58 protein-coding genes, 2 tRNA genes and 1 pseudogene (2 of these 61 only partly in view) are annotated in these 55,318 nt (G+C 70.7%); 37 read left to right on the top strand and 24 right to left on the bottom strand.

The window, feature by feature from the left end; translation table 11 throughout:
* The 8 genes from ABD298_RS13010 to rpmH all read right to left on the bottom strand — a co-directional run.
* Nucleotides 1-112: the 5' portion of a ParB/RepB/Spo0J family partition protein gene (locus ABD298_RS13010; protein ID WP_344300134.1), read on the bottom strand. The gene continues 1,121 nt to the left of window position 1, outside the view; 112 of the gene's 1,233 nt are visible here — the first part of the coding sequence; the start codon lies at nt 110-112; its stop codon lies beyond the left edge, outside the window.
* Nucleotides 113-196: 84 nt separating this feature from the next.
* Nucleotides 197-1,141, bottom strand: a complete 945-nt coding sequence (locus ABD298_RS13005) for a ParA family protein (protein ID WP_425564408.1) — start codon at nt 1,139-1,141, stop codon at nt 197-199.
* Between the two features lie 174 nt (nt 1,142-1,315).
* Nucleotides 1,316-1,996, bottom strand: coding sequence for a 16S rRNA (guanine(527)-N(7))-methyltransferase RsmG (gene rsmG / locus ABD298_RS13000; protein ID WP_344300132.1), 681 nt, complete (start codon nt 1,994-1,996; stop codon nt 1,316-1,318).
* Between the two features lie 4 nt (nt 1,997-2,000).
* Nucleotides 2,001-2,540, bottom strand: coding sequence for a Jag family protein (locus ABD298_RS12995; protein WP_344300131.1), 540 nt, complete (start codon nt 2,538-2,540; stop codon nt 2,001-2,003).
* On the bottom strand, nt 2,537-3,502 hold the full coding sequence (gene yidC / locus ABD298_RS12990) for a membrane protein insertase YidC (protein WP_208711006.1): 966 nt from the start codon (nt 3,500-3,502) through the stop codon (nt 2,537-2,539). Before yidC ends, ABD298_RS12995 begins: the two co-directional genes overlap by 4 nt.
* Nucleotides 3,503-3,527: 25 nt before the next feature.
* On the bottom strand, nt 3,528-3,905 hold the full coding sequence (gene yidD, locus ABD298_RS12985) for a membrane protein insertion efficiency factor YidD (protein WP_344300130.1): 378 nt from the start codon (nt 3,903-3,905) through the stop codon (nt 3,528-3,530).
* A complete protein-coding gene (gene rnpA, locus ABD298_RS12980; protein ID WP_344300128.1) occupies nt 3,889-4,287 on the bottom strand; it encodes a ribonuclease P protein component in 399 nt (132 codons plus the stop codon). Before rnpA ends, yidD begins: the two co-directional genes overlap by 17 nt.
* Nucleotides 4,288-4,338: 51 nt before the next feature.
* Nucleotides 4,339-4,476, bottom strand: a complete 138-nt coding sequence (gene rpmH / locus ABD298_RS12975) for a 50S ribosomal protein L34 (RefSeq protein ID WP_208711009.1) — start codon at nt 4,474-4,476, stop codon at nt 4,339-4,341.
* Between the two features lie 543 nt (nt 4,477-5,019).
* On the opposite strand from rpmH, the gene dnaA reads away from it, so the two are divergent.
* The 11 genes from dnaA (at nt 5,020) to ABD298_RS12920 (ending at nt 17,026) form a co-directional block, all read left to right on the top strand.
* The gene (gene dnaA / locus ABD298_RS12970; protein WP_344300127.1) at nt 5,020-6,432 is read left to right on the top strand and encodes a chromosomal replication initiator protein DnaA; all 1,413 of its coding nucleotides are present in this window, start codon (nt 5,020-5,022) and stop codon (nt 6,430-6,432) included.
* Nucleotides 6,433-6,944: 512 nt separating this feature from the next.
* Entirely contained in the window at nt 6,945-8,069 is a 1,125-nt protein-coding gene (gene dnaN / locus ABD298_RS12965; RefSeq protein ID WP_344300126.1) for a DNA polymerase III subunit beta, read from the top strand.
* 64 nt (nt 8,070-8,133) lie between these two features.
* Complete coding sequence (gnd, locus tag ABD298_RS12960) at nt 8,134-9,018, top strand: phosphogluconate dehydrogenase (NAD(+)-dependent, decarboxylating) (protein WP_344300125.1); 885 nt, start codon at nt 8,134-8,136, stop codon at nt 9,016-9,018.
* Between the two features lie 19 nt (nt 9,019-9,037).
* Nucleotides 9,038-10,381 (top strand): DNA replication/repair protein RecF, encoded by a 1,344-nt coding sequence (locus ABD298_RS12955; RefSeq protein WP_344300124.1) that lies wholly within the window; start codon nt 9,038-9,040, stop codon nt 10,379-10,381.
* On the top strand, nt 10,374-10,958 hold the full coding sequence (locus ABD298_RS12950) for a DciA family protein (protein ID WP_344300123.1): 585 nt from the start codon (nt 10,374-10,376) through the stop codon (nt 10,956-10,958). The genes ABD298_RS12955 and ABD298_RS12950 overlap by 8 nt, the downstream gene beginning before the upstream one ends.
* 320 nt (nt 10,959-11,278) lie before the next feature.
* Nucleotides 11,279-13,339, top strand: coding sequence for a DNA topoisomerase (ATP-hydrolyzing) subunit B (gene gyrB / locus ABD298_RS12945; RefSeq protein ID WP_344300208.1), 2,061 nt, complete (start codon nt 11,279-11,281; stop codon nt 13,337-13,339).
* 32 nt (nt 13,340-13,371) lie between these two features.
* On the top strand, nt 13,372-16,047 hold the full coding sequence (gene gyrA / locus ABD298_RS12940) for a DNA gyrase subunit A (protein WP_344300122.1): 2,676 nt from the start codon (nt 13,372-13,374) through the stop codon (nt 16,045-16,047).
* Nucleotides 16,044-16,628 (top strand): DUF3566 domain-containing protein, encoded by a 585-nt coding sequence (locus ABD298_RS12935; protein WP_344300121.1) that lies wholly within the window; start codon nt 16,044-16,046, stop codon nt 16,626-16,628. Before gyrA ends, ABD298_RS12935 begins: the two co-directional genes overlap by 4 nt.
* Nucleotides 16,629-16,711: 83 nt before the next feature.
* Nucleotides 16,712-16,785: transfer RNA gene (locus ABD298_RS12930), tRNA-Ile, on the top strand.
* Between the two features lie 40 nt (nt 16,786-16,825).
* Entirely contained in the window at nt 16,826-16,936 is a 111-nt protein-coding gene (locus tag ABD298_RS12925) for a DLW-39 family protein (protein ID WP_344300207.1), read from the top strand.
* A 17-nt stretch (nt 16,937-16,953) separates the two neighbouring features.
* Nucleotides 16,954-17,026, top strand: a tRNA-Ala gene (locus tag ABD298_RS12920).
* An 87-nt stretch (nt 17,027-17,113) separates the two neighbouring features.
* Here ABD298_RS12920 and ABD298_RS12915 read toward each other — a convergent pair.
* Entirely contained in the window at nt 17,114-19,114 is a 2,001-nt protein-coding gene (locus tag ABD298_RS12915) for a glycoside hydrolase family 84 protein (protein WP_344300206.1), read from the bottom strand.
* Nucleotides 19,115-19,236: 122 nt separating this feature from the next.
* On the opposite strand from ABD298_RS12915, the gene ABD298_RS12910 reads away from it, so the two are divergent.
* Complete coding sequence (locus tag ABD298_RS12910; protein WP_344300120.1) at nt 19,237-20,142, top strand: DMT family transporter; 906 nt, start codon at nt 19,237-19,239, stop codon at nt 20,140-20,142.
* A gap of 168 nt (nt 20,143-20,310) precedes the next feature.
* On the opposite strand, the gene ABD298_RS12905 is transcribed toward ABD298_RS12910, so the two are convergent.
* The 3 genes from ABD298_RS12905 to ABD298_RS12895 all read right to left on the bottom strand — a co-directional run bounded on the left by ABD298_RS12905 (nt 20,311) and on the right by ABD298_RS12895 (nt 22,868).
* Nucleotides 20,311-20,655: a putative immunity protein gene (locus ABD298_RS12905; protein ID WP_344300119.1), complete on the bottom strand. Its 345-nt coding sequence runs from the start codon at nt 20,653-20,655 to the stop codon at nt 20,311-20,313.
* Between the two features lie 27 nt (nt 20,656-20,682).
* Nucleotides 20,683-21,549: a glycosyltransferase family 2 protein gene (locus ABD298_RS12900; RefSeq protein WP_344300118.1), complete on the bottom strand. Its 867-nt coding sequence runs from the start codon at nt 21,547-21,549 to the stop codon at nt 20,683-20,685.
* Nucleotides 21,550-21,656: 107 nt separating this feature from the next.
* Nucleotides 21,657-22,868, bottom strand: coding sequence for a hypothetical protein (locus tag ABD298_RS12895; protein WP_344300117.1), 1,212 nt, complete (start codon nt 22,866-22,868; stop codon nt 21,657-21,659).
* A gap of 165 nt (nt 22,869-23,033) precedes the next feature.
* Here ABD298_RS12895 and ABD298_RS12890 point away from each other — a divergent pair, with 165 nt between their 5' ends.
* Nucleotides 23,034-23,579: a peptidylprolyl isomerase gene (locus ABD298_RS12890; RefSeq protein ID WP_344300116.1), complete on the top strand. Its 546-nt coding sequence runs from the start codon at nt 23,034-23,036 to the stop codon at nt 23,577-23,579.
* A 43-nt stretch (nt 23,580-23,622) separates the two neighbouring features.
* On the top strand, nt 23,623-24,498 hold the full coding sequence (locus ABD298_RS12885) for a rhomboid family intramembrane serine protease (RefSeq protein WP_344300115.1): 876 nt from the start codon (nt 23,623-23,625) through the stop codon (nt 24,496-24,498).
* A gap of 248 nt (nt 24,499-24,746) precedes the next feature.
* Here ABD298_RS12885 and ABD298_RS12880 read toward each other — a convergent pair whose 3' ends face one another.
* Together ABD298_RS12880 and ABD298_RS12875 are read right to left on the bottom strand one after the other, a co-directional pair.
* Nucleotides 24,747-25,238 carry an SRPBCC family protein gene (locus ABD298_RS12880; RefSeq protein WP_344300114.1) on the bottom strand — a complete coding sequence of 164 codons (492 nt, stop codon included), beginning with the start codon at nt 25,236-25,238 and terminating at the stop codon, nt 24,747-24,749.
* Nucleotides 25,235-25,612 carry an ArsR/SmtB family transcription factor gene (locus ABD298_RS12875; RefSeq protein WP_344300113.1) on the bottom strand — a complete coding sequence of 126 codons (378 nt, stop codon included), beginning with the start codon at nt 25,610-25,612 and terminating at the stop codon, nt 25,235-25,237. The genes ABD298_RS12880 and ABD298_RS12875 overlap by 4 nt, the downstream gene beginning before the upstream one ends.
* Nucleotides 25,613-26,015: 403 nt before the next feature.
* Here ABD298_RS12875 and ABD298_RS12870 point away from each other — a divergent pair, with 403 nt between their 5' ends.
* The 3 genes from ABD298_RS12870 (at nt 26,016) to ABD298_RS12860 (ending at nt 29,251) form a co-directional block, all read left to right on the top strand.
* On the top strand, nt 26,016-26,843 hold the full coding sequence (locus ABD298_RS12870; protein WP_344300112.1) for a polysaccharide deacetylase family protein: 828 nt from the start codon (nt 26,016-26,018) through the stop codon (nt 26,841-26,843).
* Between the two features lie 55 nt (nt 26,844-26,898).
* Nucleotides 26,899-28,296 (top strand): bifunctional pirin family protein/GNAT family N-acetyltransferase, encoded by a 1,398-nt coding sequence (locus tag ABD298_RS12865; RefSeq protein ID WP_344300111.1) that lies wholly within the window; start codon nt 26,899-26,901, stop codon nt 28,294-28,296.
* 178 nt (nt 28,297-28,474) lie between these two features.
* Entirely contained in the window at nt 28,475-29,251 is a 777-nt protein-coding gene (locus ABD298_RS12860; RefSeq protein ID WP_344300110.1) for an SDR family oxidoreductase, read from the top strand.
* 73 nt (nt 29,252-29,324) lie between these two features.
* Here ABD298_RS12860 and ABD298_RS12855 read toward each other — a convergent pair whose 3' ends face one another.
* The 3 genes from ABD298_RS12855 to ABD298_RS12845 all read right to left on the bottom strand — a co-directional run bounded on the left by ABD298_RS12855 (nt 29,325) and on the right by ABD298_RS12845 (nt 33,561).
* Nucleotides 29,325-30,821, bottom strand: a complete 1,497-nt coding sequence (locus ABD298_RS12855; RefSeq protein ID WP_344300109.1) for a DHA2 family efflux MFS transporter permease subunit — start codon at nt 30,819-30,821, stop codon at nt 29,325-29,327.
* Nucleotides 30,822-30,961: 140 nt separating this feature from the next.
* Nucleotides 30,962-32,551, bottom strand: coding sequence for an ABC transporter permease (locus ABD298_RS12850; protein WP_344300108.1), 1,590 nt, complete (start codon nt 32,549-32,551; stop codon nt 30,962-30,964).
* Entirely contained in the window at nt 32,551-33,561 is a 1,011-nt protein-coding gene (locus ABD298_RS12845; RefSeq protein WP_344300107.1) for an ABC transporter ATP-binding protein, read from the bottom strand. The genes ABD298_RS12850 and ABD298_RS12845 overlap by 1 nt, the downstream gene beginning before the upstream one ends.
* Before the next feature lie 1,390 nt (nt 33,562-34,951).
* On the opposite strand from ABD298_RS12845, the gene ABD298_RS12840 reads away from it, so the two are divergent.
* Nucleotides 34,952-35,446, top strand: coding sequence for a uracil-DNA glycosylase family protein (locus ABD298_RS12840; RefSeq protein WP_344300205.1), 495 nt, complete (start codon nt 34,952-34,954; stop codon nt 35,444-35,446).
* Between the two features lie 71 nt (nt 35,447-35,517).
* Here the strand turns inward: ABD298_RS12840 and ABD298_RS12835 are convergent, their stop codons facing one another.
* A complete protein-coding gene (locus tag ABD298_RS12835) occupies nt 35,518-35,664 on the bottom strand; it encodes a hypothetical protein (protein WP_208711029.1) in 147 nt (48 codons plus the stop codon).
* Between the two features lie 65 nt (nt 35,665-35,729).
* Here ABD298_RS12835 and ABD298_RS12830 point away from each other — a divergent pair, with 65 nt between their 5' ends.
* Nucleotides 35,730-36,143, top strand: coding sequence for an RNA-binding S4 domain-containing protein (locus tag ABD298_RS12830; protein ID WP_344300106.1), 414 nt, complete (start codon nt 35,730-35,732; stop codon nt 36,141-36,143).
* Nucleotides 36,144-36,160: 17 nt separating this feature from the next.
* On the opposite strand, the gene ABD298_RS12825 is transcribed toward ABD298_RS12830, so the two are convergent.
* Nucleotides 36,161-36,445, bottom strand: coding sequence for a hypothetical protein (locus tag ABD298_RS12825; RefSeq protein ID WP_344300105.1), 285 nt, complete (start codon nt 36,443-36,445; stop codon nt 36,161-36,163).
* Between the two features lie 153 nt (nt 36,446-36,598).
* Here ABD298_RS12825 and ABD298_RS12820 point away from each other — a divergent pair, with 153 nt between their 5' ends.
* The 4 genes and pseudogenes from ABD298_RS12820 to ABD298_RS12805 all read left to right on the top strand — a co-directional run bounded on the left by ABD298_RS12820 (nt 36,599) and on the right by ABD298_RS12805 (nt 40,943).
* Nucleotides 36,599-37,384, top strand: coding sequence for a histidine phosphatase family protein (locus ABD298_RS12820; RefSeq protein ID WP_344300204.1), 786 nt, complete (start codon nt 36,599-36,601; stop codon nt 37,382-37,384).
* Nucleotides 37,368-38,321: pseudogene (locus ABD298_RS12815) on the top strand (ADP-dependent NAD(P)H-hydrate dehydratase). The gene ABD298_RS12820 and the pseudogene ABD298_RS12815 overlap by 17 nt, the downstream one beginning before the upstream one ends.
* Before the next feature lie 26 nt (nt 38,322-38,347).
* Entirely contained in the window at nt 38,348-39,349 is a 1,002-nt protein-coding gene (locus tag ABD298_RS12810) for an aldo/keto reductase (protein ID WP_344300104.1), read from the top strand.
* Nucleotides 39,350-39,482: 133 nt separating this feature from the next.
* On the top strand, nt 39,483-40,943 hold the full coding sequence (locus ABD298_RS12805; protein ID WP_344300103.1) for a DUF5129 domain-containing protein: 1,461 nt from the start codon (nt 39,483-39,485) through the stop codon (nt 40,941-40,943).
* Nucleotides 40,944-40,948: 5 nt separating this feature from the next.
* Here the strand turns inward: ABD298_RS12805 and ABD298_RS12800 are convergent, their stop codons facing one another.
* On the bottom strand, nt 40,949-42,160 hold the full coding sequence (locus ABD298_RS12800; protein WP_344300102.1) for an aminotransferase class I/II-fold pyridoxal phosphate-dependent enzyme: 1,212 nt from the start codon (nt 42,158-42,160) through the stop codon (nt 40,949-40,951).
* Nucleotides 42,161-42,201: 41 nt separating this feature from the next.
* Nucleotides 42,202-42,438, bottom strand: a complete 237-nt coding sequence (locus ABD298_RS12795) for a metal-sensitive transcriptional regulator (protein ID WP_344300203.1) — start codon at nt 42,436-42,438, stop codon at nt 42,202-42,204.
* Nucleotides 42,439-42,586: 148 nt separating this feature from the next.
* Here ABD298_RS12795 and ABD298_RS12790 point away from each other — a divergent pair, with 148 nt between their 5' ends.
* From ABD298_RS12790 to ABD298_RS12765, 6 genes are all read left to right on the top strand, one after another.
* Nucleotides 42,587-42,895: a rhodanese-like domain-containing protein gene (locus ABD298_RS12790; RefSeq protein ID WP_344300101.1), complete on the top strand. Its 309-nt coding sequence runs from the start codon at nt 42,587-42,589 to the stop codon at nt 42,893-42,895.
* A complete protein-coding gene (locus ABD298_RS12785; protein ID WP_344300100.1) occupies nt 42,892-43,680 on the top strand; it encodes a sulfite exporter TauE/SafE family protein in 789 nt (262 codons plus the stop codon). The genes ABD298_RS12790 and ABD298_RS12785 overlap by 4 nt, the downstream gene beginning before the upstream one ends.
* A 51-nt stretch (nt 43,681-43,731) precedes the next feature.
* Nucleotides 43,732-44,058 (top strand): rhodanese-like domain-containing protein, encoded by a 327-nt coding sequence (locus ABD298_RS12780; RefSeq protein WP_344300099.1) that lies wholly within the window; start codon nt 43,732-43,734, stop codon nt 44,056-44,058.
* A 44-nt stretch (nt 44,059-44,102) separates the two neighbouring features.
* Complete coding sequence (locus ABD298_RS12775) at nt 44,103-44,927, top strand: oxidoreductase (RefSeq protein ID WP_344300098.1); 825 nt, start codon at nt 44,103-44,105, stop codon at nt 44,925-44,927.
* Between the two features lie 156 nt (nt 44,928-45,083).
* The gene (locus tag ABD298_RS12770; protein ID WP_344300097.1) at nt 45,084-45,206 is read left to right on the top strand and encodes a hypothetical protein; all 123 of its coding nucleotides are present in this window, start codon (nt 45,084-45,086) and stop codon (nt 45,204-45,206) included.
* A 1-nt stretch (nt 45,207) separates the two neighbouring features.
* Nucleotides 45,208-45,747, top strand: a complete 540-nt coding sequence (locus ABD298_RS12765; protein ID WP_344300096.1) for an SRPBCC family protein — start codon at nt 45,208-45,210, stop codon at nt 45,745-45,747.
* Between the two features lie 31 nt (nt 45,748-45,778).
* Here ABD298_RS12765 and ABD298_RS12760 read toward each other — a convergent pair whose 3' ends face one another.
* Complete coding sequence (locus ABD298_RS12760; RefSeq protein WP_344300095.1) at nt 45,779-47,230, bottom strand: serine/threonine-protein kinase; 1,452 nt, start codon at nt 47,228-47,230, stop codon at nt 45,779-45,781.
* A gap of 326 nt (nt 47,231-47,556) precedes the next feature.
* Between ABD298_RS12760 and ABD298_RS12755 the strand changes: the two genes are divergently transcribed.
* Both ABD298_RS12755 and ABD298_RS12750 read left to right on the top strand, forming a co-directional pair.
* Nucleotides 47,557-47,955 carry an SRPBCC family protein gene (locus ABD298_RS12755; protein WP_344300094.1) on the top strand — a complete coding sequence of 133 codons (399 nt, stop codon included), beginning with the start codon at nt 47,557-47,559 and terminating at the stop codon, nt 47,953-47,955.
* The gene (locus ABD298_RS12750) at nt 47,952-49,283 is read left to right on the top strand and encodes an MFS transporter (RefSeq protein WP_344300093.1); all 1,332 of its coding nucleotides are present in this window, start codon (nt 47,952-47,954) and stop codon (nt 49,281-49,283) included. Before ABD298_RS12755 ends, ABD298_RS12750 begins: the two co-directional genes overlap by 4 nt.
* Nucleotides 49,284-49,621: 338 nt before the next feature.
* On the opposite strand, the gene ABD298_RS12745 is transcribed toward ABD298_RS12750, so the two are convergent.
* The gene (locus tag ABD298_RS12745) at nt 49,622-50,692 is read right to left on the bottom strand and encodes an FUSC family protein (RefSeq protein ID WP_344300092.1); all 1,071 of its coding nucleotides are present in this window, start codon (nt 50,690-50,692) and stop codon (nt 49,622-49,624) included.
* Nucleotides 50,693-50,825: 133 nt separating this feature from the next.
* On the opposite strand from ABD298_RS12745, the gene ABD298_RS12740 reads away from it, so the two are divergent.
* The 4 genes from ABD298_RS12740 to ABD298_RS12725 all read left to right on the top strand — a co-directional run bounded on the left by ABD298_RS12740 (nt 50,826) and on the right by ABD298_RS12725 (nt 53,340).
* Nucleotides 50,826-51,884 carry a LysR family transcriptional regulator gene (locus ABD298_RS12740; protein ID WP_344300091.1) on the top strand — a complete coding sequence of 353 codons (1,059 nt, stop codon included), beginning with the start codon at nt 50,826-50,828 and terminating at the stop codon, nt 51,882-51,884.
* 17 nt (nt 51,885-51,901) lie between these two features.
* Complete coding sequence (locus ABD298_RS12735) at nt 51,902-52,072, top strand: hypothetical protein (protein WP_344300089.1); 171 nt, start codon at nt 51,902-51,904, stop codon at nt 52,070-52,072.
* A gap of 110 nt (nt 52,073-52,182) precedes the next feature.
* Nucleotides 52,183-52,605 (top strand): ChaB family protein, encoded by a 423-nt coding sequence (locus ABD298_RS12730; RefSeq protein WP_344300088.1) that lies wholly within the window; start codon nt 52,183-52,185, stop codon nt 52,603-52,605.
* Nucleotides 52,606-52,710: 105 nt separating this feature from the next.
* Entirely contained in the window at nt 52,711-53,340 is a 630-nt protein-coding gene (locus tag ABD298_RS12725; protein WP_344300087.1) for a hypothetical protein, read from the top strand.
* Nucleotides 53,341-53,417: 77 nt separating this feature from the next.
* Here the strand turns inward: ABD298_RS12725 and ABD298_RS12720 are convergent, their stop codons facing one another.
* Nucleotides 53,418-54,023: a LysE/ArgO family amino acid transporter gene (locus tag ABD298_RS12720; protein ID WP_344300086.1), complete on the bottom strand. Its 606-nt coding sequence runs from the start codon at nt 54,021-54,023 to the stop codon at nt 53,418-53,420.
* A 69-nt stretch (nt 54,024-54,092) separates the two neighbouring features.
* Here ABD298_RS12720 and ABD298_RS12715 point away from each other — a divergent pair, with 69 nt between their 5' ends.
* Nucleotides 54,093-55,028 carry an ArgP/LysG family DNA-binding transcriptional regulator gene (locus ABD298_RS12715; RefSeq protein WP_344300085.1) on the top strand — a complete coding sequence of 312 codons (936 nt, stop codon included), beginning with the start codon at nt 54,093-54,095 and terminating at the stop codon, nt 55,026-55,028.
* A gap of 250 nt (nt 55,029-55,278) precedes the next feature.
* Nucleotides 55,279-55,318: the 5' end (the start) of an L-glyceraldehyde 3-phosphate reductase gene (gene mgrA, locus ABD298_RS12710; protein ID WP_344300084.1), read on the top strand. It continues 992 nt past the right edge of the window; only the first 40 of its 1,032 coding nucleotides appear in the window; its start codon is at nt 55,279-55,281; its stop codon lies off the right edge, out of view.

The raw sequence follows: 55,318 nt of genomic DNA, 5'->3' as shown, positions 1-55,318 counted from the left end.
AGAACAGGTCGACGGGGCGAGATGAAGGCGACGTCGTATTCCCCGCGGCGGGAGCCGTGCTGGGGATCAGGGCACCCAGCCCCCTGCCCAGTCCTCGGCGCTTCTCGCTCATAGCGGTAATCCTCCCTCATGCCCACCGTTTACGGGGCAAAGTGGCTGTCTGAGTGCTTGCTGCGTGTCGGGGAACCCGAAGGCCCTATCGCTCGGCAATCTCGGCCGCGGCCTCGAGATAAGACAGCGCGCCTGTGGAGGAAGGGTCGTACGTCATGACGGTCTGCTGGTAGCTTGGCGCCTCAGAAATGCGTACCGAGCGCGGCACCACGGCCTCGAGGACCTGCTGGGGGAAGTGCTCACGGACCTCCGCGGCGACTTGCGCCGCAAGGTTCGTGCGACCGTCGTACATCGTCAGAAGGATCGTCGATACCCTGAGGTCCGCATTGAGGTGCTTCTGGATCATCTCGATGTTCTTCAGAAGCTGGCTCAGCCCCTCCAGCGCGTAGTACTCGCACTGGATGGGGATGAGGACTTCACTCGCTGCGCAGAACGCGTTCACGGTCAGCAGGCCAAGGCTCGGTGGGCAATCGATGAAGATGTAGTCGAGCCGCGGCTTCCCCTCGGCCTCGCGCTGCTTGGCGTAGTTCTCGATCGCCCGGCGGAGCCGCTGCTCCCGGGCCACGAGCGACACGAGCTCGATCTCCGCGCCCGCGAGATGGATCGTTGCCGGCGCGCATTCGAGGTGCTCGACGTCGGGGCACTGGGCCACGACATCGCCGAGCGGAGCGTCGTTGATGAGGACGTCGTAGATGCTCTCGACCTCTGCATGGTGCTCGATGCCGAGCGCAGTGGAGGCGTTGCCCTGAGGGTCGATGTCGATGACCAGCACATTGAGTCCAGCCGAGGCCAGGGCGGCGGCGATGTTGACCGTCGTCGTGGTCTTGCCCACCCCGCCCTTCTGGTTGGAGACAGTGAAGACCCGGGTCTTCGCGGGACGCCGGAAGGCCCGTCCCTGCAGGCGTTCGCGCCGACGGGCCTCATTCGCGAGCTGGCTCGCGATGGGACTGCCCTCGTCGAGTAGGTCGAGGAAGGTGGGACCCGAGGAGGACGAAGAGGTTTCACGTGAAACGTCGGCCGCAACCGGCACGGGTTGAGTTGGAACCGTAGTGGACGCCGTAGCGAGGGGACGGGCTGAGCCGAGGGTCAGGAACGGAGGGATTCTCTGCGCTGCCGTCTCTCCACTGCTCACTGGGTACTCACTCTCACCTTGCGTCGTTTGCCTCCTTCTAGACTAGCGGCTGGAGCCGCCAGCAGAGGCAGGTCAGGGCTGTCCGACGGTGATGCGCACAATGGTCGTCGGTTCGTCCAGGAGATCCTCCCCGACTGTGCGGACCACCGGTGAATGGCCCTTGTACTTCTTGATGGCCTTGGCCGCCTTCTCCACCTCTTCTGACGCACTCCGGCCCTTGATCGCCACGAGCACTCCGGAGCCGGCAAGCAGCGGAAGCGTCATCGGAATCAGGGTGGAGAGCGCAGACACCGCGCGTGCGGTGACGAACTCGGCGTCGACCTCACCGACAGCCTGCTCTGCGCGCGCACGGAGCACGGAGACGTTCTCCAGGCCGAGATCGTCAATGACCTCCTCGAGCCACGTGACGCGGCGCTCGAGCGGTTCGATGAGCGTCAGCTGCAGGTCGGGGCGGGCGATCGCGAGGCATAGGCCCGGCAGGCCGGCGCCGCTGCCGACATCAGCGACCGCGGCACCGACCGGGAACTCGGACTCGATGACGGCGCAGTTCAGCACGTGCCGGCTCCAGAGGCGCGGAACCTCCCGCGGCCCGATCAGGCCGCGCTCGAGGCCGGAGGTCGCGAGGTGCTCCACGTAGCGGCGCGCGAGCGGGAGCCGGTCACCGAAGACCTTCGTCGCAGCCTCGAGCTCGGTGCCGGCAAGCTCGGGGGCGGTCCCCACGGCGGCGTCGGCCGCCTCAGCATGATCCGCCATCAGCTCAGTCGGCCGAGACGACGATGTGCCGGCCGGCGCCCTCACCCTCGGACTCACTGGTGAATCCGAGCTCGGCGATGGCGTCGTGCACGATCTTGCGCTCGTAGGAGCTCATGGGGTCGAGGTGCACGGTGGACTCACCGGCCTTGACCCGTGCGACGGCCTTCTCCGCGATCTCCTGGAGGCGCACGCCCCGCTCGCCGCGGTACCCGTTGATGTCGAGCACGAGGCGCGAACGGTTGCCCGTCGCCGAGAGGACGGAGAGCCTGGTGAGCTCCTGGAGCGCTTCGAGGACTTCGCCGTCCTGGCCCACGAGGATGTCGAGGCCCTCGGCGTCGTCGTCGCCCACCACGGAGAGGTAGGAGCGCCCGTTGCGGACCTCGATGTCAATGTCCCCGTCGATGTCCGCGATGTCGAGGAGCTCCTCGAGGTAGTCGGCGGCGACGTCGCCCTCTTCCTCGAGGCGGCTGAGCGGGGTCATTGCGGCGGTGTCGTCGGCGTCGTCGCCTTCGGGCAGGTTCACGGCAGTGCTCTCTGACGTCATGGCTTCTTCTTCCTGTTCTTCCGCACCGGCTGCTGGCGCTGGGCCTTGGGCTCCGGCGGCGGGGGCATGTCCTCGGGCTTCATGGTCTTGCCCGTGGTGACGTCGATGGGGGCCAGCCCCTTGGCGGCGCGGCGCTCGTTGAGGGCCTTCGCTGCGGGAGAGCCGGGAGCGGGCATACGGCGGATGACGTAGAACTGCTGTCCCATGGTCCAGAGGTTGGAGATCGTCCAATAGATGAGGACGCCGATCGGGAAGTTGATGCCGCCGATGCCGAAGACGAGAGGGAGGATGTAGAGCAGGATCTTCTGCTGGCGCATGAACGGGCTGGCCATGGCCGCCTCGGACATGTTCTTGGCCATGATCTGCTTCTGCGTGATGAACTGCGAGGCGGTCATCGCGACGATCATGAGGATCGAGAGGACGGCCACCGAAACCGCGTTGCCGCCGCCGCCGTGCAGGAGGGACGCCGAGAGCGGCGCGCCGAAGATCGAGCCCTGCTCGAACTGGACGACCTGGTCGTGCGTCATGGCGCCGATGCCGGTGGCGCTCTTGTTGGCGTTCGAGATGCCGGAGAGCACCTGGAACAGCGCGAAGAAGAACGGCATCTGGATGAGCATGGGGAGGCAGGCCGAGAAGGGGTTCGTGCCGTGCTTCTTGTAGAGCGCCATCTGCTCCTGCGCCATGGCCTGGCGGGACAGCTGGTCGGTCTTCCCCTTGTATTTCGCCTGCAGCTTCTGCAGGTCAGGCTGCAGCAGCTGCATGCCGCGCTGGGCCTTGATCTGCTTGACGAAGACGGGGATGAGGGCGGCGCGGATGACGATCACGAGGCCGATGATCGAGAACGTCCAGGTCCAGCCGGACGCGGCGGGCAGGCCGATGAACGTCAGCCCCTCGTGGAAGGCCACCATGACAAAGGAGACCAGCCACCGGAAGGGCTCCATGATTGCGCCCAAGATGTCCATCAGTTATTTCCTCGTGTCGTCATCGTCAGTCTTTCCAGTAGCGATCGGGGTGGTTCAGCACCACGATCCGGGGGACGCGATCGTCCGGCCAGTGCGTGTGGCCTTCCGGCACGTTGTCGATCCCGCCCGCGTTCCACGGGTGGCAGCGGAGCAGCCGCCGCACCGCCAAGTACGATCCTCGCACAGCGCCGTGAACCGTGACCGCTTCGAGCGCGTAGGCGGAGCAGGTCGGGAAGAACCGGCACACCTGTCCGTAGAGGGGGGAGATCACGGCCCGGTAGGCCATGAGCAGCAGGATCAGGACCCGCCGCGGGAAGGTCCAGACCGCACGCACGACGGCGCGGGCCCACCGTGGCAGGCCGGCCCGCCGCGGCGATCCCTGGCTCTCAGCGGCCGCTGTCATGCCGGTTCGTCTCCTCTCCGCGTCCCTCGACGATGGCACCGGGCCCCAGCCTTCGCAGGGCAGCGCCGAGCGCGGACTCGTAGTCCTTCGTGAGCTCGGCCCAGGTGGACTGGGCTGAAGCCGGAAGGGCGCGTACGACGACGTCGATGCCGGTGGGGTGGCGCCTGAGGGTCGCGGCAGCCGCCTCCCTCAGCCTCCTCTTAACGAGGTTCCGGGTGACAGCGTTCCCTACGGCCTTGGAGACGATGAATCCGAAGCGGCTCGCGTCGGTGCCTGTACCGGCCGCATACAGCACGACGTTCCGGCGCCCTTGTCGGACGCCGGAACGTACGGTGTGCGTGAAGTCGGTGCCGGTGCGCAGGCGGTGGGTCGCGGCGAGCATCGTCTCACGACCTCAGCGCGTGCCTGCTGTCCGGGCGGGCCGAGTCAGGACTCAGGCCGAGAGGTCAGCGCGGCCCTTGGAACGGCGGGCCGCCAGGATGGCGCGGCCGGCGCGAGTGCGCATACGAAGGCGGAAGCCGTGCTTCTTGGCACGACGGCGGTTATTCGGCTGAAAAGTCCGCTTGCTCACGGTCTCACTCCAGTGGATCCAGGGCGCCTGCAGAACGGGAATGAACTGGCGGACGCTGCGTATGGGGGGCCTGCCGCCCCGCCGCGCCTCATGCCGTCCGCCGGCCACCAGCCTTCCCGTTCAGGGTTGGCGTCGTGGCGGCGTCCGAGGGCATGCGACAGGACAGTAGGCAGACACAAAGGACTTAACGACGTTAGGGCACGACGGCGCGCGGCGTCAATTCGGGTGCGCGCGAGCCGCGCCGCGAGACCGCCGGCGTTCTTTCCCCAGCCTGTGTCCAACGGCACTCACAGCCCTGTGGACAGCGTCCTCCCGCGGGGCAGGCGGCGAACTTCACCAGTGTAATTCATAGGCCCCCTGAACCCAGCTATCGTCCGGGTTGCCCGATCATCTAGGCTGTCCCAGTGCCCTCTTCCACGCCTGTGGGTATCCCTGTGGATGGAGCTGGCCGGGGGAACTGGACCGCGACCCCATGCCGAGGGGACGCCATCGTCGGTCACATCACGTCACACGCCGCCCTGCCGGCAGGAGTTAGAGGAGTCCATGGGACCTGAGGAAGCCAACGAGGCCAACACGCTTGGCAGTTCGTGGCGCCGTGTCGTGCGTCTCCTCGAGGAGGACGACCGGGTCTCGCCGCGCCAGCGCGGCTTCGTGTCTCTGGCCCAGGCCCAGGGCCTCATCGGTTCGACGCTGCTCGTAGCCGTCCCGAACGAGCTCACACGAGAAGTGCTCCAGGGCCAGATCAAATCCGCGCTCGACGACGCGCTCCGCTCGGTCTTCTCCGAGGACATCCGCTGCGCGATCGACGTCGACACCGACATGATCCCGGTCCGCGAGGAGACGTTCGAGGCAGTCAAGCGGCCCGAGATCCGCGAGGACCTCCGGCCGGCGCCGACTCCGCCGACTACCTCCCAGGAGGTCAGCCGCCTCAACCCCAAGTATGTGTTCGACACGTTCGTGATCGGCGCCTCGAACCGGTTTGCCCACGCTGCTGCAGTGGCCGTGGCAGAGGCTCCCGCGAAGGCGTACAACCCGCTGTTCATCTACGGCGACTCGGGTCTGGGGAAGACCCACCTCCTGCACGCGATCGGGCACTATGCCCGGCGGCTCTACAACGGCATCCGCGTCCGGTACGTGAACTCCGAGGAGTTCACGAACGACTTCATCAACTCCATCCGCGACGACGAGGGCACGAGCTTCAAGACCACGTACCGCAACGTGGACCTGCTCCTCATCGACGACATCCAGTTCCTGGCCGGACGCAACGCCACGCAGGAGGAGTTCTTCCACACGTTCAACGCCCTGCACAACAGCAACAAGCAGGTCGTCATCACCTCGGACCAGCCGCCGAAGATGCTGCACGGCTTCGAGGACCGCATGAAGTCCCGCTTCGAGTGGGGGCTCCTAACGGACATCCAGCCGCCCGAGCTCGAGACGCGCATCGCGATCCTCCGCAAGAAGGCGAACAACGACGGCCTCTCGGCGCCCGACGACGCACTCGAGTACATCGCCTCGCGCATCTCGGCGAACATCCGTGAACTCGAGGGCGCGCTCATCCGCGTGACGGCGTTCGCGAGCCTCAACAAGCAGCCCGTCGATGTGGCCCTCGCGGAGATGGTGCTCAAGGACCTCATCACGGACGACTCGGCCCTCGAGATCACCGCGGAGCAGATCCTCACCGAGACCGCGGCGTACTTCAAGCTCTCGGTCGAGGAGCTGAACAGCAAGTCCCGCACCCGCACGCTCGTCACCGCGCGCCAGATCGCGATGTACCTGTGCCGGGAGCTGACCGACATGTCCCTGCCCAAGATCGGCCAGGTGCTCGGCGGACGGGACCACACCACGGTGATCCACGCCGACCGGAAGATCCGGGAGCTGATGGCGGAGCGGCGGGCGATCTACAACCAGGTCACGGAGCTGACCAACAAGATCAAGCAGGCCCAGCGCGGGCTCTAGTCCTCCACACGGCGGAGGGGAATCACAAAGATTCGTGTCATTCGCGCACCTTATTAACAGGGTGCTGTGGACAACCCTGTGGATACTTAAGTGCACATCGGCAGGGCATGGGCTTAAAACCCCTCCTGGACCTGTGGAAGGCACGAATGACAAGAATCATGGCGTCCACAGCCTCCCCCAGCTGCATGCGCAGCCGATCAACATCCCGTGAACACCCCGGATCCGCACCAGTCCGCGGCCAGAAGCGGTTTTCCACAGTTTCCACAGCAGTTATTAACACCACGAATCCCAAGAATCTGAAGATCCCTGAATAACAGCAACCCCGTGCCGCGTCCCGCCGACCCCCACGCAGCAATCCCCCTTCCCGCTCCCGCTTGAACGCGGCTCCAGTCATGGGGCTAAGCTGTGGTCAGCGCGCCGAGTCCGCACCTTTCGTGTCATTCGCGGCCCGCTGCCCTGAACCTGCGCCTCAGCGGCCATGACGAGACAGCGACGAAAGGCGGAAGACCTCCGTGAAGTTCCGAGTCGAACGGGATGTCCTCACCGAGGCCGTGAGCTGGGCTGCCCGCTCGCTTTCGCCACGCCCGCCCGTTCCCGTCCTTGCAGGCCTTCTCCTCAAGGCGCACGACGGCGTCGTGAGCCTGAGCAGCTTCGACTACGAGACCTCCGCCCGCCTGGAGATCCCAGCCGAGATCCGGGAGGAAGGGACGATCCTGGTCTCCGGGCGGCTCCTCGCCGACATCTGCCGAAGCCTCCCCGCCGCCCCGGTCGACGTCGAGACCGACGGGACGAAGGTCACGCTGACGTGCCGGCGCAGCTCGTTCCACCTCGCCACGATGCCCGAGGGCGAGTATCCGTCCCTGCCTGCCGTGCCCGACATGCTCGGCACGGTCTCGGGCGACACGTTCGCCAAGGGTGTCTCGCAGGTCATCATCGCGGCCAGCAAGGACGACACGCTCCCGATCCTGACCGGCGTGCGGATGGAGATCGAGGGCGAGCTCATCACCCTGCTGGCCACCGACCGGTACCGCCTGGCCATGCGCGAAGTGCCGTGGCAGCCTGCCAACCCCGGCACCTCGACCTCTGCGCTGGTCAAGGCCAAGACCCTCAACGAGGTCGCCAAGACCCTCGGCGGGTCAGGCGAGCTGAACCTGGCCCTCGCCGACGACGAGTCCCGTCTCGTCGGCTTCGAGAGCGGCGGCCGCACCACGACGTCGCTCCTGGTCGACGGCGACTACCCCAAGATCCGTTCGCTCTTCCCCGACTCCACCCCGATCCACGCAGTGGTATCCACCCAGGAGCTCGTGGAGGCCGTGCGTCGCGTCTCGCTCGTTGCCGAGCGCAACACACCTGTCCGGCTCGCCTTCACCGACGGCCTCGTCACCCTCGACGCAGGGACCGGCGAGGACGCCCAGGCGTCCGAGGAACTCGAAGCGCAGCTGACCGGCGAAGAGATCACGGTCGCGTTCAACCCGCACTACCTCATCGAGGGCCTCAGCGTCATCGAGACGCCCTTCGTGCGCTTCTCGTTCACGAGCGCGCCGAAGCCGGCCATGATCACCGCTCAGCGCGAGCTCGAGGGTGAGGACGAGGACGACTACCGCTACCTCGTGATGCCCGTCCGCCTGCCCAACTGAGGCCCGGCCCACCGCCGCCGCCCCCAGCCACCAGCCCGCTCTGCTCAACGAAGGGACACCGACCATGCACATCGGACTCATCGGCCTGGGGAAGATGGGCTTCAATATGCGCGAGCGGCTACGCCGCGGTGGGATCGACGTCACCGGCTACGACCGCAACCCGGACGTCACCGACGTCGCCTCCGTCGACGAGCTCCTCGCCAGCGTCCCGGCGCCGCGGACGATCTGGGTCATGGTGCCGGCCGGCCAGGTCACGGACGCGGTCATCACCGAGCTCTCGGAAAAGCTGGCGCCCGGCGACCTCGTGATCGACGGCGGCAACTCGCGGTTCACCGAGGACCAGCGCCACGGCGAGCTCCTCGCGTCCAAGGGCATCCGGTTCGCCGACTGCGGCGTCTCCGGCGGGGTCTGGGGGCTCGAGAACGGCTATGGGCTCATGGCCGGCGGCGCCCCGGAGGACATCGAGCGCGCGATGCCGCTCTTCGATGCGCTTCGTCCCGAGGGCGAGCGTGCCGACAGCTTCGTCCATGTCGGCGGCATCGGCGCGGGCCACTACGCCAAGATGGTCCACAACGGGATCGAGTACGGCCTCATGCAGTCCTACGCCGAGGGGTACCAGCTCCTCGCCTCGAAGGACATCATCACCGACCTCCCCGGCACGTTCCGCGCGTGGCAGAAGGGCACCGTGGTCCGCTCCTGGCTCCTGGACCTCGTGGTCAAGGCCCTCGAGGAGGACCCCGGGCTGGTCAACATCGACGACTACGTCGAGGACTCCGGCGAGGGCCGCTGGACCGTCGAGGAGGCCATCGCCAACGCCATTCCCGCCCCGGCGATCACGGCCGCGCTGTTCGCCCGGTTCGAGTCCCGCACGGACTCCTCCCCGGCGATGAAGATGGTCTCGGCGCTGCGGCACCAGTTCGGCGGGCACGCCACGCGCCCGGCCAAGTAGAGCGGAGCCCCGCGCCCCGGTGTACGTCGAACGCCTCTCCCTGACCGACTTCCGCTCCTACACCCAGGCGGACCTCGAGCTCTCCCCCGGTGTGACCGTCCTGGTGGGCCAGAACGGGGTCGGGAAGACCAACATCGTCGAAGCCCTCGGGATGCTCTCCACCCTGGGCTCCCACCGCGTGAGCTCTGACGCCCCCCTCGTGCGCTTCGGCGCCGACCGTGCCCTCGTGCGCGCGGGATTCGTGCGCGGCGCGCAGCGATCCACGCTCGAGCTCGAGATCAACCCGGGACGCGCGAACCGTGGCCGCATCAACCGCGGCAGCCCCCTGCGCGCCCGCGACCTGCTGGGCATCGCCCGCACCGTCCTCTTCGCCCCCGAGGACCTCGCCCTCGTGAAGGGCGACCCGTCAGCGCGCCGGAAGTTCCTCGACGAGCTCCTGACGGTGCTGCTCCCCCACCTCGCCGGCACCCGCGCCGACTACGACCGCGTCCTCAAGCAGCGCAACGCGCTGCTCAAGAGCGCCCGGGCCTCGCGGTTCTCCCGCCGGTCCTCCGGCCCCGATTCCCGGGACTCCTCGGGCGGCGCCACCGTGGAGTCCACCCTCGACGTGTGGGACACGCACCTCGCGCAGGCCGGCGCCCGGCTGCTCGCGGCGCGCCTGACGCTCGTCGACCGCCTCGGTCCGCACCTCGACGCCGCCTACGCGCAGCTCACCGACGGGTCGAAGGTTGCCCGGGCCGTGTACAGGTCAAGCATCGAGGGCGCGGTGCCTGACGACGACTCCGAGGCGGCCGGCGCGCCCGAGGAGGCGGACGGCGTCGTGCGCGGGGACGCGGCGGCGGGCCGGGAACCTGCGGACGGCACAGCGGACGACGACGCTGGCTCGCCTCTGGGCGGCGGCCGCGGACTCGCGGGGCTCGGCGTGGCGGAGATCGGCGAACGGTTCCTGGCCGCACTCGCCGAAGCACGACCGCGGGAGCTCGAGCGCGGGCTGACGCTCGTGGGCCCGCACCGCGACGACCTCGAGCTGCTGCTCGGCGACGCTCCGGCGAAGGGCTTCGCCTCGCACGGGGAGACGTGGTCGTTCGCGCTCGCGCTGCGGCTCGCGTCCTACTACGTCATGCTCGACGACTCTTCCGTGGCCGGCGACGAGCCCATCCTCATCCTCGACGACGTCTTCGCCGAGCTGGACGCCACCCGCCGTGCCCGCCTCGCCGCGATCGTCGCGAAGGCGGAGCAGGTGCTCGTCACCGCCGCGGTCGACGCCGACATCCCGCCCGAGCTGGGCGGGCGCCGGGTGCGCGTGGTGCCCGGGGGCGTCGACGACGCCGACGCCCCTCTGCCGGAGTCCGACCGTGGATGAGGCTCCGCGTGGCGGGAAGGATCCCGTCGGCCAGCCCGCGAAGGAGAATCCCGAGCGTGCCGCGGAGGGTGTCGACGCCGCGCGCGCCGCGCTCAACCGGGTCCGCAGCGCCGCGGAGGCCCGGGGGGAGGTCCGGGTCCGCGCGACCGGCCCTCTCGTGCCGGGGCCCGGCGCACCGGCCCCGAAGAAGTCCCGGCAGCGCGCGCCCGAGGGCTACAGCGGGCGGGACCCGCTCGGGCTCGGCAGCGTGGTGAACCGGATGGTCGCGGAGCGCGGCTGGTCCTCGCCGGTCGCGGTCGGGTCCGTCATGTCCCGCTGGCGCGAGCTGGTCGGGCCGGAGGTCGCCGCGCACTGCACCCCGGAAACCTTCGAGGGCACCGTCCTGCAGGTCCGCTGCGATTCGACGGCGTGGGCCACGCAGCTGCGCCTGTTGAGCACGGCGCTCCTGGACCGCTTCCGGCGGGAGCTGGGCGACGGCGTCGTGACCCGGCTGCAGATCCTCGGGCCCGCCGCGCCGAGTTGGCGCAAGGGTCCGCGCCATGTGCGCGGCCGGGGCCCGCGGGACACCTACGGGTGAGCCGTGCCCGTGACCCGCTGCGTGTGACCCCCAGGAGGTGACCCCCAGGAGGTGACCCCCAGGAGGTGACCCCCAAGGAGGTGACCCCCAGACGGGAGGAGGGGCGATCCCGTGGACGGCGCGCAGGCCGCTCAGAAGCCCGGGACCCACACTCCCCCTTGATCGAGGCTCGTCGGGAGTCGCTTTGCGGCCTTTCTGGCCCGCTGAGCGGCATCCGCGGCCGTGTTGTCCGTTCCCGCGCGCGCGAACCGGTAGAATTGACACGTTATGCCTGCCGAACTGAAGAGGGGTCGAGACCGCCTGTGGCTGACGAGAGTGCAGTGAACCCGTCCAGCGATCAGCAGGGCGTTCCCAGCGGAGACCGGAGGGACGCCAAGGAGTACGGTGCCAGCAGCATCACGGTGCTCGAGGGCCTCGAAGCTGTCCGCAAACGCCCTGGCATGTACATCGGCTCCACCGGCCCGCGCGGCCTCCACCATCTGGTGTACGAGGTGGTCGACAACTCGGTCGACGAGGCGCTGGCCGGATACTGCGACCACATCCAGGTGACCCTGCAGGATGACGGCGGCGTGCGCGTCGAGGACAACGGCCGCGGCATCCCGGTGGACATCCACCCCACCGAGGGCAAGCCCACGGTCGAGGTCGTCATGACGATCCTCCACGCCGGCGGCAAGTTCGGCGGCGGCGGGTACGCGGTCTCGGGCGGTCTGCACGGCGTCGGCATCTCGGTCGTGAATGCGCTCTCGAGCCGGGTGGACACCGAGGTGTGCCGCCAGGGCCGCGTGTGGCGCATGTCCTTCCGCGACGGCGGCCACCCCGTGGGAGGCCTCGAAGAGGGCGAGGCGACGGACGCCACCGGGACGATCCAGACCTTCTACCCAGACCCGACGATCTTCGAGAGCACCGAGTTCGACTTCGAGACCCTCCGCGCCCGCTTCCAGCAGATGGCCTTCCTCAACAGGGGCCTGCGCATCACCCTCACCGACGAGCGCCGCGGCGAGGAGGAGGAGAGCGAGGTCGCCGGCGAGGACGCCGACGCCACGGTGCCCGCCGAGGAGTCCGCCTCCACTCCGACGCGCCGCGTCGTCGACTACAAGTACGACGAGGGCCTGCTGGACTACGTCAAGCACCTCAACTCCTCGAAGAAGATCGAGGTGATCCACGACGAGGTCATCGCCTTCGAGAGCACCGACCACGAGCGCAAGATGGCCCTCGAGGTCGCGATGCAGTGGACCACGGCCTACGCCGAGTCCGTCCACACCTACGCGAACACCATCAACACCCACGAGGGCGGCACCCACGAGGAGGGCTTCCGCGCCGCGCTGACCTCGCTCGTGAACCGCTACGCGCGCGAGAAGGGCATCATCAAGGAGAAGGACGACAACCTCACCGGCGACGACATCCGCGAGGGCCTCACCGCCGTCGTGAGCATCAAGCTCGCCGAGCCGCAGTTCGAGGGCCAGACGAAGACCAAGCTCGGCAACTCCGAGGCGAAGGGCTTCGTCCAGCGGGTCGTCACCGACCAGCTCGGGGACTGGCTCGAGCGCAACCCGAATCCCGCGCGCGAGGTGATCCGCAAGGCGATCCAGGCCTCACAGGCCCGCATGGCGGCTCGGAAGGCCCGCGACAACGCCCGTCGCAAGAGCCCGCTCGAGTCCTTCGGCATGCCCGGCAAGCTCTCCGACTGCTCGAGCAAGGACCCCTCGCGCTGCGAGGTCTACCTCGTGGAGGGCGACTCGGCCGGCGGCTCGGCGAAGCGCGGACGCAACCCCGAGACCCAGGCGATCCTTCCGCTGCGCGGCAAGATCCTCAACGTCGAGCGCGCGCGCCTCGACAAGGCCCTGGGCAACGCCGAGGTCCAGTCGATGATCACGGCGTTCGGCACCGGGATCGGCGAGGACTTCGAGATCTCCAAGCTGCGGTACCACAAGATCGTCCTCATGGCGGATGCCGACGTGGACGGCCAGCACATCACCACGCTGCTGCTGACCCTCCTGTTCCGGTACATGCGCCCGCTGATCGAGAACGGCTATGTGTACCTGGCCCAGCCGCCGCTGTACCGCATCAAGTGGTCGAACCACGCCCACGACTACGTGTTCAGCGACCGTGAGCGCGACGAGGCCATCCGCACCGGCCTCGCCAACGGGCAGCGGCTGCCGAAGGAGAATGGCATCCAGCGGTACAAGGGCCTCGGCGAGATGGACTACACCGAGCTGTGGGACACGACCATGGACCCCGACCGGCGCACCCTGCTGCAGGTGACCATGGAGGACGCGGCGGCCGCGGACCAGACCTTCACCGTCCTCATGGGCGACGACGTCGAGTCCCGCCGCCACTTCATCCAGCAGAACGCCAAGGACGTCCGCTTCCTGGACATCTGAGCCGTCCCGAGAGCAACTAGAGGAGAGAATCTGTGAGCGACGAGACTCCCGAGAACCCCGGCTCCGGCGACGGCACCGAGGTCGGCGGCTCCCCCGTCGAGGGCGTCCTGCTGGACCGTGTCGAGCAGGTCGACCTGCAGACCGAGATGCAGCGGTCCTACCTGGACTACGCGATGGCCGTCATCGTGGGCCGCGCCCTGCCGGACGTCCGCGACGGGCTCAAGCCCGTGCACCGCCGCGTCCTGTACGCGATGTTCGACGGCGGCTACCGCCCGGACCGCGCGTTCAACAAGTGCGCGCGCGTGGTCGGCGACGTCATGGGCACGTACCACCCGCACGGCGACATGGCGATCTACGACGCCCTCGTCCGCCTCATCCAGGACTGGGTCATGCGGTACCCGCTGGCCCTTGGCCAGGGGAACTTCGGCTCCCCCGGCAACGACGGCGCCGCAGCCCCCCGCTACACCGAGACCAAGATGGCCCCGCTGGCCATGGAGATGGTCCGGGACATCGACGAGGAGACCGTCGACTTCCAGGACAACTACGACGGCAAGAACCAGGAGCCCACGGTCCTGCCGGCGCGGTTCCCGAACCTGCTCGTCAACGGCTCCTCCGGCATCGCGGTCGGCATGGCCACCAACATCCCGCCGCACAACCTGCGCGAGGTGGCCGACGGCGTCCAGTGGTACCTCGAGAACCCCGAGGCCACCCGGGAGGAGCTCCTCGAGGCCCTTCTGGTGCGCGTCAAGGGCCCCGACTTCCCCACCGGCGCGACGATCCTGGGCCGCAGGGGCATCGAGGAGGCGTACCGCACAGGCCGCGGCTCCATCACCATGCGGGCCGTGGTCAATGTCGAGGAGATCCAGGGCCGCACGTGCCTCGTGGTCACCGAGCTGCCGTACATGGCGAACCCGGACAACCTCGCGATGAAGATCGCCGAGCTCGTCAAGGACGGCAAGATCGGCGGCATCGCCGACCTCCGCGACGAGACCTCGGGCCGGACCGGCCAGCGCCTCGTGATCGTGCTCAAGCGCGACGCCGTGGCCAAGGTCGTGCTCAACAACCTGTACAAGCACACCCAGCTTCAGGACAACTTCGCCGCGAACATGCTCGCGATCGTCGACGGGGTGCCCCGCACCCTCTCGCTCGACGCCTTCGTGCGGCACTGGGTCACCCACCAGATCGACGTGATCGTCCGGCGCACCCGGTTCCGGCTGCGCAAGGCCGAGGAGCGCATGCACATCCTGCGTGCCCTCCTGAAGGCCCTCGACATGCTCGACGAGGTCATTGCCCTCATCCGCCGGTCCCCGACCGTGGACGAGGCCCGCGAGGGCCTCAAGTCCCTCCTCGAGATCGACGACATCCAGGCGCAGGCCATCCTCGACATGCAGCTGCGCCGGCTCGCGGCCCTCGAGCGGCAGAAGATCGTCGACGAGCACAACGAGCTCGAGGCCCTCATCGCCGAGTACAACGCGATCCTCGCGGACCCGACGCGCCAGCGGCAGATCATCTCGGAGGAGCTCACCGGGATCGTCGAGAAGTACGGCGACGACCGCCGCACCCGCATCGTGGCCGGATTCGACGGGGACATGAGCGTCGAGGACCTCATCCCCGAGGAGGAGATGGTCGTCACCATCACCCGCGGCGGCTACGTCAAGCGCACCCGCAGCGACCAGTACCGCCAGCAGATCCGCGGCGGCAAGGGCGTGCGCGGCGCGCAGCTGCGCGGGGACGATGTCGTCGAGCACTTCTTCGTCACGACCACGCACCACTGGCTGCTCTTCTTCACGAACCTCGGGCGCGTGTACAGGGCCAAGGCGTACGAGCTCGCCGAGGGCGGGCGCGACGCGAAGGGCCAGCACGTGGCGAACCTGCTCGCGTTCCAGCCCGATGAGCGGATCGCCCAGGTCCTGGACCTGCGCGACTACCAGCAGGCCCCCTACCTGGTCCTGGCGACCAAGGGCGGCCTCGTGAAGAAGACCCGCCTCGAGGACTACGACACGAACCGCTCCGCCGGCGTCATCGCGATCAACCTGCGCGACGGCGACGAGGTGGTCTCCGCCCAGCTCGTGAGCGAGACGGACGACCTCATGCTCGTGTCCCGGCACGGCCAGTCCCTGCGGTTCACCGCCGACGACGACGCGCTCCGCCCCATGGGCCGTGCGACGAGCGGCGTGACCGGCATGAAGTTCCGCGACGACGACGAACTCCTCACCGCCGACGTCGTGACCGAGGGGTCCTTCGTCTTCATCGTGACCGAGGGCGGCTACGCCAAGCGCACCTCCGTCGAGGAGTACCGGGTGCAGGGCCGCGGCGGCCTGGGCATCAAGGTCGGCAAGTACCAGGAGGAGCGCGGGCACCTCGTCGGAGCCCTCATCGTCCAGGAGGAGGACGAGGCGCTCGTGGTCATGGAGGGCGGCAAGGTGGTCCGCTCCGCCGTCACCGGCGTCCCCGCCAAGGGGCGCGACACGATGGGCGTCATCTTCGCCAAGCCGGACAAGGGCGACCGCATCATCGCGGTGGCCAGGAACAGCGAACGAGCCCTCGGCGAGGAGCCGGGCGAGGAAGCCGCTGACGGCCAGGCCGGCGAGGAGTCCGCAGAGGCACCCGCCGAGGAGTCCAGCAGGCAGTCCGGCGATGCCCCGGGGCAGGCGGATGCCGTAACGTTGGCTGGAGACCAGGACCAGAATCCGGGAGGTAACGAGTGAGCACGCCCGAGAACGCGCCGTCGTCCAGCGGCGGCTACCCGCAGGCGGCACCCCCGTCGCGCCCGCCCCAGCGGCCCTCGGTGCCGCCGTCGAACGCCCCCCAGCGTCCGGCCGAGCGGCCGCTCACGGCGACCGCCGCCCAGCAGCGTCCCACGGGCCCGCGCCCGAACCAGCGCCCGGGCCAGCCCACGCTCGTCCGTCCCGCGCCCAAGGCGAAGCAGCGGCGTGCCCGGCTGATCGTGAGCAAGGTCGACACGTGGTCGGTGCTCAAGATGGCCTTCCTGCTCTCGGTCGCGCTCGGCATCGTCACCGTCGTCGCCTCGATCGTCCTGTGGACGATCCTCGACGTCACCGGGATCTTCGACAAGATCAACGGACTGCTCGGCGAGGTCGCCGGCGCGGAGAGCGGCGGGTTCGACCTCAAGAAGGTCGCTTCCCTCGGGCAGGTGGCCTCGTTCGCGACCATCATCGCCGTGGTGAACGTCGTGCTCCTCACCGCGCTCGCAATGCTCACGGCCGTTCTGTACAACATCTCGGCGACGCTCGTGGGCGGCATCGGCGTGACCCTCACCGACGACTGAGACCCGCTCGCGCCGGCGGCGACGGCGATTTGGCCGCGGGCTGGGATGTGCTGTAGAGTCATGTCTCGGCCCGAGGGCCACAGGGGCGTATAGCTCAGGCGGTTAGAGCGCTTCGCTGATAACGAAGAGGTCCCAGGTTCAAGTCCTGGTACGCCCACGGACCCTGCTTACCGGCATCGGAGGTGCCCGTGAAGAGAATGATCGCACTCGTGATCGCCGCTCTTGCGGGCGCTTTCCTGTATCGGAAGGCGAAGGAGTCCGAAGCCCAGAAGGATATCTGGAGCGGTTCGACCGACACGGTCGAGTAGCACCGTCCGCGGGCAGCGGGGGCATGGCGCAATTGGTAGCGCACCTGCTTTGCAAGCAGGGGGTTAGGGGTTCGAGTCCCCTTGCCTCCACCCATACGGGAAGGACCCGGTACCCACGGTGCCGGGTCCTTCCGCATCTCAGGGCGCGCGCCGCTCCCGAGGCCGATGAAAAAGGGCTCACCCGCCGAACGCGTTCGCGTACTCCTTGAGCGCCTCGTCGAGGAACTGCTGGACGACGCCGTCCCCCGTCACCGCCACGACGGTGCCGCGGTCCAGGGTCGGCTGGGCCCGCACGACGGCGGCGTCCCGCGCCGCGAGCGTGGCGGACCGGGCGGCGTCGGCGGCGTCAGCGTCGCCGTCGTGCACCGCCCCCAGCATGCGCACCGCGCTGGCGAGCGCCGTCCCGTAGTGCGCCGCGGCGGCGGACCAGGCCGCCACATCGGTGGCGTACCCGGGCTGGCGGAGGTGCGTCAGGAGCTCGGGCACGCGCTCGAGGAGGCGCGCGCGCTCGGCCAGCCCGGCCGGCGTCGTGCGCCCGGAGCGGTAGGCCGACCAGAACGCGTCCACGTCCTGGGACAGCGCGGGTGCGGGGTGCGGGTGGTAGTCGAGCTGCCAGTTCTGGTTCAGGTCGGTGAAGGCGCGGAGGGCCGCGAGGGCGTCTGCGTCCCCGCCTGCGAGGTCGGCAAGGGCGGCGTCGAGGGAGGCGCCCGGGTCATAGGCCGGTCCATTCCAGGTCATGTCCGCGTACGTCGCGATGCCCGGCAGGGACGCGTACGGCTGGATCATCGGGTTCGAGACCATGCCCACGAGGCTCTTGTAGAGGTCGCCGTCCCGCTCCTCGACGGCGCTCAGGAACAGGCGGTCCTGGGCGAAGTCGTTGACCGGGAAGTTGTCCCACACCAGGATGCTCCGGGGCTTCCCGGGCGCGCCATAGGTACTGCGCGCCGCGCCGGCCGAAGCCGAGGTGATCCTGTGCGAGACGATCTCCTCGCCCGTCCACTGCACGACGATGCGTGCGTCGAGGTCCCGGCCGAGCCGCGACTTGTACCGGCTCGTCTCTGCCCCGCTGTACTCGGTCGGCACCATCTGGAGCGGGGCGAGGTCGGGGAGGTCGGTCTCGAGCCGGTCGCGCAGGCGGTTGAGGAACCAGGCCTGGGCCTGTGCGAGCCCGGCCGAGCCGCCTGCCGTGAACCGGCTGCGGTCCTCTGGGCACGTCAGGCCGCCGCCGATGTCATCCAACGGAATCACGAACTGGCGGATCCCGAGGGCGTGGACTGACGCGATCTTGGCGGCCGCGGTGTCCAGGTCCGAGGCGCGGGAATAGCAGATGTCGAGGCCCGGGGAGAGGGCATAGGCCACGTCGATGTGGTTGCGCTGGCCAGCCGCGACGAGGTCGCGGATCTCCCCGATGGCGTCGTCCGGGTACGGGTCGCGCCAGCGGGCGCGCAGGTATGGGTCGTCCTTGGGCGAGTAGACGAACGTGTTCATCTTCGACCGCGCCATCGCGTCGAGCACCGCCGAGCGGGCCTCGGTGGACCAGGGGAAGCCGTAGAAGCCTTCGATCACCCCACGCGTCCCCAGGAGCGGCCAGTCGGCGACGCTCACCGCGGCGAGCCGCCCGCCGTCGAGGAGGCGGCGCAGCGACTGGACGGCGTAGAAGGTGCCCCGGGGGTCGGCGCCGGCCAGAACCGCCGTTGGCCGACCCGAGACGGTCCCGGTGGCGAGCACATACCCCTCCGGACGGCCCAGCGCGGCCGTGCGGCTGCCGTCGTCGGCCGCGGACCGCACCCCCCGGAGAGCATCCTCGAGCGGACCGCCGCCGCTGTGCTGGGTGCCGAGGTACACGACCGTGCCCGCCGCGGACGCGTCGCCCTGTGGCGCGGATGACGTCGTGACAACCTCCCGGGCGACCTCCCTCACGAGCGTGTCGAGGGCCGACCGCGCCGCTCCGTCCGTGCTCTCGTCGATGACGAGGGTGACCTTCCCGGAGAAGTCCAGCGCGGCGCCGTCGCCTGAGATGTGCTGCGGTGCCGGGTACAGGGCCGGCCCCGCGTAGGGCGCCGACGAGGCACGGCCCGTGACGAGCCACCCGACGACCAGCACCGTGGCGAGCAGGAGCGCGAGCACCGCGAGGAGCCCGACGCGTCCGCGCCGCGCCTTCAGCCGGGAGGAACCCATGGAGCCCACGGCACCAGAGAACCACAGCCGAGGCCTGCGGCGGTACTGGCGCACGGCCGCGCACGGCCGCACTGGCGCACGGCGGCGGCGCCGGCGCACGACGGCGGTACTAGAGTGGGCGGGTGATCCCCCTTGTCGTCGTGCTCGGCGTCCTGGGAGTCTCCGCGTCCGGTCCGCTCATCGCGGCGACGCTCGCCGGGACATCCGTGACCGCCCTCGCGATCGCGTTCTGGCGCAACGCGATCGCCGCGGTCGTCATGGCGGCGCCGGTCGCCGTGCGGAGCCCGCGGCAGTTCGGGCGGCTCGGGAGACGCGAGTATCTCTGGTCGGCGATGGCCGGGGTTGCGCTCGCGTTCCACTTCGTGTGCTTCATCGGCTCCCTCACCCTCACCTCCGTCGCGGCGTCGACTGCGCTCGTGTGCCTCCAGTCCGGCTGGATCGCCGTGTTCGGGCTCCTGCGCGGCCGCCGGCTTCCCGTGCCCGTGCTCGTGGGACTCGGGCTCGCGTTCGCGGGCGTGGTCGCGATCACGGGCCTGGACCTCGGCTCTTCCCCGCAGGCGCTCCTCGGCGACATCCTCGCCCTCGCCGGCGGAATCCTCGCCGGCCTCTACACGATGGCCGGCGGCAAGGCCCGCCAGACGATGGGCACGGGGACCTACACAGCCCTGTGCTACGGGATCTGCGCCGCCCTCGTCGCCATCATGGCGCTGGCCACCGGGCAGCGGCTTACGGGATTCGATCCTGCGGGCTGGGCGGGGATCCTCGCGATCACCGTCGCGGCGCAGCTCGTGGGCCACACGGCGTTCAACTACCTCGTGGCGACGCTGAGCCCCCTGGTGGTGTCGATGTTCATCCTGCTCGAGATCCCCGGGGCGGCCCTGCTCGCCGCCGCGTTCCTCGGCGAGGTGCTCCCCGCCGGGATCTACGCCGGCCTCGGGCTCATCCTCGCCGGACTCGCGGTCGTGGTGCTCGGGCAGCGCCGCACGCGACGCGAGGCCCGTGCGCAGGCGGAGCTCGGCGCAGACTGAGGCGGCGTGGGTTTCGACTGCGCTCAACCGGCGTGGGATTTGCGGTCAGCCGGCGTGGGTTTCGACTGCGCTCAACCGGCGTGGGATTTGCGGTCAGCCGGCGTGGGTTTCGACTGCGGTCAGCCGGCGTGGGTTTCGACTTCGCTCAACCGGCGTGGGTGTCTGCGGTCAGGCGGCGCCCTCCCGCTCGGCCCGGTCGGCGTAGGAGGCCGCCTTCTTCGCGTGGCTCGCGACGTGGGCCGTCGCGGCGGCATGCTCGGCTGCCCGGGCCGCGGAACGGGCTGCGGCCGACTGGGCCGCCTGCGCGGCGTCGTGCGCGGCCATGGCGGCGGCGCGCGCCTGGAAGACCTCGATCTCCCCCCTGAGCCACGCGCGGGCTGCCTCGACCGCGCGGCGCGGCCGGTCGTCGTCGTGCCTCTCCCGCTCGAAGAGCGGCAGCACGCGCTCGGCGCAGTCGGCGGCCCACAGCGCGAGCGCGTGGTGCTCCGCCTCGCTCTGCTGCCCGGCCGCCATCGCTGCCTCCCTGCGCCGTCCTCGGGGCTAGATGCCGCCCCGCTTGACCGGAGGCTGGTTGGCCGAGTGAATCGCGCGGAGCAGCTTGGCGGGATAGTACACCGAGAAGATCACGGCCATCGGGGCCCGGAGGGCGATCTTCTTGATGTTGTGCGCCTTGTAGGTGCGGTCGAAGCGCTGGACGTAGTAGCGGTAGTCCTTGGGCGAGTCCTCGAGCCGCCGCGCGGACATGCCCGAGACCATCTCGGGCCAGTACTGGATCTTCAAGCCGTGCTCGGCCAGATGCAGGGACAGGTCGATGTCCTCGTGCATCTCATCCTTCTCGTCGCGGCACGTCGAGCCGCGGATGGTCTCCCACGCCGTACGGCGGATCGCCATGTTGGAGCCGAAGAGGAAGTGGTACTCGTGGCGCGAGAGCTTGAGCAGGAGTTGGCGGACCTTGTCGTCGGCCTTGAGACCGAAGCGGCGCATCGGCATGTCGTAGTAGATCACCGGACCGGTCGCGGCCTGGACCTCCGGGTCCATGAAGGCCCGCTGGACCTCCTCGACCCAGTCGGGCTCGAGGAGGGAATCGGCGTCGATCCGTCCCAGGACGTCCCCGGTCGCGTGGTCGAGGCCGAAGTTCCGGGTCGGGATGAGGCCCTGTTCCCTGTCCTGCGTCAGGAGGCGGATGGGCGACTCCGGGTACTCCTGCGCGAGCCGGCGGACGATCTGCGCCGTCGTGTCCTTGGACAGGTTGTCCACGACGATGATCTCGTGCGCCGGGACCGACTGGTAGATCGCGGCCGTGACGCACTGCCGGATCACGCTCTCCTCGTTGTACGCCGGGATGACGATCGACACGCTCGGCGGTGCGGGGGTCGTCGTCGGGGAGGCGGCGGGTTGGGGAGGCATCATCCACAAATCTAGCAAAGCAGCCGGGCAGTGGAGCGGGCCCCGTCAAAATGACGGGGCCCGCTCTGGACGATGGCGGCCGCTCCCAGGGGAGCGTATCTGCCGGGTCAGGACGCGGAGCCGTCCTTGCCGCTTTCGCCCTTGCCGTTTTCACGCTGGGAGGCCTCATGGACCGAGCGCATGGCGGAGGACGGGTCCTCGGCGATGTGCTTGCCCTCGCCGAGGGAGTCGGAGCCGGTGTCCGCAGCAGCGGTCTCGGCATCGGCCCGCTCGGAGTCGGCAGCCTGCTCCGGCGCCTCCTCGAGCACCGCGGCCTGGCCGGCGTCGAACGCTGCCTCGGCCTCCGCTTCCGCCGCCGTGGACGCGCTGGTGTCGGCGGCCTCCTGGGCGGCGACCGTCTCGGACAGCGGGGCATTCTCAGTCAGCGACGCCTCCGAGGCGGGGATCGTCTCGGTCGGAGTGCCGGCACCGGCGACAGCCGTGGCCCCCACGGCGCCCGTCGAGGTGCCAGCGCCGGTGGAGGTGCCAGCGCCGGTGGAGGTGCCGCTGGCCGGGACCGGCGCGGGAGTGCTCGCCGAGGAGGTGCTCGCGGACGACGCCGCGCCCCCCGCGGGCTGGACCGGAACCGGGGTCTTCCACGGGTCCTCGACCGGCTTGGCCGCCTTCCACGCCGCGACGCCCGCGGCCACTGCGGCTGCGACGACCCCGAAGACGAGCAGGCCCCGGCCCTTCTTCTTCTTGGGCTGGACGAGCTGCTCCGACGCCCGGTGCGCGGCCTTCTGTGCGGCGACGACCGCCTCCTTCGCGGCGGCGTCCGCCTGCCGCACGACGCCGGACTCGGCGAGGCGCTGGGCAACGGCGTCGACGCGGGACGGCGCGACGGCGAGCCCTCGGTTCACCGATTCGGCGGCGTGCGCGATGCCCTCCGAGATCTTGGGCAGGTACTGGTCCGCGGCGTCCTTGATGGCGGGCGCGGCTTTATCGACGGCGCCATGGAGGCGGGGAGCTGCACTGTCCACCGCATCGGTGATGCGGGGGGCGAGCTGGGACAGGCCTTCCTGGATCCTCGGGGTGACGGTCGCGACCCCTTCGGCGAGGTTGTGGGCCGCCGACTTCAGGCCCTCCTGGATCTTCGGCGACGCGGAGTCAAGACCCTCCTGGATCCGGGGGACGGCCCACTGGACGGCTGCGTCGACCCGAGGCTGCGCCCAGTCCTTGGCGGTCTCGATGCCGGCGGCCACGTTCTGCTCGATGTCCCGCACAACATCGCGGGCGATCGCTTCCGTACTGTTCAGGCTCTTCTCGACTGATTTCTTCACGGCTACCTCCGGAATGTGCTGGAACCAACGCCAGCCTACGTTGACGTCAGGCGCGCGGGCTATGGTCCCGCGCTCGGCGACACCGTACAGTTACCCGATTTCACCGAGCGCGGAACCTGATGACTCCCCGAAAACGCCCGCGTGCCCCGTGGAAGAATGTGGGCCATGAGCGCTATCGCAACTGCCAAGGCAACCATCCACACGAACCACGGCGACATCGTGGTCAACCTCTTCGGCAACCACGCGCCGAAGACCGTCAAGAACTTCGTGGGCCTCGCCACCGGCGAGCAGGCGTGGACGCATCCCGAAACAGGCGAGGACAAGACCGGCACGCCCCTCTACAACGGCACGATCTTCCACCGCATCATCAAGGACTTCATGATCCAGGGCGGCGATCCTCTGGGCAAGGGCATCGGCGGTCCCGGCTACCGCTTCGACGACGAGATCCACCCCGAGCTGACCTTCAAGGAGCCCTACAAGCTCGCCATGGCCAACGCCGGCATCCAGGGCGGCAAGGGCACCAACGGCTCGCAGTTCTTCATCACCACGGTGGACACAAGCTGGCTCCACGGCAAGCACACCATCTTCGGCGAGGTCGCGGACGACGCGTCCAAGAAGGTCGTCGACGAGATCGAGGGCGTGCGCACCGGGATGCAGGACCGTCCGGTCGAGGACGTCGTCATCTCGTCGATCGACGTCGAGCAGCTCTAGAGCCGCACGGCCCCTGCACTGACAAGCACTGGACAGACGAACTGTGAGCTATGGAAGCCCGGCGGCCGGGCCGGAGGCCGTCCCGGTCTGCCCCCGCCACCCTGACCGCGTCTCCTATGTGAGCTGCCAGCGGTGCGGCCGGCCGGCGTGCCCCGAGTGCCAGCGCCCGGCCGCCGTGGGCTTCCAGTGCGTCGACTGCGTCCGCGAGCTCAGCGCGCAGTCCTCGACGCGGACCATCTACGGCGGCACCGCCCGGCCGGGCGGCCGCCCGGTGGTCACGTTCGCGCTCATCGCAGCGTGCGCCCTCGTCTACGTGCTGCAGTGGGTCATCCCGAACGACGCCGTGTACCAGGACTTCGCCTACGCGACCCTGCTGACGGGGATCGAGCCCTACCGAATGCTCACGAGCGCCTTCCTGCACGCGCAGTCGTTCGTGCTCCACATCGTGGTGAACATGTACACGCTGTGGATCTTCGGGCAGGCGCTCGAGCCGGTGCTCGGGCGCGTCCGGTTCCTCGCGGTGTACCTGCTCTCCGCCGTCGGCGGCTCGGTGGGGTATTTCCTGCTCACGCCGCCGGGCCTCGGCGGGGTGGTCGGCGCCTCGGGAGCGGTGTTCGGCCTCTTTGGTGCCCTTTTCGTGGTGATGCGCCAGCGGGGAGGCGATTCGCGCCAGCTCCTCGTCCTCATCGCCATCAACGCGGTCCTGGGCTTCGTCATCCCGCAGATCGCCTGGCAGGCGCACCTCGGCGGCCTCGTCACGGGGGCCCTCGCCACGGCGGCCATCGCCTATGCACCGCGCGGCCGTCTCCGCACCCCCGTGCAGGTGGGCGGGATGGTCGCGATCGCCGTCGTGCTCGCCGTGGTCACGGTGGTGCGGGTGACGGCCCTCGACCTCGGGCCGGGCGGTGTGGCTGCGTAGCAGCGCGCAGGCCGCCGGAATGGGCAGAAGGAGAACCCCTGTGGACCTATCCACAGGGGTTTTCCACATTGTGCACAACTTACAGGACTGTAGTTACTGGCGCGTATCCCCCGCAGGACGGGGGTGGGTCACGCATCCCGGGTCCTGGGGCGCCTGCCAACCGGCCGGCCGTCCCCATGCTGGGGACAACTTTGCCCCCGACCCTGTGGACGGCTGTGGACAGAGCAGGGACCCGGGATCGGGTCTGTTCAGAGGGCGCCGTCCGCCAGCAGCGCGTCGAGCTTCGCGTAGCCTTCCGTGACGCCGCCCTCCATCCCGGCGGCGAGCATCGCGTCACGGTCCTCCACCGACTCGTAGGTCGAGTGGATCTCCAGCCGGCAGCGGCCTCCCGGCAGGTCCGTGAACGTGCTCGTGTCCATTTCGACGTGCCCGGGCGCGCCCTCGAACTCGAACGTCATGACGACGCGGCTGGGTTCGACGACTTCGTGGAAGGAACCGCGGAAGGCATACTCCCCGCCGGACGGATCGCGCTGCACGAAGCGGTAGGAGCCTCCGGTGCGCGCCTCCATGTGCTCGATGACCGTCTCAAGCCGGTCGGGACCGATCCATTGGGCGAACAGCTCTGGATCGCAGTGGGCACGGAACACACGTTCCCGCGGTGCGTCGAACTCCCGGACGATGTCGATGTAGGGCGAGCCTGCGTCCGCCCGGATGTCGGTGGTGTTGGTGGTGGTGCTCATGGCTGGTTTCCTTCCTCGGCGGCCAGGAGGGCGTCGAGGCGGCGGTACTTCTCCTCGGTCCGATCCCGGTACGCCTCGATCCACAGGGCGAGGGGGCCGAATGCGCTGGGTTCCAGATGGCAGGGGCGGCGCTGTGCGTCGCGGCTGCGGGTGATGAGGCCAGCGTCCTCGAGCACCTTGAGGTGCTTGGACACGGCCTGGAGGGTCACGGTGAACGGCTCGGCCAGTTCGTTCACGGTCGCGTCGCCCTGGGCGAGCCGTGCCACCAGCTTCCGCCGCAGCGGGTCGGAGAGTGCCGCGAAGGCGCGGTTGAGCTGGTCCTCGTCCGCGGCTGCGGTCTCCAGATCCGCGGAAGCGGGTGTCGACGAAGCCATGGCGTTCCTCCGGTCTGCCGTCCGTCCCTCCCCCGAAGGGGGGAGGATGCGGTGTAACCTAGTATTCAACTTACCCATTGATCAACCTTCTGGTTGAATACTTCGACGGTACGCCTCATATCCCTCAGCGGTCAAGCGTCAATCCACAGGACTTATCCACAGTGTGTGTAACTTACATTCCTGTAGTTCACGGGATTCGACGCCGCAGCGGCGGGGATGCCCGAGCCTACGCCGGCCACCGGCCAAGGTTTTCCCCACCTGTGGACAACTCTGGGCATAACCCCTGTTGGAAAGTGGACAACGCTGTGGGAAGAGCGGGGCATGGCTTGACCGAGTAATGCCGGGGCACTGATCTATGATCAGCGGAGAGCCGCCGCTGGGCGGCGTGGAGAAGGAGGCAGCGGTGGACGCACCGCGCGTCAGTCGGAGGGCACTCCTCGCGGGCCTGGCCGGGATGGTCGGCGCTGCAGCCACCGGCTGCGATGACATCGTCCCGGCGGCGCTGTCCGACGGAGACTCCGGGGGCAGTGATCCCTCGGCCGGCGGTCCTACGGGGGCCCCGGCGGACTCTCCTACACCGACCCCTACTCCCACCCCGACTCCCACGAGGCCGCGCTTCGTCTCCGACTACACGATCCCGCCGGTCCAAGGCGGGCTGGCCCCCGTCATCACGCGCGTGGCGACGAGCCAGCCGGTCGTCTTCCTCACGATCGACGACGGCGCCGTGAAGCGCCCCGAGTCCCTCGCACTGCTCACGCAGTACGACTACCCGGCCACCCTGTTCCTCGCGAAGTCCGCGATGGGCGACAACCCCCGGTTCTTCACGGACTTCCAGAAGGCCGGCGACCGCATCCAGGACCACACCCTGAGCCACGACACGTCTATGAGCACCAAGGCATATGCCTACCAGCTCGGCGAGATCACGGGGATGAGGGACTACATCGCCGCGACTTACGGCGTCGCACCGACCCTCTTCCGGCCACCCGGCGGGGCGTACTCGAGCACGATGCGCAAGGCGGTAGCGGACGCCGGGCTCAAGGCGATCATCCACTGGGAGACCAAGGCGAACGCCGGCAAGATGGACTACCAGTACGGAAATGCGCTGCGCCCCGGGGACATCGTGCTCATGCACTTCCGCGAGGAATTCGCCGCGGACCTGGCGGCCTTCCGCGCTGCCCACCTCGCCGCCGGACTCACCGTGGTCCGCCTCGAGGACTTCATCGGCGCCTAGGGGCCCTGCTCTTTGTCGGTGCCCCGGCGTAGGCTCTGGCCATGAAGGTGCGGCCATGAGCAATCTTGAACTTGATCCCCCCGAGACCCTCTGCGCCGAGTCCCCGGCGCCGCCCGGCGTCGAGGTGATCGAGCCGCGGGATGTGCCCCTCGGCGGACCGCGCGCGATGCCCGTGCGCAGGACGCTGCCGTCGAAGCAGCGCTCCCTGGTAGGTGCCTGGTGCTTCCTCGACCACTACGGCCCCGACGACGTCTCGACGACCGGAGGCATGCGGGTGCCGCCACACCCCCACACCGGGCTGCAGACCGTCAGCTGGCTCTTTACGGGCGAGATCGAGCACCGGGACAGCGCGGGCCATCAGGCGATGGTCAGGCCCGGTGAGCTCAATCTCATGACGGCCGGACGCGGCATCAACCACTCCGAGTACTCCACCCCGTCCACCACCGTCCTGCACGGCGTGCAGCTGTGGACCGCGCTCCCCGAACCCTTCCGGAACGCCGCGCCGGGCTTCGAGCGCTACGTGCCGCGCGCCGTCGTGCTCGAGGCCGACGACGGGGGGCGGCTCGGCGAGCTGCGGGTCTTCCTCGGCGAGCTCCGCGGTTCGGCCTCCCCGGTGCTGACCTACAGCGCGATCCTTGGCGCAGAGCTCGTCCTCGAACCTGGCGCCGCCGTGGACTTCGCGGTCGAGCCCGAGTTCGAGCACGCGGTCCTTCCCGACGGCGGCGACGCCGAGGTGGAGGGAGAGCGGATCGCGGGAGCCCACCTCGCCTACCTCTCCCCCGGGCGCGTGCGCCTGCGCCTCCGCAACCCGGGCCGGGCGCCGCTGCGCGCGGTGCTCCTCGGAGGGCCGCCTTTCGGCGAGGAGATCACGATGTGGTGGAACTTCGTCGGCCGCTCGCATGAGGAGATCGTCGCCTACCGATCCGCGTGGAACGCCCAGATCGGGGTCGAGGAGGCGGCCGGTGCCGAGGACGACGCCGCCCGGTTCGCGCCGGTCGTGGGCCTCACCGGCGGTGAGGGGCCCCTCCCGGCTCCCCCACTTCCCCACGTGAGGCTGAGACCCCGTCCAAGCGCGCGGACCGGCAGCGCGCAGACAGAAAGGAACCCGATGACCGCAGTGCAGGACACACCGGAGGAATCGACCGCCGCCCGCCATGCCGCCCACTTCGTGCACGCCGAACAGCGTCACCGCTACGAGGTGCACGTGGGCGATGCGACGGTCGGGTTCGCCCAGTACCGGCTCAAGGAGGAGGGCGCGGTCGTGGCGTTCGACCACACCGAGGTCAGCGACGGCTACTCGGGGCTGGGGCTCGCGAGCCGCCTCGTGACCTTCGCCCTGGACGATGTGCGGTCCAAGGGACAGCGCATCCGCCCCTACTGCCCCTATGTGCGCGCTTTCCTCAAGCGGCACCCGGAGTACCAGGACCTTGTGGTCGACGGGTTCGAGGGCTGAGCCCTCTCCGCAGGGTCGCCTGTCCACACCCTTGTCCACCGCGTGGATAACTTACAGCGGTGTTCTTCGCGGTGACCGGCCGGTATCCACGGTTTTTTCCACAGCCTGTGGATAACTTTCCCCCGGAAGTTCACAGTCTGTGGAGGGTCCGGCGCAGAGTGGCGCCTAGCATGGGCGGATGGCCGAGATGCAGGGGACGGGCAGGCCGCTGGCGCTTGTGACGGGGGTCGGCAGGGCCGTGGGGATCGGCGCGGGCATCGCCCGCGAGCTCGCACGCCAGGGCTGGGATCTGGCGTTGTCGTACTACTCCCCCTACGACTCGCGCATGCCGTGGGGAGTCCAGACACACGACGTCGGCCGGCTCGCCGCAGAGCTCGAGCTGGTGGGCGCTGCCGTATCAGTCGTCGAGGCGGACCTGTCCGACCCTGACGTCCCGGCCCGGCTCCTGTCCGATGCGGGGGCGGGAAGGCCGGTCCGCGCGATGGTCCTGAGCCATGCCGAGTCCGTGGACTCGGGGATCCTGACCACGAGCAGCGAGTCCTTCGACCGGCACATCGCCGTCAACGCGAGGGCGTCCTGGCTCCTCGTGAAGGCCTTCGCGGAGCAGTTCCCGCCCGATCTCGCGGGTCTGGGCCGGATCGTCGCGCTGACCTCGGACCACACGGTGCACAACCTCCCGTACGGAGCCAGCAAGGGAGCCCTCGACAGGATCGTGCTGGCCGCCGCCCGGGAACTCGCACCTCTCGGCATCGCCGCGAACGCCGTCAACCCCGGACCCGTGGACACCGGGTGGATGGACGAGGACACCCGCCGCGCCCTGGCCGCGCGGCAGCCGTGGGGCCAGCTCGGCACCCCGGCCGACGTGGCCGGCGTCGTGGGTTTCCTGCTCAGCGACGCCGGCGGCTGGATCAACGGCCAGCTCCTCCACGCAGACGGCGGCTTCTCGGCACCCTGATGTATTCCATCCATGGAACGTTCGGTTCCTGTATTCCAGGGAGGGAGTATTTCCCGCGGAGGAATGCCGATGGTCAGCGCCGTGGGGTGGTCTCCGCTGGTGTCTGGGTGGGGACCACGGCATCTGGTCCCGCTGCCGAGCTGCCGTGATCGTCCTCGAGCGAGGGGCGGTTGCGCAGGAAGGCTGCGAGGACCACCGCCGCCACGCCCGCAGTGGCGGCCACGAGGAAGGCGGCCCGGAACCCGGCCATCGCCGCGTCCGCAGGGGGAAGCGTGCCGACCGCCGAGTGCGCGGTGCTGGCCATGACGGCGACGAGGAGCGCCGTCCCCGCCGCCCCGGCCACCTGCTGGAGCGTGCTCAGGATCGCGGAGCCGTGGCTGTAGAGGCGGCGCGGGAGCGGATTGAGGCCGCTCGTGAAGGTCGGCGTGAACAGGAGCGCGAGGCCCAGCGAGAGGACGACGTGCAGCCCGAGGACGAGCCACACCGAGGTGTCGGGGGCGAGGAAGCTGAACGCGAACAGCACAGCCGTGATGAGCGAGGTCCCCGTGAGCGTCAGCGGCAGGGGACCCACCCGGTCGAACCACTTCCCCACGGTGGGCGCCAGGAGCCCCATCACGAGCCCGCCGGGCAGGAGCAGGAGGCCGGTGCCCAGGGTGTCGAGACCGCGCAGCTGCTGGAGGTACAGCGGAAGCAGGATCACGACGCCGAACAGCGCCATCATGCCCACCATCAGCAGAGCGGTCGCGACCGTGTACATCGGGTACGCGAAGGCCCGCAGGTCCAGCAGCGGCGAGCCAGACCTCTGCAGCGCAAGCTGGCGCAGCACGAATGCCGCGAGGGCCACGGCCCCGATCACGAGCGGCAGCACCGGTCCGGGCCCACCGGACCCCTCGCCGCCCAGCTGGCTGAGGCCGTACACGACTCCGCCGAACGCGGGCACGCTCAGGACCACCGAGAGGAGGTCGAGGCGCGGCTTCTCCCCCTCCGGGGCACCCCGCAGCTTGGAGGCGCCGAACACGAGCGCCGCGACGGCGATCGGGAGGACCGTCAGGAACATGAACCGCCACGAGAGGAACTGGAGGATGAGGCCTGACAGGGTGGGTCCCACGGCGGGCGCCACCGAGATCACGATGCTCACGGTCCCCATGACCTGGCCCCGGCGCGCGACCGGGATGAGGGTCAGCACGCTCGTCATGAGCAGCGGCATCATGATCGCGGTGCCCGACGCCTGGACGACGCGGGCGAGGAGCAGCACGCCGAACCCCGGGGCGAGGGCGGCGAGCAGCGTGCCCGCACTGAAGAGGCCCATCGCCATGAGGTAGACGGTGCGGGTGGTCAGGCGCTGCAGCACGAAGCCTGTGGTGGGGATGACCACCGACATGGTCAGCATGAACGCGGTCGCGAGCCACTGGACCGTCGAGGCGTCCACGTTGAGCTCCGCCATGAGGCGCGGCAGGGCCACGTTCATGATCGTCTCGTTGAGGATGACAACGAACGCAGCGATGACGAGGACAGTGACGACGAGGCGGTTCTCGCGGCTGATCTCATGCTTCGGGGGTGCAGAAGGCAAGGGGGCTCCTGGGAGGGTGGTTCAGGACGGCGTTTGAGACGTACAACTGCGCCAGATGCCGGGCCATTCCCGCGCGCAGATGGTGGTAAAGACCATTCTTCCAGAATCTGGGCTTATCCACACCGGCAGCGGGGCCTGGTTCACGCACCCCTGATGTTCCGTGCCCGGTACCCCGCGAAGCCGACCGCGACCAGGGCCGTGGTGATGGCGAGGATCCACCACACGGGCGCCCACTCGGCGTCGGGCGCGGTGACGCGAGGGATGACGTGGAACGGGCTCGTGTTCAGCAGCCAGTCCGGCGCCTTCAGCAGGGGCCCGAACAGGGTCAGGACGAGCCAGTAGACCACGAGGAGCCACGCGATCCAGCGCAGGGTGGGGAACGCGCCGACGAACGCGAGGCCGACGGCGGCGGTGAGCCACAGCGCCGGCACGGCCGCAAGGGCCTGGCGGGTGACGTCGCCGACCTCGACCTGCGCGCCCGTCGACGCCGCGGTGACGGCGAGCACGACGCCGCCGATCGACATGGTCACGGCCGGCGCCACGAGTGCCACCGCGGTCGCAGGGGCGAAGTGGCCGTGCCGGGAGAGGCCGGTCGAGAGGAGCCAGTCGGCGTGCCCCTCGTCCTCCTCGGCGGCGAAGCGGGCAGCGATCTGGATCCCAAAGGTGCCGCCGGCCAGGGCCAGCATGAGCAGCAGCATCGAGACGAACGTGAGCGTGAGGTCGGCCTCGGTGGTGGCCCGGGCGGCGAGGAGCTGGCGGACGAAGGTGTTGCGCTCGTAGAAGTCGCGCATGGTCCCGGTCACGAGCCCGAAGACGAAGCCGAGGAACACGAAGGTCGCGAGCCAGATGAGCGTCGGGGCGCGGTTGAGCGCGGCCGTGTGGCCCCAGATCCCTGCCCTCCACCGTGCCGGCCCGGGTCGCTGCCCCACGAGGCCCCCGCCGAAGTCGCGCTGCCTCGACAGCAGGCCTCCGACCACGGCGGTCACGAGCCCGGCCGCCAGGAGGAGGACGAACGGGAGCACATTGCGCTCACTCGCGGGCCTGATGAGCTCGGCCCATCCCATCGGGTTCGTCCAGAGCATCCACTCGCTGTCCGCGAGGGTGTCCGAGACGCCGCGCAGGACATAGCTGACCACGAGGACGCCCGCCGCGAGGGTGTTGGCGGTCCGCGACCAGGAGCCGATCTGCGACGTCACGGCCGCCACACCGGCGAACGCCACTCCCATGCCGCCGATGAGGCTGCCGAGCGCGAACGCCTCGGCCGGCTGCGCGCCGGAGGCGGCGAGGGTGCCAGCGACGATGAGGGCCACTGCCGCCGAGGCGAGCCAGGCCAGGAGGACCGCCGCCGCGAGCCGCGCGTGCGGGCCCACCGCCCCCGAGTCGACGAGTTCGGCCTGCCCCGAGTCCTCGGCGGCGCGGGCGTGCCGGGTCACCGCGAAGACTGCCATCAGGGCGGCGAAGAACATGGCGAAGACCTGCATGCGCCAGACCGTGAAGCCGAACGGGTTATCGAGGTGGTGCGCGGGGCCGATGAGGAGCGTGAACGCCGGGTTGGTGCTCAGCGTCTGCTCGAGTTCCTTGGCCTCCTGAGGGGTGGCGAACACCGTGGAGTAGCTGTTGTACACGGTGGCGGGGAAGAACGCGATGATCAGGACCCACGGCGCAAGCTTGAACCGGTCGGTCCGCAGTCCCAGGAGCAGCAGCCGCCACGTTCCCGTGAAGGCCGTCATCACTCCCCCTCGGCTGGTGGGCGACCGCGGTGCCGGCCGTGCGCACGACGCCGCCACGCGCCGTCGTGCGTCTCCTCGCCGCTCGCGGTGCTTTGGCCAGCGGCGTCCTCGTCGGGCGGCATCCGGTCGCCGTAGTGCTGGAGGAAGAGGTCCTCGAGGCTGGGCGGGGTCACGGTGAGCGTCCGCACGCCGTGGGCGGCGAGGGTGTTCATGGCGGGGCCGAGGCCGTCGGAGTCGACGCTGAAGCGGACCCGGTGGTCCTCGACGTGCAGGTCTGCGAGGCCGGGGACGCGGGAAAGTGCGGCGGCGTGGCCGGAGGCGTCGTCGAGGGTCGCGGCGACGTTGGTGCGGGCGTGGGTGCGCATCTGCTCGAGGGTCCCCGTCTCGACGACCCTGCCCTGGCGGATGATGCTGATCCGGTCGGCGAGGGCCTCGACCTCGGAGAGGATGTGGCTCGAGAGCAGGACGCTGCGCCCCGCAGCCTTCTCGCGGCGGATCTCCTCGCGGAACAGGGCCTCCATGAGCGGGTCGAGGCCGGCCGTGGGCTCGTCCAGGATGAGGAGCTCGGCTTGGGAGGCCAGGGCCGCGATGATCGCCACCTTCTGCCGGTTCCCGGTCGAGTACGTGCGGCCGCGCTTGCTCGGGTCGAGCTCGAACGTCTCGATGAGCTCGGCCCGCCGCGCCTCGTCGAGCCCGCCGCGGAGCCTGCCGAGCAGGTCGATGGCCTGACCGCCGGTGAGGGAAGGCCACAGGCTCACGTCGCCGGGGACGTAGGCCACGCGGCGGTGCAGGCGGACGACATCGCGCCACGGGTCCCCGCCGAGCAGTTCGACGCGCCCGGCGTCGGCGCGGAGGAGACCGAGGAGCACGCGGAGGGTCGTGGACTTCCCGGCGCCGTTGGGACCGAGGAAGCCGAGGACCTCGCCTTCGCGGACCTCGAGGTCCAAGCCGTCGAGGGCGCGGAAGGAGCCGAAGGCCTTGACCAGGCCGACGATCGTCACGGCGCTCATGGTGCGATCGTAGGCCTGGCGCGGGCCCGGGGGGAGGTGCCGTGCTGGGAGGTGCCGGGCGCGCTGCTGCCCACTTCTCCCTCGCGACACGCCCGGGCCGCCGCGACACGCCGCGTTCTGCGGGGCTCAGCCCTTCGGGATGTGGGCGGGACGGCGCGGGTGTGGTGCCGCGCGGGCCCTGCTGGGACGGGGGCTCGGCGGCGTGACTCTCGGCACGGATGAACGTTGGGGGAACCGAACGGCAACGGCGGCTTGCTAAGCTCTTAAAGCTCCGCCCCCTCCAGGGCTGCGAGCCGCCCCCTGAACAGACCGGAACGGTCGCGCGCCAGCGTGCCCGCTGCCGGCCCGCGCCCGAGAAGAGGAGAGCCCGCCCCTCATGACCGCACTGGCCGAGCCCGACTACTACGACGACTTCGACTCCGACTTCCGCTCCGAGCTGGATTCCAAGTACGAGGAGGGGTTCGGCTTCAGCCCGCAGCTCGACGACGAGGACGAGGACGACGGCTTCGACGACCTGTTCGAGAACATCTTCGAGGACGAGGATGACGACGAGCCGGTCAAGCCCGCCGCCGCCCCGAAGAAGGCGACGGCGAAGGCGGGTGCGGTTTCGGCCGCGGGTGCTGGCGCCAAGGCCGGTGCGGCGCACAAGAAGACCGTCAGCTCGAAGTCCGCGCCGAAGGCTTCCGAGGTGGTCGTGACGACGATCGCCGAGCGCCGGGCCGCCCTTGCTGCGCAGGCGGCCGCGCCGGTGCGCGACGTGGAGGCGGACGACGACGACCTCGACCAGCCGCTGAGTGCCGCGCCGGCCGCTGTCGTCGCTGAGGTCGCGGGGGAGGCCGCTGAGGTTGTCGAGGAGGCTGCGGCTGTTGGTGAGGCCGCGCCTGCCGTGGAACCGGTGGCTCTGCGGTTGGTGCCGTCCGTGGTTCAGACCGTTGTGGCCGAGGCCCGTGCCGCTGCTGAGCAGGCCCGCGCTGCCGCCGACGCCGCGGCGGCCGCCGCGAAGAAGGCTGTGACGGATGCGGTTGCCAAGGCCGCTGCCGCGAAGGCTGCCGCCGCGGAGGCCTCCGCCGCGGAGCAGGCCGCGCAGGCCGCGCTTGCCGCGTCGGCGGCCGCGGAGGAGGCCGCCGTCCGGGCCGCCGCGGAGCTAGAGCTGGCGCGCGCTTCGGCACCGGTGGAGGTGACGTCGGCGCCAGTGGGGGTGACTTCGGCGGCGGTGGAGGTGACGTCGGCGCGGGTGGAGGTGACTTCGCTGTCAGAAGGGGTGATCTCGGCGGCGGTGGAGGTGACGTCGGCGGATCCGAACTTCGCCCCGCACATCGCGCCGGTGAACCGGCACGTCGAGTTCCTCCGCAAGCTCCGCCCGGGCTTCGAGGTCCCCTACGTCGACCCCATGCACTCCGTGGACGAGTGCCGGATCGTGAGCCTCTTCTCCAACACGGGCGAGGCGAGCCCGAACGGCTACGTCTGGGCCGGCGACGACGCCGCGGCCACCCGCCTCCTCGGCCTGCAGTACCAGCTCGGCCTGCGGCCGGAGTGGATCATGCCGTGGAACGCCTACCCCTGGTTCACACCCGGCGAGGCGAACGGCAAGCTCACGCCCGAGCAGCTGCACGCCGGCCTCAAGCCGCTGCTGACGTTCCTCAAGGCGGTGCCGCGCGTGTCCGCGATCGTCGCCCATGGCACCGAGGCCAACCGCCTCGCGCAGATGCTCCTCAAGACCGACAACCCGCTCATCTGGCGCCGCGGCCTCAAGGTCTACAAGGCCCGGGCCCTGCACGGCCGCGCGTTCGCCGGCTCGAAGGAGCGCCAGACCGAGTGGCTCATCGACATGGGCCGCGCATACGCCGACGCGATGGCCCGCGCCGGCCTCAAGACCGGGCGCTGAGCACCCCAGACACACGAGAGCGGACGACGGCGGCCCCTCGGCCGGCGTCGTCCGCTTCGGTCTGCGCGGTGCTACTTGCTGCGCGGCTTGCGCAGGTGCGACACCGGGTCGGAGTCGAGGGCGACGGCCTTCTTGGCCTTCTTCGCCGCGCGCTGCTCCTTGATGGTCTTGGACGGTTTCTTGTGGGTTTCGGGCTGGTGAGGCTGCTTGTCAGGCATGTCTGAGCTCCTTTGATCATCCCCCCGATGTTCACGAAGGATACGCCGGTAAGATGCTGGGCACCATGCCCCCTTCGCCTGCTCCTGCATCGTCCAGATCCTCGCCCCCGGCAGCTGTGAGGATCGACTCCTGGCTCTGGGCCGTCCGCGCTTTCAAGACCCGCTCCGCCGCGACGGCTGCATGCCGAGCCGGACATGTACGGCTCAACGGGAACCCGGCCAAGGCGTCCCAGACCGTCGTCCCGGGCGACACGATCCGTCTCCGGCAGGCGGGATTCGAGCGGATCCTCGAGGTCCACGTGCTCATCGTCAAGCGCGTGGGCGCCGAGGCCGCGTCCAAGTGCTACACCGACCACACGCCGGAGCGCCCGCCGGCGCCGTTCCTCGGCCTGCCGCAGCGCGACCGCGGCGCCGGGCGACCCACCAAGAAGGACCGCCGCGAGATGGAGCGGCTGCGGGGGGAGAGCCGGGGGAGCTAGGGATCCTGGTCGGCCGTCTAGTTGGCCTTTGGTTCCTTGCCCATGGAGTGGAAGAGCTGGGTGGAGGACAGGGCGTTGAAGGGCATCGGGATGTTGTGCTCGAGGCCCTTGAGGTGGGCGGCCTTGAGGTCCTTCAGGAGCACCGCCAGTGCCGTGTCCGCGGTCCATTCGGAGACGGAGTCCCAGTTCCGTGCGACCCAGCTGTCGCCGGTGCTGGCCTTGAACAGGTTCAGCAGCTCGTCCTGCGGCAGGCTGTAGTGAGCGCCGAACGCGAGCCCACCCGCAGGGACAGGACCCCGCAACCGCAGGGACAGGACCCCGCAACCCACCCGGGTTGAGGGGTCCCGTCCCTGCGCCTACGTTATTCTCCGCTGCCCACTGGGTAGGCCTTTGCTGTGTTCCTGCATCCGGCACGGCAAGGACGGGGTGATTTCGTGGAGGACACGTCAGCCAAGATGGATTCGGCCACCGACGACGGCCTGACCGAGGCCGTCCAGGAGGCCGGGGCGGTCGAGCTGCTGCTCATCCGGCACGGCGAGAGCGAGGGCAACGTCGCGGCCACCGAAGCGCGTGAGGCCGGCGTGGAGGTCATCGACGTCCCCGCCCGCGACGCAGACGTGGACCTCTCCGGCACCGGCCGGGACCAGGCCAAGGCGCTGGGCACGGCCCTGAGCCGGATCGTGGCGGACCTCCGCCCGGACGCCGTCGTGTCCTCCCCCTACGCGCGGGCCCGCCAGACGGCCGAGATCGCGGTGGAAACCGCAGGTTGGCCGCTGCAGGTCCGCACCGACGAACGGCTGCGCGACCGCGAGCTCGGCATCCTGGACCGGCTCACCCGCTTGGGCGTGGAGAACCGCTACCCCGAGGAGTCCGAGCGGCGGGCATGGCTGGGCAAGCTGTACTACCGACCGCCGGGAGGCGAGTCCTGGGCGGACGTGGCCCTGCGGCTGCGATCCGTCCTTGCGGAGCTGAACAGTCTGGGCATGGGACACCGGGTGATGCTCGTGTGCCATGACGCCGTGATCATGCTGTTCCGCTACGTGCTGGAAGGCCTGAGCGAAAGGGAACTGTTGGACCTGGCAGCCACGGAGACCATCCTCAACGCCTCCATGACCCGGTTCGTCCGCCCCTCCGGCGTCGGGCCGTGGACGCTGGAGAGCTTCAACGTGGCCGACCACCTGACGGAGCAGGGCGTCGCCGTCACCGAGCACGGGGGAGACACCAGTGCCCGGCCGCACTGATCCCTCCGGCGCCACCCCGGTCACGCCGTCGCTCCTGCGGGAGTGGCCGCTCCCGGCCCCGGGCCATGACAAGTACTCGCGCGGGTCCGTCCTGGTGATCGGCGGAGCCCGGGCCACCCCCGGCGCGGCGCTGCTTGCCGGAGTCACAGCCCTGCGCGCAGGAGCGGGCAAGCTCACTCTGGCGGTGGCCGAATCGGTGGCCCCGCAGCTGGGGGTGGCGCTGCCCGAGTGCGGCTCGATCGGCCTGCCGGAAACCGCGGAGGGCTCGGTCCGGCCTGAGCTGGACAGGATCTCCTCCTACCTGGACGGTGCAGACACGATCCTGGTGGGGCCCGGGCTGGACGACCCCGACCTTGCCGCGCAGCTGCTCGTCGCGCTGCTCGAACGCGAGACCGATGGTGGCGACCGGCCCCGTGGTGACCGGCCCGGTGGCGACGCTGGCGGGCGGGGAGGGCCCGCCGTCGTCCTCGATGCCTACGCCCTGAGTGCCCTCGCGCCGCTCGAGGACCGGCTGGACCCCTGGCGTGGGCGGCTGATCCTCACGCCGAACATCAAGGAGGCGGCGGTCCTGCTGGGCCGCGACGTGGACGACCTGGAAAAGGACCTGGCCGAGATCTCCGGCAGGTTCGACGCCGTGGTCAGCTGCCACAGCCTCATCGCCCAGCCGCCCGGGCTGGATCCGGAGGAACCGGAGCTGTGGCAGGTCACCACCGGCTACGGCGGCCTGGGCACCTCCGGCAGCGGGGACGTCCTGGCCGGCGCGATCGCCGGGCTCCGGGCCCGGGGAGCCAGCAGCGTCCAGGCGGCCTGCTAGGGCACCCACCTCCACGCCTCCGCCGGCGACCGGCTGGCCAGCCGGCTCGGTCCGCTCGGGTTCCTCGCCCGCGAACTCGCCGACGAGCTGCCGGCCCTCATGCTGGAATTCAGCGTGGGGTGAGGCCCGCATCTGCAAGACTCGTCCCCATGACTGTGAACCCCCGAGTAATCGCTGGCACGTCCGTGGGGCCCGTGGGCTTCGGCTGGATGAACCTGAACCACGCGTACGGCCCGCTGCCCGCGCGCGAGGACGCCGCGAAGCTCCTGCTCCACGCCCTCGACTCGGGCGTGACGCACTTCGACACCGCCACGATCTACGGCGCCACCGCGAACGAGACCCTCCTCGGCGAGACCCTCTCGGGGCGGCGGGACGAGTTCTTCCTCGCCTCCAAGGGCGGCATGCTCGCCGGCGACGGCGGCCGGATCATCGACGGCCGGCCCGAGGCCCTCCGCGCCCACGTGGACGCGTCACTGTCCCGGCTTCGCACCGAGAAGATCGACCTCTACTACCTCCACCGCTGGGACCGTCGCGTCCCGATCGAGGAGTCCGTCGGCGCCCTCGGCGAGCTTGAGCGCGAAGGCAAGATCGGCGGCGTCGGCCTCTCCGAGATCGGCGCGGACACCCTCCGCCGGGCCCACGCCGAGCACCCGATCGCCGCGCTGCAGAACGAGTACTCCCCCTGGACCCGCAACCCCGAGCTCGGCACCCTAGAGGCCTGCCGCGAGCTCGGCATCGCGTTCGTCGCGTTCAGCCCCGTGGGCCGCGGCGCATTCGGCGGGGTGCTCCGCGACCCGCAGTCGCTCCCGGACTGGGACTTCCGCCGCACCGTTCCGCGGTTCGACGCGGACCACTGGCCGGCGAACCTCGCCCTCCTCGACCGCTTCGGCGCCCTCGCGCACGACGCCGGGTGCTCGCCTGCGCAGCTCGCCATCGCCTGGGTGCTCTCCCGCGGCGAGCACGTCATCGCGCTGCCCGGGACGCGCAGCGCCGCCCACCTCGACGAGGGCCTCGCGGCGGGCTCGCTCGAGCTGCCCGCCGCTGTCCTCGCCAGCGTCGACGAGCTCGTCAACGAGCGCACCGTCTCCGGCGGCCGGTACTCCTCGGCCGGGCAGGCCGACGTGGACACCGAGGAGTTCCCGGCCGCATAGCCGGCGCCCGACCGCGCCGCGCAGGACGGGACCACAACAGGACCAAAGTGGGTAGGGGCGCACGACGCCGACCGCTAGGCTGGCGTCGTCGGCCCACCTCTGGGCCGGCGCCGAGGCGAGATTCGGGGGAATCGTGAAGAAGCTGCCGCCTGCCGTCGTCGTGCTCCTCTGGATCGCTGCCGTGCTCCTGGGGTGGCTCGGGCTCGCGACGCCGGCCGCCGTCGCGAGCCCGCCGTCCGAGGTGGTCGTCGAGGACACGGCCGGCGCCCTCTACCGCCCGCAGCTCGACCCGGCGCTCGCACAGATCTCGTTCTACGAGCCGACCAAGGTCGCCGTCTTCACGCGGGCGGGCAGTCCGAGCGACAACCTCAACGAGGAGGTCCTGCGGTTCGCCCGCGACCGTCATCCCGAATGGCTCTCGGCGGACGGTCAGAAGTGGGCCGACGGTCTCTTCGTCTTCGCCCTCGACACCACCGGGCGGCAGGTCGGGACGTACTTCGGGGAGAACCGCAAGGTCGGCCTGGACGAGCAGGCCGCGATCCAGGACGACACCCGCCAGCTGTTCCGCGAGGCGCAGTGGACCGACGGCGTGATCGCGGGCGTGAAGTCCGCGGCCTCGAGGATCGCCAGGCCGTGGTACCTCTCCCCGGCGGTCCTCATCACGGCGGGGGTCAGCGGGCTGGTCGGGCTCGCGGGCGCCGGGACGTGGCTCGGGATCAGGGCGTGGAGGCGGAGGAAGTTCGCCGAGGCGCTCGAGAGCGGCGACCGCTCGTACTCTTCGGTCACGATGCGCCTGGACGAGACCGAGCTCAACGCCTCGACGATCCCCGAGAACTCGACCTACGGCACGCTCGTGCTGGAGCGCTGGCACAGCTTCCGGCAGCAGCACCGCGAGGCGACCGAGCTCCGCGAGAGGCTCACCGCGCTGGACGCGAAGGGACGCTCGGTGGGCAAGAACCTCGCCGACGCGCGCCGCTACGAGGAGCTGTGCCAGACCCTCGACGGGCTCGACGACGCCATCGCGGACTCGAACTCCCTGCTCAACCTCGACTCGCGCTGGCGGGAGGCCTGGCGCAATCAGGCCGGTGACCTCGTCGAGCAGCTCGACGGCGTCGAGACGATGCTCGGGGAGGCGAAGACCGCGGGGACGCCCGAGACGGCCGCCGCCCTGCGGGCAGGGGCGCAGCACGCCCGTGACGAGGTGGAGCGCCTGGCCGCGCGGCTCGAGGACCGCAGGGTCAGCCCGGACGAAGCGCTGGACCACCTCGTGGCCGAGCGCAGGCGCGTCGGCGAGCTCCTCGACCGGCATGCCGACGCGGTGATGTACGAGTACACGAAGAACGAGAAGGAGCGCGACCTCATGCGCGGCAAGATCGAGAGCTCCGCGCAGGACTGGCGCCGGGGTCGCCGCACCCGCGGGAGCATCCTGGATGTCGCCTACCCGACGCTCCCGATCATCAACGTCATGGCCTACAGCAACGGCATCAACGCCGGCTACAGCGCCGTGAACTCGTCCCGTTCCTCGTCGCAGAGCACCGGCTACGGCAGCAGCGGCGGCAGCTTCTCGGGAGCCGGCAGCTCGTCGCGCTTCTGAGCAGGCTAGGAGCCCTGGAACCTCAGGATGCGCTCGATCGCCTTCTCGACCGCCTCCTGGCCTGCGGCGAAGGAGAGCCGGACCGCGCGCCACCCGTGGACGGCGTCGAAGTCGGTCCCGGGCACGAGGGCCACGCCCTCGGCCTCGAGCAGGGCCCGGCAGTACTCGCGGGAGTCGCCGAACCGCGTGAGCTGGTCCCCGAGCTCGGCGTACAGGTAGAACGCGCCGTCGGCGGGCGCGGCGGGCCCCCATCCCAGCGCAGGGAGCGCCTCGAGCAGCGTCTGCCGGGTCTTGGCGTAGCCGGCGACCCACGCGTCCGCCTGCGCGTACGCCTCCACCGAGAACGCCTCGACGGCGGCGAGCTGCGAGGGCGCGGGCGGGCACAGCGCGACGTTCCCGGCGAGGGCGTCCACGGCCCCGACGAGTTCCTCGGGCAGCAGCATCCAACCGAGCCGCCAGCCCGTCATGCCCCAGTACTTCGAGAAGCTCGAGATGCCGATCGCCTCCCGATCCACCTCCCACGCGCACACTCCGCGCGGGCTGTGCTCGTCCGCCACGGAGCCGGGGTAGGTGATCCCGTGGTAGATCTCGTCGCTCACGAGCCGGACGTCGTGCGCCGCGCACCAGTCCGCCAGCGCCGTGAGCTCCTCGCGGTCCACCATCGTCCCAGTCGGGTTCGCGGGCGAGGCGAGCACTACGCCGGCGAGCGGCCCGCGCTCGGAGGCCGCGGCGTCGAGCATCGCGGGGGTGGGCTGGTAGCGGGAGTCCGGGCCGGCGTCGACCTCGACGACCTCGCAGCCGAGGGCGGCGAGGATGTTCCGGTAGGCGGGGTACCCGGGACGGGCCAGGGCCACGCGGTCCCCGGCCTCGAAGGCGGCGAGGAAGCCCAGCATGAAGGCGCCCGAGGACCCGGTCGTGACGGCGACCTGGGCGGGATCGACGTCGAGCCCGTACCAGCGGCGGTAGTGGCCCGCGATGGCGGTGCGGAGCTCGGCGGTCCCGAGGGCGGGCGTGTAGGACAGCGCGAGGCCCGAGCCGTGGATCTGGGCGGCCTTCGCCGAGACGAGGTCCGGCGCGCCGCCCGAGGGCTCGCCGGCGCACAGGCTCACGACATCGCGTCCGGCCGCGCGCAGCGCCTCGACCCGGGCCAGGATGTCCATGACCGCGAACGGCGGGACGTGCGAGCGGGACGAGGCGGCGAGGCGGCGGAGGCTCATGCGCTCCAGCCTGCCACACGCCGCCCCTGCGCCCGGCGGCCTCAGGCGAGGCTGATGAACATCTTCTCCAGCTCGGCGACCTCGAGGTCGGAGTCCGGCTTTGCCATGCAGGCCTGCAGGTTGGTGGCGATGATGCTGAATCCGGCCTTGTCCACGGCGCTCGAGACGGCGGACAGCTGCGTGATGATCGCCTTGCAGTCCTGGCCCTCCTCGAGCATGCGGACCACGGCGTTCAGCTGCCCCTGTGCGCGCTTGAGCCGGTTGATGGCCGACCTCATGCTCTCCGGTTCCACGTTCACGGTTCCTCCTTGGTTTCGCTCTCCCAATTATACCCCTCCCCGTATTTTGACATACCCCTGTGGGTATCCGCATACTCGGATCAGGGCCACTGACGGCCAGACCACCACGACCAGCCCGGAGGGAACCATGATCGAGACCACCACCGCGCAGACCGCCGAAGCAGCAGCACAGGGCGCCCAGATCATCGATGTCCGCGAGGACTTCGAGGTCGCCGACGGCATGATCCCCGGCGCGCGCCACATCCCGATGGGCCAGATCCTCGCGCGCCTGGACGAGCTCGACAAGGGCCGGCCCGTCAGCGTCGTGTGCCGCTCGGGCAACCGCAGCGGCCGCGTCGCCGAGGCGCTGACCTCCCTCGGCTACGAGGCGTACAGCGTGGCGGGCGGCATGATGCAGTGGCAGGCTGAGGGCCGCCGCGTCGAGATCCCGGCGTGAGCACGCTCTTCCTGGGACTGCTCGCCGCGCTCGGCGTCGGCGCCGTCATCGGGCTCTTCGGCTCTGGGGGCGGCATCCTGGCCGTGCCCGCGTTCGTGCTGCTCGGCCTGTCCGCGCACGACGCCGTCGCCGCCTCGCTGCTCGTCGTCACGGCGGCCGCCCTGGTCGCCCTCGCGGGCGGCGCGTGGCGCCATGTCCGCTGGGGCATCGCCGCGACCTTCGCGACCTTCGGCGCTCCCGCCGCGGCGCTCGGGGCGATGGTGGGCAAGAACATCCCGGGGCCGTTCCTGCTGCTCGGCGTCGCCGTCCTGGCGGTGATCGCGGCCCTCGCGGCGATGCGCCGGAAGACCGAGCACGCCGGGGAGCCCGGGTGCGCGAAGGGGTCCGTGCCCGCGCGGCTCCGCTGCTGGGCGCCGAGCGTCCTCGCCGCCGTCGTCGTCGGATTCCTCACCGGGCTGCTCGGCGTGGGCGGCGGGTTCCTCCTCGCGCCCGTGCTGCTCGTCATCCTGCGCCTGCCGCTGCGTGTGGCGGCCGCGACGTCGCTGCCCGTCATCGCGGTCAACTCCATCTCGGGGCTCTTCCAGCACAGCGAGCAGATCCTCGGCGCCGGATCGGCCGGCGTCCCCCTCGGCTACCTGGCCGCGGCCGCGCTCGTCGGATCGCTCATCGCGTCCCGCCTGAGCCACCGGGTGCCACCTCACGTGCTCCAGCGCGCCTTCGCCACGCTGCTCGTCGCAGTCGGCATGGGCACCGGCGCCGTCGGAGCGGTGCAGCTGCTCGCCTGATCCCCAGTCACAACCCCGTCCTCCGTCACCCCGTCCCGAAAGGCCACCTCCATGGGCTTCTTCAGCAAGCTGTTCGCCAAGCCGTACACAACCGTCTCCGCAGACAGGGCCGCCGAGCTGGTCCGCTCCGGCGCCCTCCTCGTCGACGTCCGCACCCCCGCCGAATGGCGCACGGGCCACGCCCGCCGGGCCCAGCACATCCCGCTCGACTCCCTCGCCAGCCGCATCCGCGGCCTCCGCAAGGACCGCGAGGTGGTGGCAATCTGCGCCTCGGGCATGCGCTCCGCAGCCGCCGCCCGCCAGCTCGCCGCCGCAGGCCTCACGGCCTACTCCGTGCGAGGCGGGATGCACGCGTGGACGGCCGCCGGGCTCGAGTAGTGCCCATCGCTGGGGCGGTGGCCCCGCCGGGGTAGCGTGGGTCCATGCAGCAGCAGGTAGCCCTCGTCACCGGCGCGTCGAGCGGGATCGGCGAGGCGACCGTCCGCGCCCTCCTCACCGCCGGCTTCACCGTCTACGCGGCGGCACGCCGCACCGAGCGCATGCAGGGCCTCGCGGACGACGGCGCGCGCGTCCTCGCGCTCGACCTCACCGACGACGCGTCCATCACCGCGGCTGTCGCGGCGATCCTGGCCGAGGCCGGGGGCATCGACGTCCTCGTCAACAACGCCGGATACGGCTCCTACGGCTCCCTCGAGGAGGTGCCGATCGAGGAGGGCCGCCGGCAGTTCGAGGTCAACGTGTTCGGGCTCGCGCGGCTCACGCAGCTCGTCCTGCCGGGCATGCGCGAGCGCCGCTCGGGGACGATCGTGAACGTGTCCTCGATGGGCGGGAAGTTCTACGAGCCTCTCGGCACCTGGTACCACGCAACCAAGTTCGCCGTGGAGGGACTCTCCGACTCCCTGCGGATCGAGCTGCGGCCCTTCGGGGTGCGCGTCGTCATCATCGAGCCGGGCGCGGTCCGGTCCGAGTGGAGCGGCATCGCCCGGGACACCCTGCTGGCGAGGTCCGGGACCGGGCCCTACGCCAAGTATGCGCGGCGCGTCGCGGGAGTCTTCGCCCTGTCCTATCGCGGCACCCTGGCCGCGAAGCCCGAGGCCATAGGCGCCGCGATCCGGGACGCGGTCCTGTCCGAGCGGCCCAGGCCGCGCTACGCCGTGGCCGGCGGGGCGCCCATCGTCCTGTTCCTGCGCCGGCTCCTCCCCGACCGGGCCTTCGACCTCTTCGTCCGCGCCGTCTACCGCCACTGAGCGGGCCCGGGCCTCCTGCCCGCCCTCGGTTCCGACCACCCGGCGATCGTAGCCCCGCAGTGAGTCGGCAGCGGCCCTTGACCCGGCGCCGTCGTGCGTGCCTAGCATGCGAACCGGGGCCGCGACGGCCCCGCGCCGCACGGGAAGGGGAACGCCATGGGCAGGCTCACGGTCGGGTCGCAGAAGGGGACGGACATCCACCCGAACGGCCCGCATACCGTCTGCGCCGCGCCTGCGGACGAGGTCAGCGGCGCGCTCCCCGCGTTTCTGGGGGGCTGACGTGGCCGAACTCGACGAGCTCGACGGGCAGTACGCCGAGGTCGAGGGGCGCGGCGCGGTGACCTTCATCCGCTCCTACTCCATCCCGTCCTCCACCGTCTGGGCGGCGGTGAGCACCGAGGGCGGTCTCGCCGGCTGGTTCCCCTCCCGCGTGGCCATCACGCACGAGACCGGGAGGATCGCCTTCAGCGGTGACCCCAACCAGCCCGCGAGCATCGAGCGGATCGTGGACTGGGAGCCTCCCCGGCGCTGGGCCTTCGAGTGGGGAGGGGACCTCATGGAGTTCCTGGTCGAAGGGTCGGACACGGAGGCCGAGCTCACCCTGCGCAACTGGCTCGGTGACAACACCGCTGCCGCCCGCAACGCGGCGGGCTGGCATGTGTGCCTGGCTGAACTGGAGAAGAAGCTCGGAGGCGCGGTTCCCGCGGGGCCGCATGCCGAGCCAGGCCCCGGCGGGCCGCCGGACTGGGAGTCCCTCTACGATGCCTACGTCGCCGCCGGCCTGCCCAGCGGTGCCCCTGTCCCCGGCCGGGAGGGCTGACGCCGCTCTCAGCGTCGCGCGGCCGGTGCGACTAGTTGGCGCCGGGGCCCTTCGCTGCCTTCGAGGCCTTCTCGGCCGCCTTGCGGGCCGCCTCGGACGCCTTCGCCGCAGCCTTGGCGGCCGCCGGGTCCGGCTGGGACGCCGCGTTCGGATCCGCGGTCGCCTCCGCAGGCGGCGCCGTCTCGGACGGCTGCCCGTCCACGGTCGCCGGGTTGGAAGCCTCCTGCGTTGCGGGGGCGGACGGCGAGGGCTGCCCCTGCGGCGAGACCATCGCGGTCAGCGCCAGGGGAACGACGACGAGCAGTGCCGCCGCGAGCAGCACGCCGGCAACGAGCCACGCCAGACCCCGGCGCCGGTCCCTGCGCCGCGGTCGCGGCGCTGCCGGTGCCAGCCGCTCGGCGTCGTCCTCGTCGTCCTCGTCGGCCAACGACGCCGGGGGAGCCGGTGTGGCATGTGCCGCGAGCGAGGGCTGCTGTGCCGTGATGGGGGTCCGCCGGCCGGCGGGCATGACCCGTGTGCCGCCGTCGTGCGGGGTCGGGCCGGCCGCATGCGCGGGAAGCACCTCGGTTCCCGCGGCGGACGCGAGGACGTGGGTCGTGGCGCCGTCGGACGCTGCAGCGTCCCCGACCGGGCCGGCCGCGGGGGCTTCTCCCTTGAGGACGGCCAGGACCTCGGCCGCGTCGGGCCTGTCGGCGGCCCTGCGCGCCGTCATTCGCGGAAGGAGCGCCGCCCACGGCTCGCCGAGCACATCGGGCACCGAGGGGTCGCGCAGCAGCCGCGCCACCGCCGCCTCCACCGCGCCCCCAGTGAACTCCATGCGCCCCGTGAGGCACTCCAGGAGCACGAGCCCGAGCGAGTACACGTCAGAGGTCGGACTGACCTTCTCGCCGCGTGCCTGTTCGGGGCTGAGGTAGTTCGCCGTGCCGATGGTCGTGTTCGTCAGGGTCAGCCGCGAGGCATCCGTCAGGCGGGCGATCCCGAAGTCGGTGAGCTTCGCGGGCCGGCGCCTCCCGGGCCTGGCGTCTGGGACGAGGATGTTGGCCGGCTTGACGTCCCGGTGGACGATGCCCAGGTCGTGCACGTAGGCCAGTGCTGAGGCGACGTCCACGCCGAGGTCGCGGACCTCGTCGGGGGAGAGGGGACCGGAGGCCAGGCGGCGCCGGAGGTCCGTTCCGTGCACGAACTCCATGACGAGATAGGAGAGGTGGGAAGTCCCGTCCTCGGCAGTGTCGGTCCCGACGTCGTAGAGGCGGACCAGGCCTGGATGGCTCAGCCGCGCGAGCACTTCCATCTCCCCGCGGCGGCGCTCCTCGTGCCGGGGATCGGCCGTGCCGCTCCGGAAGGTCTTGACGGCCACGTCGCGGCCCAGGACCTCGTCGCGCGCGCGATGCACCGTGGCCATCGCACCGCTGCCGGCCACCTCGAGGAGCCTGTATCTGCCGCCGACAAGGGTAGGTTGGAGTTCCGTTTCGCTCTCGGCCACGTTCCGCCCTTCCCTGCCGTGTACCCGCCACGTCCGGGCATGGTTCCAAGCGCCAGAGACAAGCCTATCGGAGTGCCGCAGGGTTCTCGGTCTGTGACTGAACAAGGCGCGCGCCGCCGGCTGTGCCCCGGGCGCCGCGCCTGGTCCATGCCGCTCAGCTCATGGGCGAATCTTCGTATATTCCCATATCGGCATTTTCGGGTGGGCGCACGCCTCGGATGGCCAGCGCTCGTACCCGAGATGCGTGAGGGGCGGATGATCTGTACCCGAGACGGTCTGGGGGGCGATTTTCTGTACCCGAGACGGCGGGGGCGTACCCTGAACGCGTGTCAGAGTTCCGCCATCTGAGCGCTGCGATCGCGCTGTCGCCGCGTGCCGTCTCGGCCTTCGCCGGCAATCCGGCGAACCTTCCCCGCTGGGCCGAGGGTCTAGCGGGAGGCATCCGCGAGGAGCACGGCCGCTGGATCGCCGAGTCGTCGATGGGGGAGGTCGAGGTGCGCTTCGTGGGGGACACCGATGCGGGGATCCTCGACCACGAGGTCAGGCTGCCGGACGGCAGCACCGTCCTGAACCAGTTCCGCATCCTCGCCGACGGCACGCACAGCCTGGCCGTGTTCCATCTCCGCCGCGCCGAGGAGATGACGGATGAGGACTTCGAGGCCGACGCCGCGGCCGTGCAGAGCGACCTCGACACCCTGCGCCGCGTCCTCGAGGGCGGCGCGTGACGGAGACGTCCCAGCGCTCGGCGGCACCCGCCGTCGTGCGCCGGGGGATCCACCGCGCGTGGCTCGTGGCGGCCGTGACGCTGCTCGCGCTCGTGGCCGCGGCCGCCTTCCGTTCGACGACCGGTGCCCTGTTCGAGCCGCTCGAGGCCGAGTTCGGCTGGACCCGGGCGGAGACGTCCGGCGCGGTGACCGCGAACCTGGTCATCTACGGGCTCGTCGCCCCGTTCGCGGCGGTGCTCATGGAGCGGTTCACCCTGCGCAAGGTCGTGGCGGCGGCGCTGCTGCTCGTCGCGGCCGGCAGCGGTCTGACCACGCTGATGACAGCCGCCTGGCAGCTCTGGGTCCTCTGGGGAGCCTTCATCGGGGTCGGCACCGGGATGCTCGCGCTCGTCTTCGGCGCCGTCGTGGCCAACCGCTGGTTCGCCGCCCGCCGCGGACTCGTCATGGGCTTCTTCTCCGCGGCGAACGCGTGCGGCCAGCTGGTCTTCCTGCCCGTCGTCGTGCACCTCGCGTCGCACGAGGGGTGGCGGACCGCCGCGGTGCTCGTCGCCGTGTTCGCCCTCGCGATCGTGCCGCTGCTCGCGTGGCCGTTCGCGAACTCGCCCGCCGAGGCGGGCACCCTTCCCTACGGCGCCGCTGCAGACAGCGCGCCGCAGCGGGAGGAAGCGGGCGCCGTCGCGCGCCGGAGTGCCGCCGCGGAGGCGATCGCGATCCTGCGGGAGTCGCTGCGCTCGAGGGCGTTCTGGATCCTGCTGTTCACCTTCTGGGTGTGCGGCTGGAGCACCAACGGGCTCATGCAGACCCACTTCATCCCCGCCGCGCACGACCACGGCATGGCCGCCACCACCGCCTCGGGGCTGCTCGCGCTCATCGGCGTCTTCGACGTGATCGGCACCGTGGCGTCGGGGTGGCTGACCGACCGGATGAGGCCGTGGCTCCTGCTCGTCGCGTACTACGCGCTGCGCGGGGCGTCCCTCCTGACGGTCAACGCGTTGCTCGGGCCGGACGTCGAGCCGCCGCTGTGGATCTTCATCGTGTTCTACGGCCTGGACTGGGTCGCGACCGTGCCGCCCACCGTGGCGCTGTGCAGGGAGCACTTCGGGGCCGCGAAGTCCTCGGTGGTGTTCGGGTGGGTCTTCGCCTCGCACATGGTCGGCGCCGGGGTCGGGGCATTCCTCGCCGGCTGGGGACGCGAGATGTCAGGCTCGTACCTGCCGGCGTGGATGTCCGCCGCGGTGCTGTGCTTCGCGGCGGCGGCGAGCCTGTTCTTCCTTCCCTCGTCGAAGAGTCACCTTTCGCCCGTCGAGGGGTCGCCCGTCTCCCGTTGAGGAGGCGGGGATCTCCGGCGGACGAGCCGGTCCCCTCGACCCGCTGTGTCCGTCCTCCCCAGCTTTCGCCCCCGATCCTCCCCAGCTTTACGCTTCAACCCATGCCGCTGCTGGGCTCGGCCGCGCCGGAGAGCTGAGGCCCCGCCGAAACGTGGGGAAGAGCGCACGCCTCACCCTCCATCCCGGGACCGGCCGGCTCGAGCCGGTGGCGCGCACGGCCGGAACTCGACGGCGTCGCGGCCGTCGTGCACCGGGGAGCCGCCGCGCGTCGTCGCCCTCGAGACCCGCTGCGCGCGGGGGCAACCACGCCGCCGGGCCCCTGGCGTGGGGCGCCCACCTCAGCGCACGACGGCGAGCAGCCTCGCCCGGGTGCGGGGCAGCGCCACCGCGGCCACGAGGACGCCGGCCGCGACTCCGATGACCGTGTCGAGCGCCCGGAATGCCACGAGGACGGTGGGGTCGGCGGGAGCGGCGAGCTGGGTCATCATCAGGATCAGCGGGGTGAAGAAGCCGAGGGCGAGGCCGTAGTGCCGGGCCATGAACAGCTCGGTCGGGAAGAGCAGTGCCATGACGGCGAGGGCCGCCGAGGCGGCGTCGAGGCCGGGCGCGAACAGCGCGAGCGTCACCGCGAGCCCTGCGAAGGTGCCGAGCACCCGGTGGCCGCTGCGGCGCAGGACGCTTGGCAGGCCCGGGCGCAGGTGGCGCCCCGGATCGGCCGCGGCGAGCGGAATGACGGCCGAGGCGATGGCCCAGTTGGCGTGGTCGACGCCGAGCAGCACCCCGGCGGACCCGGCGGCCGCTGTCGCGAGGGCGTAGCGGCCCGCATGGGCCGCGGTGAGCGCGAGCCGGGACTGCCCCGGCTCGGTCTCGTGGCGCATCAGACTGGCCGGCGACCCTCCGCCGAGCAGCCCGAGGGCCACCGAGAACGCCGCGGTGGCGGCGCAAATCGCCAGGCCAGTGGTCGGTGAGACGCGTCCCGGCGGGACGGTGGCGAGTGCTCCGAGCGCGAAGATCCCGAAGAACGGGCCCTGCGGGTTCAGGCCCAGCCCATCGGTCGCCACCGCGGCGGCGTACGCGAACGGCACCGCGCAGGCGACGAGGAGCCAAGGACCCGCCTGTGCGGCCGCGACGAGGATGCCGATCGATGCCCCCGCCAGCAGGACCGACCCGGCCTGGGCCTGGTGGCGGAGGCGGAGCCAGCGCGGCTCGCCGCGGCCGTACATTCCGGCGAAGGAGCCGAACACCGCGTAGATGATGAGGTCCGGCCTGCCGGCCAGGACCAGCGCCAGGCCCGGCACCGCGAGGCCGAGGGCCACCCGGCACGCGTGCAGCCACGCGCCGTCGTGCGCGGCGGGCAAGCGTGGTGCGGCAGGCAGGCGGGGCGCGGCGGGCAGGGGGTAGTCCGGCACATCTTCTCCTGGGTGGGTCCTTCCCAGCCTCGCCCACCTGCTCCCCCGGCGTCCAAGCGGTTCTTCCGACCGGTCGATCGGCGCCGCCTATCGAAAAGGCCCGGGCCAGCCATCCGCGTGGTCCAATGGGCGCATGCTGTTCCGCCAACTGGAGTACTTCGTGGCGCTGGCCCGGGAGCGGCACTTCGGCCGGGCGGCGAGTGCGTGCTTCGTCTCGCAGCCCACCCTGTCCGAGGCGATCCGCAAGCTCGAGCGCGAGCTCAGGGTGCCGCTCGTGCGGCGCGGGCACGCGTTCGAGGGCCTGACCCCGGAGGGCGAGAGGCTGGTCCACTGGGCCCGCCGCATCCTCGCCGACCACGACGCACTCCGTCAGGAGGTCACGGCCCTCCGCACCGGGTTGACGGGGGAGCTGCGCGTCGGCGTCGTGCCCGCGGCGGCCGCCACGGTGGCCGAGCTGACGGATGCGTTCTGCGCGGAGCACCCGCTGGTTACGGTGCGGCTCGAGACGAGCCTGCGCTCGGCCGAGGTCATCGACAGGATCCATGCCTTCGACCTCGATGCCGGCGTGATCCACCCCGGCAGGCAGGACACCGACGGCCTGCGCGTGACGCCGCTGTACGAGGAAAGGCAGGTGCTCGTCGCAGGAGCGGACCTGCTTCCTGGGGCACCCACGCGGGTCGAATGGGCGGACGCCGCCGAGCTGCCCCTGTGCCTGCTGAGTGCCGGGATGCAGGGCCGGCAGGTGGTCGACGACGCCTTTGCGGCCCGCGGGCTCACCGCGACGCCGCGCCTCGAGGCGGACTCGATCGTCACGCTGCTCGCCCACGTCGGCGCCGGGCCGTGGGCCAGCATTCTGCCCGAATCATGGGTGCGCACGATGGGCGCGCCTGCCGGGACCCGCGTGCTCGAGCTGGGCGAGGAGCCGACGACCGCGGCCGTCGCCCTCGTCACGCCCGCCGGCGAGCCCGGCCCGGTGCTGGCGCGCGCGTTCGCCGCCGTCGTTCCCCCGCGCGCTTCAGGGGGCCGGCAGCGGCAGCCCCGCCCCGCGGCGGGCGTCGGCGCACGACGGCTGCGGCTCGGTTCGGGCGGCCGACCCGCCGACGACTGCGGCGGGGTTTCCGAATGTGCCGCGGCGGGTATGGGTCCGGGGTCACGGCTATTCAGGGCCCATAGGCACAAGCGATCCCCCTGAGGGATGGAGGTCTGATCTTGGCTGGACTGAGGGATTTCAGCGATGCCGAGCTCGATATCCTCCTCAGCATCGCCGTCCAGGAGAAGGCGTCGGCAGACGCTGGACTGCGCAGGGCGCAGGCCAGGGCCGAGGATGCGCGGAGGGTGCTGCAGCGGCTGATGCGGGAGGCAACTGCGCGGCGTAATTGAGCGCGGCTTCTGGTCAGCAGACCCCGAATTCGTCCGCATAAACCGCGCCATTCGGGGTAGTCAGCCATGCAAAGCGAGCTCTGACGAATACCGACGAAACGGAGGACGCGATGCCGAAGACGGACAAGAGCGGAAAGGCGAGGAAGGACGAACTCCCCTCGACGATTCAGCGCTCGGGCAAAAAGGCGCAGCAGACCTTCGCCAAGGCCCACGATTCAGCTGAGGAGAGCTACCACGACGAGGAGCGGGCCCACCGCGTCGCCTACTCGGCCCTGAAGCACACGCACGAGAAGGTCGGTGACCACTGGGAGCCCAAGGAAGGCAAGGGCCCGTCCGACGAGCAGGCCAAGGGCGGCAAGACGACTCGGCGCGAAACCCATGGAGGTGTTGATGCCAATGCATCGAAGCAGCACCTCTACGACCTCGCCAAGAAGCTCGACGTCCCGGGCCGTTCGCACATGACAAAGGGTGAGCTGGTCGACGCGCTGGAGAAGGCAAACACGAAGAAGACAGCGCAGAGCCGCAAGAAATAGGGACAGACATTTCCCTGGCGGAGCGAGTTCCTGTCCGAAAGCAGTTCTCTACATGTAAAGTCGGCGTGCCGGGAAGGGGACAGCCCGGCGGCAGGAGACGACCTCATGAGCACCACAGCCGACTCGCCAGAACGCCACGCGCTGGCGCCGGGCGACCGCCTCGCACTCCGTTCGGGGACAGAGACCCGCACGGGCACCATCACCGACGCGCCCTCCTCAGGCTGCGTCCGCCTCGCCGACGACGCGACGGGCCGGATCGTGCTCGTGGACCTCTCCCACTGGGACACCGTACTGCTCGACACCTCTTGGCCCGCACGGCACGTGGATGCCGGCGGCCAGTGGCTGCGCGACGCGATCGCCGCCGACCCCGACATCCTCGGGCTGGGCGCCCTCCGTGCCGCCCACCGCTCCCACAGCGTGCACGCCCTCATCCTCGATGACCCGGCCACCGGCACTCGCTACGCCGTCGACATCCAGCCCGGACTGGCCGACGCCGCGCAGCTGGAGCGCGCGGCGTCCGCTGCCGCCGCCGAGCAGGGCCGCAGCCCGCACACTGTCGTGGTGCCCGTCGTCGTCGCCGAGCAGGTCCCGGAAGCCCTGCGCCCCACGGTGGGGCTCGTGGTGCAGATGGCCGCGACGGACACCGGCCACGGTCTCCGCCTCGTGCCCACCGTCTTCGCCGAGGAGACAGGCGCGGCGGGGAGGCTCTTCGAGGCGTGCACCGGCGCCGCCTGACCCAGTGGGCCCCCGAGCGACCGACGGCCACCCCCACGCGGCCAGCACGCACGACGGCGACCACGCGCCGTCGTGCCTCAGCCGCCTAAGGCGAGCATCGCCGCGAGGGTGACCATGAGCACGGCCACGAAGCCGTCGAGGATGCGCCAGGCCGAGGGGCGGGCGAAGAAGCCGCTCAGCGAGCGGGCGCCGTAGCCGATCGTCGGGAACCAGAGGGCGCTCGCGGTCGCGGCGCCGGCGCCGAAGGCCCAGCGCCCGTCGCCCTGGGCGTTCGCGAGGGAGCCAAGGAGCACGAGCGTGTCGAGGTACACGTGGGGGTTGAGCCAGGTCAGCGCCAGGACCGTCGCGACGGCGGCCCACGCCGTTTCGTTGCCGCGCGCCTCGGAGGCGTGCAGGGCTCCGGGCCGCAGCGCCCGCTTGGCCGCGAAGAGTCCATAGGCGGCCAGGAATGCCACACCGATCCAGCGGACCACCTCGAGGAGCGACGGCGCGCTCTGCACCACCGCTCCGACCCCGGCCACTCCGGCGAAGATGAGGGCCGCGTCGCTGGCCGCGCACACGAGCACCACCGGCAGCACCCGCTCGCGCTTGATGCCCTGACGGAGCACGAACGCGTTCTGCGCGCCGATCGCGACGATGAGGCCGAGGCTCGCGCCGAGCCCCGCGAGGTAGGAGAGGATCACCCTCCGACGGTACGGAGCGCCATTCTGAAGAGCAACTAACGATATCTGTATCTGCATTAGCATCTCTTCATGGACTTGGAGCAGCTGCGGGCGCTCGCCGCCGTCGTGGACCAGGAGACGTTCGAGGCAGCGGCGGACGAGCTGCGCATCACCCCCTCCGCCGTCAGCCAGCGGATCAAGGCGCTCGAGCGCAGCGTCGGCAGCGTCCTCGTGCGCCGGCTCAAGCCCGTGGTCCCCACCCCTGCGGGGGAGCGGCTCCTGCGTTCGGCCCGCCAGCTGCTCCTGCTCGCCGATGAGGCCCTGCTCGCCCTCCGCGCCTCGGGTGCCGACGGCAGTACGCACGACGCCGCGGGCTCGGTTTCCGGGGGCGGCGGCGCCGGGCGGGCGGAGCGGCTCAGGGTGCCGATCGTGGCGAACGCCGACTCGATCGCGACGTGGCTGCCGCCGGCGATCCGCGAGGTCGCGCTGGGAGGGCGGATCGCCGTCGAGCTCCTCCGCGACGACGAGCACGCCACCGCGGACCTGCTGCGCTCCGGGGACGCTGTGGGGGCAGTCACCGCGGACCCGCGGCCGGTGCAGGGGTGCAGCGTGCGGCCGCTGGGGACCATGGTCTACCGGGCGAAGGCGTCGGCCGAGTTCGCGGCGCGGTGGTTCTCGGGCGGGGCGACCGCCGAGGCTCTGGCCGCGGCACCCGTCATGCAGTACGACCGGAAGGACTCGCACCAGCTCGCCCTGCTGGCGCGGGTGGCGCCGGAGGCGACCCCGCCGCAGCACTTCATCCCCGACTCGGTGCAGTACGTCGAGGCGGTCGCGGCGGGCCTTGGCTGGGGCATGGTGCCCGACCAGCAGGACCCGGACGGGGTCCTGGTGGAGCTGGACCCGTCCTGGAGCGAGGACCTCGAGCTGTTCTGGCAGTCGTGGACGCTCGACTCGCCGGGCCTCGAGGAGGTGAGCGCCGCCGTCGTGCGCGCCGCCGGCGTGCTGCGACCCTCGTTGGAGATCTAGCACATTCCCTCGGCCGTCTGACGGCCGGTCACTTCTGCGCCACGTCACCCGCGGCCGCCGGGGGGCCACGCCTCCCGGCGGCCGCGGATGCCCCCAAAGACGCCAATGCGAGGACCCAGCTCCTCGCATTGGACATGTAAAAGATATGAGACGGGGACTGCTGTGGCCAGTGCCCGCGGAGATCCCTCCGCCTCGAGGGCCGCTTCCGTAGGCTGTGACGCGGAAGCACCCAGAGCGAAGGGAACCACCCATGTCCTACACGGCCGCCGAGAACCGCTACGACTCCATGG

Origin of the sequence: Sinomonas flava, assembly GCF_039531875.1 — a bacterium.
Taxonomy (GTDB): domain Bacteria; phylum Actinomycetota; class Actinomycetes; order Actinomycetales; family Micrococcaceae; genus Sinomonas; species Sinomonas flava.
Note: the sequence above shows the minus strand (reverse complement) of the source record. Positions and strands in the feature narration are given on the sequence as shown.

What these genes read in the sequence shown, in the direction of transcription:
- rsmG (WP_344300132.1), bottom strand. Translation starts at nt 1,996, where the DNA reads ATGGCGGATCATGCTGAGGCGGCCGACGCCGCCGTGGGGACCGCCCCC.
- ABD298_RS12995 (WP_344300131.1), bottom strand. Translation starts at nt 2,540, where the DNA reads ATGACGTCAGAGAGCACTGCCGTGAACCTGCCCGAAGGCGACGACGCC.
- yidC (WP_208711006.1), bottom strand. Translation starts at nt 3,502, where the DNA reads ATGGACATCTTGGGCGCAATCATGGAGCCCTTCCGGTGGCTGGTCTCC.
- yidD (WP_344300130.1), bottom strand. Translation starts at nt 3,905, where the DNA reads ATGACAGCGGCCGCTGAGAGCCAGGGATCGCCGCGGCGGGCCGGCCTG.
- rnpA (WP_344300128.1), bottom strand. Translation starts at nt 4,287, where the DNA reads ATGCTCGCCGCGACCCACCGCCTGCGCACCGGCACCGACTTCACGCAC.
- dnaA (WP_344300127.1), top strand. Translation starts at nt 5,020, where the DNA reads ATGGGACCTGAGGAAGCCAACGAGGCCAACACGCTTGGCAGTTCGTGG.
- gnd (WP_344300125.1), top strand. Translation starts at nt 8,134, where the DNA reads ATGCACATCGGACTCATCGGCCTGGGGAAGATGGGCTTCAATATGCGC.
- ABD298_RS12925 (WP_344300207.1), top strand. Translation starts at nt 16,826, where the DNA reads ATGATCGCACTCGTGATCGCCGCTCTTGCGGGCGCTTTCCTGTATCGG.
- ABD298_RS12915 (WP_344300206.1), bottom strand. Translation starts at nt 19,114, where the DNA reads ATGGGTTCCTCCCGGCTGAAGGCGCGGCGCGGACGCGTCGGGCTCCTC.
- ABD298_RS12905 (WP_344300119.1), bottom strand. Translation starts at nt 20,655, where the DNA reads ATGGCGGCCGGGCAGCAGAGCGAGGCGGAGCACCACGCGCTCGCGCTG.
- ABD298_RS12900 (WP_344300118.1), bottom strand. Translation starts at nt 21,549, where the DNA reads ATGCCTCCCCAACCCGCCGCCTCCCCGACGACGACCCCCGCACCGCCG.
- ABD298_RS12890 (WP_344300116.1), top strand. Translation starts at nt 23,034, where the DNA reads ATGAGCGCTATCGCAACTGCCAAGGCAACCATCCACACGAACCACGGC.
- ABD298_RS12880 (WP_344300114.1), bottom strand. Translation starts at nt 25,238, where the DNA reads ATGAGCACCACCACCAACACCACCGACATCCGGGCGGACGCAGGCTCG.
- ABD298_RS12875 (WP_344300113.1), bottom strand. Translation starts at nt 25,612, where the DNA reads ATGGCTTCGTCGACACCCGCTTCCGCGGATCTGGAGACCGCAGCCGCG.
- ABD298_RS12865 (WP_344300111.1), top strand. Translation starts at nt 26,899, where the DNA reads ATGAGCAATCTTGAACTTGATCCCCCCGAGACCCTCTGCGCCGAGTCC.
- ABD298_RS12860 (WP_344300110.1), top strand. Translation starts at nt 28,475, where the DNA reads ATGGCCGAGATGCAGGGGACGGGCAGGCCGCTGGCGCTTGTGACGGGG.
- ABD298_RS12850 (WP_344300108.1), bottom strand. Translation starts at nt 32,551, where the DNA reads ATGACGGCCTTCACGGGAACGTGGCGGCTGCTGCTCCTGGGACTGCGG.
- ABD298_RS12845 (WP_344300107.1), bottom strand. Translation starts at nt 33,561, where the DNA reads ATGAGCGCCGTGACGATCGTCGGCCTGGTCAAGGCCTTCGGCTCCTTC.
- ABD298_RS12840 (WP_344300205.1), top strand. Translation starts at nt 34,952, where the DNA reads ATGCACTCCGTGGACGAGTGCCGGATCGTGAGCCTCTTCTCCAACACG.
- ABD298_RS12835 (WP_208711029.1), bottom strand. Translation starts at nt 35,664, where the DNA reads ATGCCTGACAAGCAGCCTCACCAGCCCGAAACCCACAAGAAACCGTCC.
- ABD298_RS12830 (WP_344300106.1), top strand. Translation starts at nt 35,730, where the DNA reads ATGCCCCCTTCGCCTGCTCCTGCATCGTCCAGATCCTCGCCCCCGGCA.
- ABD298_RS12820 (WP_344300204.1), top strand. Translation starts at nt 36,599, where the DNA reads ATGGATTCGGCCACCGACGACGGCCTGACCGAGGCCGTCCAGGAGGCC.
- ABD298_RS12810 (WP_344300104.1), top strand. Translation starts at nt 38,348, where the DNA reads ATGACTGTGAACCCCCGAGTAATCGCTGGCACGTCCGTGGGGCCCGTG.
- ABD298_RS12800 (WP_344300102.1), bottom strand. Translation starts at nt 42,160, where the DNA reads ATGAGCCTCCGCCGCCTCGCCGCCTCGTCCCGCTCGCACGTCCCGCCG.
- ABD298_RS12795 (WP_344300203.1), bottom strand. Translation starts at nt 42,438, where the DNA reads ATGAGGTCGGCCATCAACCGGCTCAAGCGCGCACAGGGGCAGCTGAAC.
- ABD298_RS12790 (WP_344300101.1), top strand. Translation starts at nt 42,587, where the DNA reads ATGATCGAGACCACCACCGCGCAGACCGCCGAAGCAGCAGCACAGGGC.
- ABD298_RS12780 (WP_344300099.1), top strand. Translation starts at nt 43,732, where the DNA reads ATGGGCTTCTTCAGCAAGCTGTTCGCCAAGCCGTACACAACCGTCTCC.
- ABD298_RS12775 (WP_344300098.1), top strand. Translation starts at nt 44,103, where the DNA reads ATGCAGCAGCAGGTAGCCCTCGTCACCGGCGCGTCGAGCGGGATCGGC.
- ABD298_RS12770 (WP_344300097.1), top strand. Translation starts at nt 45,084, where the DNA reads ATGGGCAGGCTCACGGTCGGGTCGCAGAAGGGGACGGACATCCACCCG.
- ABD298_RS12740 (WP_344300091.1), top strand. Translation starts at nt 50,826, where the DNA reads ATGCTGTTCCGCCAACTGGAGTACTTCGTGGCGCTGGCCCGGGAGCGG.
- ABD298_RS12730 (WP_344300088.1), top strand. Translation starts at nt 52,183, where the DNA reads ATGCCGAAGACGGACAAGAGCGGAAAGGCGAGGAAGGACGAACTCCCC.
- ABD298_RS12725 (WP_344300087.1), top strand. Translation starts at nt 52,711, where the DNA reads ATGAGCACCACAGCCGACTCGCCAGAACGCCACGCGCTGGCGCCGGGC.
- ABD298_RS12715 (WP_344300085.1), top strand. Translation starts at nt 54,093, where the DNA reads ATGGACTTGGAGCAGCTGCGGGCGCTCGCCGCCGTCGTGGACCAGGAG.